Raw genomic sequence first — 57,671 nt, forward strand, 5'->3', positions numbered from 1 at the left:
TAGGCTGGTGTTGGGAAAATGTCCTAGATACCCAAGGGTACGCTCAGTGGGGTAGTGCAGGCGTTGCGTCTGTATTATTGATAACTTTACTGTTCAAGTTTCTATTTCACGGGCACTTGCTTCGTCAAGATCTAGCACATCCAGTTGTGGGTAGTGTAGTTCCGACATTTGCGATGGGAATCATGGTGGTATCGAGCTCAGTGAGTCACTTCTTCCCATTAGCGGGAGATGCACTTTGGTTAGCAGCCGTTGTATTACATTTCGTCTTTTTGGTGAGTTTCTTATATCACCGTTTTCAAAATTTCGAATTACATCATATGGTGCCAAGCTGGTTTGTTCCTCCTATCGGGATCATTGTTGCGGACGTCTCTTTCACGGGAACCATTGCGTTAAAACCAGTTGCTGACTTTGCATTAATGTTCGGGTTAATTGCCTATGCGTTCATGCTGCCTTTGATGATTTATCGTTTGATATTTACTCACGAAGTACCGGACGCGGCGAAACCTACTATTGCGATTATGGCCGCACCTGCAAGCCTGTCTTTGGCTGGTTACTTAACGGTGAGTGCAAGCCCATCGCCTGTGATCATTGGTTTATTGTTTGGTATCGCAATTCTGATGACATCAATTATTTACGCGGCTTTCTTTAAGCTAATGCGTTTACCATTTAGCCCGGGTTATGCTGCTTTTACTTTCCCTATTGTAATCGGAGCAACGGCCTTATTTAAAACCGCGAGTTGGATGGAAAGCGTCAATGTCGCGACCCAATATGTCGAGCAAGTGCGTTGGTTAGCGGGGCTAGAACTCTTTATTGCAACCATTGTTGTTGGTTATGTCGCGGTTCGATATTACTTTAATTATCTTCCACACCAGCACCTAACATCTAGACGCAAAGCGTTTGTGACTAACAACTAACCTTTCGGTATTTCATAAGCTTATAAGGCTCATCTAAAAGCCGCACTTATGCTAATCTGAATCCATATTGTGGCGAGATTAGCGTGAGTGCACTTTGTTTACTGTTTACCATTCCAATAAGGTAGATACCTTAAAAATTCTTCTGGTTCATTTAATCAAAAGTGATCCGCTTGCCAACCCGTTCGATAAAGAGCAAATTTTGGTTCAAAGCCCTGGTATGTCCCAGTGGCTCAAAATGGAACTTGCCAAAGAATTCGGCGTGGCCGCTAACCTAGAATTCCCACTGCCCGCAACTTTTATTTGGGATATGTTTACCCAAGTATTGCCAGACGTCCCTAAGCGCAGTGCTTTTAATAAAGAAGCGATGACCTGGAAATTGATGGGCATTCTGCCTAGTCAACTTGAACACCCAGACTTCATTGCCTTAAAGCGTTATTTAGAAAACGATGACGATCACTCTAAGTTGTACCAGCTCGCTGAGAAAATCGCGGATATCTTTGATGGTTATTTAGTGTATCGACCGGAATGGATGGCCGCTTGGGAGTCGGGTGAACAAGTTAGCGAGTTAATGGATGACGAGGGGCAGCAGGAGCATCCTTGGCAATCCATTTTGTGGCAAGCCATTTATGAGCAAACACTCGCACAAGGTCAGTCTAAGTACCACCGAGGTAATTTGTACCACGATTTCATTGAAGCGCTTGTCACGAGAGCGACAGATTTAACTCATCTGCCTAAGCGCTTGTTCGTGTTTGGTATTTCTTCGCTACCTCCGCGTTATATGGATGCGCTCAAAGCCTTAGGTGAGCACATTGACGTCCACTTAATGTTTACTAATCCGTGTCAGTATTATTGGGGAGAGATTCGTGATCGAAAATATCTGGCTAGATTAGAGGCACAACAGCGAAAACAGTTTGCTTTGGTTAATGGTGCGATCACGCAAGAAGGGCAAGCCTCTCCTTTAAAAGATGGCCTCGAAGCGAATGTTTCAGATGAGCTTCATACTGAGCTTTCGGTCGGAAATAGTTTGTTAGCCTCTATGGGGAAACTCGGCCGAGATAATCTTTATATATTGTCTCAATCGGAATGTGAGGAACATGAATTCTTTATTGATGTGCCAAGAGACAGTCTGCTCCATCAGCTTCAAGCCGATATACTAGAGCTTGAAGAACATCAAGATGACCATCAACTTGACTCCAGCGAGCACAAACAAGTGATTACGCTAGGGGATCGTTCGCTAAGTGTCCACGCTTGCCACAGCCCGATGCGCGAAGTGGAAGTACTTCACGATCAGTTATTGTCCATGTTTGATGCGGACTCAAGTTTAAAACCTCGCGATATCATCGTAATGGTTGCGGACATCAATGCTTACAGCCCAGCAATTCAAGCGGTATTTGGTAATGCGCCGGGCGAACGTTATATCCCTTATTCGATTTCTGATAGAACTGCCGACCAAGAAAGCCCCATTCTCGCGGCGTTCATGCAGCTGGTGGCGCTACCAAACACGCGTTGCTTAGCGTCTGAGCTGCTGGAGTTACTTGAAATCCCTGCCATGATGGTCAAGTTTGGCATTGATGAAAAGCAGTTTGAACAAGCGAAACAATGGGTTGAAGAAGCGGGAATCCGTTGGGGTGTCGATGCTTCAACCGCTACTGAATTTGATTTACCTGCAACAGAACAAAATACCTGGCTTTTTGGTATTCAAAGAATGCTATTGGGCTATGCCATGTCGGATTCTGCTGGTTTGTTTGAAAGCCACAGCGAAACTATTGCTGCCTACAATGAAGTTCAAGGTATGAACGCTGAATTAGCAGGTAAGCTCGCGCATTTCATTGAACGTATCACTTACTACCGCCAGAAGCTGTCCAATACCCAATCAATTGATGAGTGGCGAGATTTGCTCGTGCAGCTGATTGACGATTTCTTTGAAGTTGAGTTAGAGGGCGAAATGGTATTGAAGTCCATTCGAGACACCTTAACTCAGTTAAAAGAGCAGCTTTCGGATGCACAATATACGCAGCCGCTCTCACCGAGCATTCTTTATCAGTATTTGAATAACAAGTTGTCGGGGGCTCGTATAAGTCAACGCTTCCTTGCCGGGCAAGTCAACTTTTGCACACTGATGCCAATGCGTTCCATTCCATTTAAAACCGTATGTTTACTTGGAATGAACGATGGTGTTTACCCTCGCTCGATGCCACCCGAAGGGTTCGATTTAATGAATGGCCGAACTAGGCCGGGCGATCGTTCTCGCCGTGATGATGACCGCTACCTATTTTTAGAGGCAATGTTATCCGCGCAGCAATGCCTATACATCAGCTATGTTGGCCGCTCAATTCAAGACAATACGGAAAGAGTTCCGTCAGTGCTCGTGTCTGAATTACTCGAATATTGTCACCAGAATTACTGTTTGTCGGGTGAAGAAGCATTAGATAGCGATACGTCTGGGAATCAGTTGGTGCAAGCGATTAGCTTTGAGCATGCCATGACTCCATTCAGCCCGTCTTCTTTCCAAGACAGTAATGGTAAGCATTTGGGCAGCTACGCCAAAGAGTGGTTACCTGCTGCAAATAGACAAGGGCAGCAAAGTGGAGATTTCAATAAAGCATTGGACGATTATCTACTTGATGCAACTTACCCACTTGATTTGGATTTAGTTGAGTTACAACGTTTTTGGCGACTACCCGTACAGTACTTTTTTAATCGCCGTTTAAAAGTGATCTTTGAACCACCATTGCCGGTGATGGAAGACGACGAGCCATTTGTATTAAATGGATTGGAAAGCTTTCAATTAAAAGACGGGTTACTGAATGTCTTAATTGAACATCCAGAAAGCAGTGAGCAAGCAATCAAAAAGTACGTCTTAGAGCAAAAAGCTCAAGGTAAATTGCCAGTCGGTGCGTTTGGAGATATTGAGTTTGAGACCAATCGAGTGCAAGCCGAAGAGGTAGCCAAAGAGATTCGCTTTGTCAGTGGCATGCCTTTGGCCGATCAAGAAATCAGCATTGAGCTCGATGTCTTAGGTGAGGGCAAACCTGTTCATCTTACAGGGTGGCTTACTCAAAACTATCAGTCGGGACTGGTCCGTTACCGCAGTGGTAAAGTGCGATCACAAGATTATCTGGCGGCTTGGATCGATCATTTGTGTTGTGCGGCGATGGGGGAGCGTAAATCGACCCATATTATTGGGTACGATCGTAAAGATGGTGTGGTTCACTTGGTTTACTCACCGATGGAAAGTGCTGAACAAGCACGCTCACTCCTAAATGAAATTGTACGCTTGTTTTATCAAGGGATGACCGCTCCATTACCTTATTTTCCACGCACAGCACTTGCTGGTGTAGAAGCTGGATTTAGCCGAGGAAAATGGGTCGATGATGAAGAAAAATCGCTGAAGAAAATGGCCGATGCCTTTAATGACAGCTTTGCCTTTTTAGGTGAAGGTCGAGATAGCTATATCGCTCGAATTTGGCCGAATTGGGATGATGAACTTGCAAGCCAAGCTCGCTTATACAGCACCTTGGTGCTTCAAGGCGCAAGATTAGCGGCACAAGACCCTAACGATCGGGATTCATAACGAAATGGAAGAATTAAAGTGGCCGCCAGTAAATCATTATTAGTGTAGGGCGTTCGCTGTACGGCCACAGGTCAGAGGGACCATTATTCGGTGGTTCGTAACGTATCTGGTTTGTACTAATTCTGAGACAGTTACGATTGCATGGCGCGCATAGTATCGGCCATAACCAAGATGTACCGTGAGTAAGATCGCACTACATTCGAACAAATTAATAATATTCAGATATTCCCTGAGTTTTATGGGAAAGATCACAATTAGTTGAAGGCTAAAGTTTATGACAACGGTGTCAGCTGCACACTCTCCCGAGGCAACGCCTCTAGAAACCATGACGTTTCCTTTGCATGGCGCACGGCTTATCGAGGCATCAGCCGGTACAGGTAAAACATTTACCATCGCTGGCTTGTACTTACGCCTACTGCTCGGACACGGCACGGCAGCACCACAAGGTGAGCTCGCGGAAGCTACCCGACATCACGAGCCGCTCACTGTAGATCAAATCCTAGTCGTGACTTTTACCGAAGCAGCAACCGCAGAGCTCAAAGACCGCATAAGGAAAAAAATACGCGCTGCATATATATCATTTCGTAGAGGCGTTTGCGTTGACTCTAAAGATCAATTTATCAAGGACTTACTTGAAGAGTACGATGATGCCAAGAGAGCATCCGCAGCCATAACATTGCTTAATGCCGAAAGGCAAATGGACGAAGCGGCGGTGTACACCATTCACGGTTTCTGTCAGCGAATGTTGACTCAAAATGCCTTTGAGTCTGGCAGCCGATTTGATAATGAATTTGTGACTGATGAAAGCCATCTTAAAGCGCAAGTGGTTGCCGACTATTGGCGTAAGCAGTTTTATCCGTTGCCGATTCAACTGGCTGGTGAGGTTCGTAATATCTGGGGTTCACCGGCTGCATTATTAGCAGACGTCAATCGTTATCTGACGGGCTCTCCATTGAAGCTAACTGTCGACGCGATGTCGGGTGATTTGCAAACTCTACACAATCAGAACCTAGATAAAGTTAAGCAGCTTAAAGCGCTGTGGTGTGAGTCTGAAGCGGACTTTTTGGCTTTGATCTCAGGTTCAGATGTGAACAAGCGCAGTTACACCAAGAAGTCTCTGCCGACATGGCTAGAGGCGGTGACGGTATGGGCGCAAAGTGACACCCATGATTATCAATATCTAGACAAATTAGAGAAGTTTTCACAAGCCACTTTAATCGAGAAAACACCGAAAGGTACCGCACCTCAGCATGCCGTTTTCGAAGCGATTGAAGATTTCTTAAATAACCCTGCCGACTTGAAAGCTCCGTTATTGGCGCATGCGATTACTCACTGTCGAACTATGCTCGCCAAGGCAAAACAACAGAAGCAGTGGTTATCATTTGATGACTTGTTGACTCAGTTGTCTGCGTCGATTGATGTCGATGAGCAGTCACTGCTGGTGGAAAGAATCCGCACACTCTACCCGGTTGCGATGATCGATGAGTTCCAAGATACCGATCCGCTGCAATACAGTATTTTCAGTCGTATTTATGTCGAACACCCTCAAAGTGGCTTATTTATGATCGGGGATCCTAAACAAGCGATCTACGGCTTCCGTGGTGCGGATATCTTCACTTATATCAAAGCGCGTAAGCAAGTTAGTGCTCACTACACCTTGGGGACTAACTGGCGCTCAAGCGCGGATGTTGTTGGGGCGGTTAACCAAGTATTTGAAACGCCAGACAGTGCGTTTATCTACGATCAAGACATCCCATTTTGGGCAGTAAATGCAAGTCCGGGTGCTGATAAACGTCAGTGGGTAATGAATGGTGAAAAGCAGCCAGCGATCACCTATTGGTTGCAAGAAGCGGAAGAAAAGCCTTTAGCAAAAGGTGAGTACCATGCCGCCATGGCTGAAGCCACCGCGAGCCAAATTCAAAGTATTCTTACGGCGGCGCAAAGCAATAATGCTCATTTCTATTCTGGTAAAGAGCAGGAAGGGGGTAAACAACCTGACCTGATCCAAGCCGGAGATATTGCTGTGTTGGTTCGTACGGGGAGTGAAGGGCGATTAGTCAAAGAAGCGCTTTCTCAACAGGGGATTGCGAGTGTTTATTTATCCAACCGAGACAGTGTATTTGTCAGCCCAATAGCACAAGATCTCCAGCGCCTACTTCAAGCTGTGCTAACACCTGAAAATGACCGAGCGCTAAGAGCGAGTTTGGCCTCTGAATTATTTGCACTGGACGCCGCTGCGTTAGATGAGCTGAACAACGATGAAGTTGTTTGGGAAAACGCAGTAAATGAGTTCAGAGAATATCGCAAATTGTGGGTGCAACGTGGCGTGCTACCTATGTTACGAAGTGTCATGAGTAAAAGGCACATTGCGGAACGTTTGTTGGAAGAACCTCAAGGTGAGCGCTCACTTACCGATCTGATGCATATTGGAGAGTTGCTTCAACAGGCAAGGCAGGAGCTTGACAGCGATTACGGTTTACTGCGATGGCTAGCTGAATCTATTTCAGACGCGCAGCAAGGACTGGGAGGGGGAGAGGACGATATTCAGCGCCTAGAGTCCGAACGAAATTTGGTGCAAATCGTTACCATCCATAAATCTAAAGGTCTGGAATATGATTTGGTTTTTCTTCCGTTTGTTGCGAGTTACCGAGAAGCGAGCGAAGGCAAATATTACGATCATGAAACAGATACGACGGTTCTTGATATTACAGGAAGTGACGCAGCACTCGCACAAGCGGATAAAGAACGTTTAGCGGAAGATTTACGATTGATTTATGTAGCACTGACTCGAGCTGTATATGGCTGTTTCATTGGCATGGCACCTTTAAGAAAGGGACGCTCAACCAAAGAACCGACAGGCGTACATTTGAGTGCGATGGGTTACCTGGTGCAAAACGGTGAGGAGCTTGGTATCAATGAACTAGGGCAAAAGCTGCAGGCGATGGCGCAAGCAAACCCTAATGTTCGCTTGGCTGATGTTCCAACTGCGCATGATTCAGTGTTTACTCCTCAGCAGGAAACTGAAGAAGAACTCAATGCAAAAACTTTGCAGGCAAATATCGATAGAAACTGGCGAATTACCAGTTATTCTGGGTTAGTAAAACAAGGCTCACACGGTGCGACTCATGATGCCGTGATTGAAGTATCAGGTTTTGATATTGATTCGGTCGATGAACAGGATGAATTGGAGCTATTGGAGCCGGAACGCTCGATTTTTACTTTTCCAAGAGGCGCTCGCCCCGGGACATTCTTGCATACTCTATTCGAAGAAGTGGAATTTACACAACCTGCGACGAGTGAGCAAAATACACAAGTGATCCAACAGCTGCTTGAAGCTGAACAATATGAAGAGGACTGGCTGCCAGTCTTGCAGCAATTAGTTGATACAGTGCTAAATACGCCTTTGGACGGGAAACAATTGAAGCTTTGCGAAAAAGGCCCGAGCCAAAGGCTAGTGGAAATGGAGTTTTTATTACCGATCGAGGTGCTTGCCTCAAGTGCGTTAAACCGAGTCATTCAATACCATGATCCACTTTCTGCTAAAGCTGGCGACCTTGGTTTCCATACTGTTCAAGGTATGTTGAAAGGTTTTATTGATTTAGTTTTCGAACATCAAGGTAAGTATTACGTATTGGACTGGAAGTCGAACCATTTAGGTGACGATGTATCTCTTTACCACGGTGACAACTTGAAGGCGGCAATGGCGGATCATCGTTACGATTTACAGTATCAAATTTATGCATTGGCGCTGCACCGTTTTTTGCGTAGCCGCATTGCGGATTATGATTACGAAACGCACTTTGGCGGTGTGTATTACCTGTTTCTACGTGGTATCGATGGGCAGTCTCAACAAGGGGTGTTTTCGGCTAAGCCTTCACAATCATTACTTCATGAACTGGACCAACTGATAGATGGTCACGCGATAGATCGAAGCACATCGACACTTGATGGCGATGAAGCTGGCCAAATGGAGCTTTTATAATGATGACGTTCGATTTTAATACCGCTCCTTTGTTAGAGGTTTTGCGTGAACTCGCGAATAAAGGGGCGATTCGCCAACTCGATTATCAATTTGCTCGCTTCATTTCTCAGCAAACCTCTAGCTCACAAGATGAAATTGGATTCATTGCAGGGGTTGTGAGCCATGAGTTAGGTAAAGGCCATATTTGCATTCAACTTAAGCAATCACACGGGGAACTTGTCGATATTGCTGCGATATTGAGCTTGTATGGGGAAGCCGCCTTAACGTTAAATCAACGGCTGATTCAAATTGATTGGTATGGCTTACTAGAGAGTACTGTACTGGTTGGGAAGACTCTGGGGGCGGCGACCCCGTTAATGTTTGATGGGACGCGTTTATACTTACAACGTTATTGGAATTACGAAGTCGTACTCGCGAATACGCTGAATCGTTTGAGTGCACCTGTTGAATTAACGCAGCAGCAAAAAGTGGCACTAACAGAAACACTCGATCATTTATTTGCTCGTAGCTATCAATACCTCTTCAGTGCCCTTGCTAAGCTCAATCAGTCAGGGAAAGGCACTCAAGTTCTTAGACAGCAGCTAGTGTGTGATCATTTAGATATTGTGGCTGAAGGGGAGTTAGACTGGTCGAGCATTGACGATAAGTTAACAAGTGCAACGACAGCTTCAGACCTTAACAGCTTAGATACTTTAGTCCCTAATTCGGTATGCCTAAACTGGCAAAAAGTGGCAGCAGCCGTGGCTCTGAGTCGCCGTTTTGCGGTGATATCGGGAGGTCCAGGTACCGGAAAAACCACCACTGTTACTAAACTGCTTTCCGCTATGGTGGAACAGTCAATGGGTGCTGGAAGTATTCCAACGATTAAGTTGGTTGCTCCAACGGGTAAAGCGGCAGCACGATTAACCGAGTCAATTGGTAAAGCGATAGAGCAGCTCCCTTTACCTCCTAAAGTTAAAATCAACATTCCGACTGAATCGAGTACTTTACACCGTTTGTTAGGGGCTATCCCTAATCGAGCTGAGTTCCGCCATCATCGGGGTAATCCGTTGCATTTAGACATCTTAGTCGTCGATGAAGCGTCAATGGTCGATTTGCCTATGATGTACAAATTAGTCGATGCCCTGCCGGAGCATGCTCGTGTCATTTTGTTAGGTGATAAAGATCAGCTCGCCTCCGTAGAAGCCGGTGCCGTTCTAGGGGATATTTGTTCGTTCAATCAAGTTGGCTACAGCCCGAACCAAGGCAAGTTGATTTCACAACTCACGGGCTTTTCGTATTTGCCTGCATCACCTCAAGGCAACCAAGTTACCCCCCCTGCGGTCGCCGATAGCCTTTGTATGCTGCAAAAAAGTTATCGCTTTGACGCCCGTTCGGGGATTGGTCAGCTTGCTAAGGCGATCAACTCTGGGTTTGTTCAACACCTTGATAAAGTTTTGGCAAGTGGCTTTGAAGATATCGAAAACCATTCACTATCAAGCGACAGCTATAACTTGATGCTAAAAACTTTGGTCTCTGAATATGGGCGTTATCTCAATAGAATGAGTATCAAGACGCCAGCTGACCCTTCTGATAAAGCTGAAACCCAAGAACAAACGGCGAAAGCTGCGCTCGACCAGTTTAGTGAATGCCGACTGCTGTGTGCAATTCGTGAGGGGGATTTTGGCGTATCAGGACTAAACAACAGAATAGAGAAAGCGTTAGCGGCGCGACGTCTGATCACAACCAATGATGAACTCTGGTATCACGGTCGTCCTGTGATGGTGACTCGTAATGATCACAGTTTAGGGCTTTATAACGGCGATATTGGTATCTGCATGTTGGATAACCGAACAGCAGAAGAAGGTGGGGATGAAACACCGCGTTTAAAAGTCTACTTTGAACTTCCTGATGGAAGTGTGAAATCGATTCTACCTAGTCGGGTACCGGAACATGAAACCGCTTATGCGATGACGATCCATAAATCTCAAGGTAGTGAGTTTGATTTGACGTTGATGATTCTGCCACCTGATTTTACCCCGATACTGACTCGAGAGCTTATCTATACAGGGATCACGCGAGCGAAAAATCGGTTAATGATGTTTTGTGATCAAACAGTATTAAAACGAGGTGTTAAAGTCAGAACGACAAGGAACAGTGGGTTAGTAAGCCGGTTAGGTGAGTCAGTTTCTTAACGATTAAGGAAAGCTAAACGACCATCCTTGGCCATTTTAGAGTGTTGATTACGCTTCTGTAGAAGCGAACACTCGAGTAAAAGAGATCTTGTTTATCTTGTATTGTTGCTGACAATTCAAGATAAACTCTTTTAAGTTGTCATTGACGGGAAATACACAATGAACATCTAGCCCTTCTAAGAAATGGTTATCAGCCATATCCCAAAAACTCTGAAGCGAATTACAAATGATAGTTCTCATATGGACGTTGCTCTTATTGCTTATTGTTCTTAATCTTCGAACCGATTTAAACAAGTGGTTCGAAAATCAATTGGTTTAGCAATCCGTGCAGTGGCAACCCTATCCGTGTTGATGAGTTGCGATATCTATTTAGATTGATCTCTGAATAAAAATCGATCGAATTCTATACAATAATCATTATGAATGAAAGTGCTTACTTTATAAAAAACAAGCGGCAAACGATTACATTTGGCGATAACTTTGTCTTACATTTGAGAATGACTTTAGTTTGTTAGCCTCATACATTCAAAGCTAGGATTTTTGACTTTCTCTGATAGTTGTAAAGTCCTTGTTTTTCCATAGGTAATGACTCTACACCGATTTCATAGAAGCCTTGTTCTCTAAACCAATGCAAACTGTGCGTGGTTAAGACAAAAATTTGGTCAATATCGCGCGATTTTGATTGATGTTTCATGTAATCAAGTAGCAGTAGACCGCGGTTACCGTCTCTGTAGTCTGGGTGAATCGCTACACAAGCCATTTCTGCCATGTGATCTTGTGGGTAGGCGTATAAAGCTGCACAACCAATAATTAGCCCATCTTTTTCTATGATGGTAAATCGATGGATTTCTTGCTCCAGTTGCTCCCGAGAGCGACGTACTAAAACACCTTGCTCTTCTAGTGGACGAATCAAATCGAAGATACCACCGATGTCATCAATTTGAGCTTGTCTGACTTGCTCGGCACTGGCCATAACGATCTGTGTACCGATACCATCAAAAGAAAACAGCTCTTGAATTAACGCGCCATCGACTTTGTAACTGATGAGGTGACAACGCGGTATTCCCGCCCGGCAGGCAGACACAGCTCCTTTGAGGAAGCGTAATGTCCCTGAGCTATGGTCTTCGGTAGGGTCTTGTGAATTGGTGAGTGTTGATAAGATCTCTTGCGCATCACTTGGGAAGAGCTCAGCAATCGCATTTCCCTGCTCATTGATGATGCCTTGCTCAGAGCAGAAGCCAATAAGTTTGTCGGCATTTAGTCTGATCGCAACTTGAGTGGCGACTTCTTCCGAAAGGAGGTTGAAACATTCGCCAGTGACCGAACTCGCAATAGGGCCAAGTAAAACAATCGAGCCTTGGTCGAGTGTTCGATTAATACCTTCTATATCAATGCGGCGGATACGCCCGCTATGGCAATAGTCAGTGCCATCGTCTATACCTAATGGTTGTGCAATCACAAAATTTCCGCTCACGACGTTAAGCTGAGTACCCGCCATAGGTGTGTTATTTAAACTCATGGATAGACGTGCGGTAATTGCCAGTTGTAGTTGCCCCGCAGCTTGCATAACTAGGCCGAGTGCATGCTCGTCGGTTACGCGGGTGTTTTTATGATATGGAGTGTGACAATCTTGTTTCTCTAGAATCTGATTGATTTGAGGGCGAGCGCCATGCACTAAAACGATTTTAACGCCAAGACTATGGAGTAATGCTATATCATTGATAATATTTCCAAAATTCTTATCTGCAAAAGCTTCACCACCGAGCATGATCACCATGGTTTTTCCGCGGTGAGCATTAACATACGGGGTGGATTGTCTGAACCCTTTTACTAGGGCGGTATTACGTATTTTCACAGATAATATCTTTTATTGTTTATTTATACTTAAAATTAGCATTTATATTCATTTGTGAGCAAGCGGTTTTTTGGAATACAGCGCAAAGTATCTTAGAACGTACTTTATTCCATAAACAATCTACGTGTAGAATGGCGTTGAATCCCTATACGTAGCGCACTTAATGCAAGTATCAGTGAAAAAAAACAAAGTGGATGACATCGCCAAAGGGCTTTATGAAGAAAACCTAACTAAGGCGAATAAGAAGCGGAAAGTTATTGAGCGTGGCTTGATGATCGTGGCTTTGATCGGCTCAATTTTCGTGGTTGTGCTATTGAGTAACGTATACACACAATATGTTCAGTCCCTTACACCGAAGAGCATGATCTATGGCACTTGGGTTGAGCAAAAAGTAGCGCACTATGTGACTGATGAGTTTGTATTAAGTGAAAGAGGCGTAACAATAAACGGTTCCGTTGTGGCGACTGATTTTGAATTCAATGGTAAAGTTTTTGAGTATACGGCTGGGGATACAACCTACTCATACAAAATGCTGAATCAAGAAAATACAGAGATGATTTTAGATTCTGATGCGCATTATAATCCCAAATTTAAGCTTAAAGGCGTTCATACCAAAGCCTTGAGATAATTGAGATATTCCTACAAAGTGATACAAACTTAGAATTGTGTTCTTCACCAGAGTTTGTCATTCTCCTCTCATAGAACTTTTAGGACAAATCTTGTGATAAAAAAACTCGTTCCACTCATTACGGCAGGGCTGTTATTTGGCTGTGCTCAACCAACAGACCGTGCGCAGCAATATTTAGATGAAGAATTCTCTCAAACGCTAAATAAAGCGGAGCAAGTAGAGTCTAATAAGCCTCGTGATTACACCGCATTTTCTAAACAAGCCGAACAGGTTGTAAGTAAGTCACCATCGATGGCTAAAATTTATCAGCCATTGTATCAGCAACTAGAGGCCTGGATCCTTCAAAGCGGCGACCCTAGTGAGCTTGCCAATTTCGGTGTGGAAGCTGCTCAATTTGGAGGTGGTGATAGTAAAGGCAATGTTCTTTTTACTGGTTACTTTTCTCCGGTGATTGAACTGCGACATGAGTCGAATGAGGAATACCAGTTCCCGGTATATGGCTTACCGAAGTGCTCTGAAGATTGTCCTACTCGAGCTCAAATTTACGATGGCGCACTTGAAGGCAAAGATCTTGAACTAGGTTACGCGGCAAACCGTATCGATCCATTCATCATGGAGGTTCAGGGAAGCGGTTTTGTTCATTTCGAAGACGATGACACCTTAGAATATTTTGCGTATGCAGGTAAGAACAATAAGGCTTATGTCAGTATTGGGCGTATATTGATTGAACGAGGTCTAGTGCCTCGTGAAAAAATGTCTCTAAAAGCTATAAAAGAATGGGTATTGGAAAACGACGCTGACGTTGTCAAAGAGTTGCTTGAGCAAAACCCATCTTATGTATTTTTCCAACCACGCGAAGATACCTCCGTTATGGGAACAGCGGGAATCCCGTTATTACCAATGGCAGCAGTAGCAGGCGACCGTTCGATTCTTCCTATGGGGACGCCAATATTAGCAGAAGTACCGCTGCTCAATGCCGATGGCACTTGGAGCGGAGCGCATCAATTAAGGCTATTACTGGTTCTGGATACCGGTGGCGCGGTAAAGCAGAATCACCTTGATTTGTACCATGGCATGGGGCCAAGAGCAGGTACCGAAGCCGGGCACTACAAGCATTTTGGCCGGGTTTGGAAATTGGGGCTAAATGGTGGAGCAACGGCTGCACCATGGGCTCTTCCTCCAGAGAAGCAGGAATAGCTTTTCCTTCCTTGCCAAATGCTAGACTTTTTATTAAAGAGTGCGTATAAAACGCACTCTTCTTTATCTATCGAACCCAATTGGACGACAATATGCGTGAATTGACCTCTCCAGCCTCTGAAAACTATGACCAGCGTTTTGGCGGAACTCGCCGATTGTATGGCAATAGTGAAGTCGAGATATTAAGAGCTGCGCATGTGTGTGTGATTGGGATCGGTGGCGTGGGTTCGTGGGCGGTTGAAGCTCTTGCGCGTTCAGGAGTGGGGGAGTTAACACTCATCGATATGGATGACGTGTGTGTGACCAATATTAACCGTCAAATCCATGCGATGTCTGGCACCGTTGGGCAGAGTAAAATTGAGGTGATGGCGGAGCGAGTCAAATTGATCAACCCTGAGTGCCAGGTGAATTTGATAGATGACTTCATTGGCCCAGATAACCAAGCGGAATACTTATCTAAAGAGTTCGATTACGTGCTCGATGCGATTGATAGTATGAAGGCAAAAGCGTCACTATTGGCTTATTGCCGCAGCAATAAAATTAAAGTGATTACGACTGGTGGGGCTGGTGGCCAAACCGATCCAACGCAAATTCAAATCGCTGATTTAACGAAAACAATCCAAGACCCATTGGCCAAGAAGCTGAAAGATACTTTACGCCGCCATCATAATTTCCCTAAAAACCCACAACGTAAGTTTGGTATTGATTGTGTGTTTTCGACAGAGCAACTTAAATACCCTCAAGCGGATGGCAGTGTATGTGGTACAAAATCGACTGCAGAAGGTCCAAAACGTATGGATTGCGCGAGTGGATTTGGTGCGGCAACGGTCGTCACTGCAACGTTTGGGTTTGTTGCAGTTTCTCGTATCATTGAAAAGCTTGTCCTGAAATATAAAAAGTAAACCACGTTTGGAGCCAGTAATGATGGAATTCCCTAGCTCTCCGTTTGGAGAAACCATAACAAGTGAAGATATCAGTGCAACGATGCAAAACTTTACTGGTTGGGAGGATCGTTATCGTCAAGTTATTCAATGGGGAAAAAAACTACCTCAGATGCCTGATGAATTGAAAAATGATCAGGTAACCGTGGCTGGATGCGAAAGCCAAGTGTGGTTAGTCGCCCAATGTGTTGATGGCGTGTGGTATTTTTGCGCGGATTCAGATGCTCGTATTGTTCGAGGACTTATCGCATTAGTGATGGCCGCTTTTGATGGCAAAACGGCAGAGCAGATTCAATCATTCGATATCGATAGCTATTTTGAAAAGTTGGGTCTAATTAACCATTTGAGCCCTTCTCGTGGCAATGGCTTAAAAGCGATTGTCGAACAAATAAAAGCGCAAGCAATTTAAAAAAGGGTTGGCAAATGCCAACCTTTTTTTGATCGTGAGCTATAGCATATCGACCGCTTTTTCCACGGCTTGGATAAGGCGTTCCACATCTTCTAGGGTATTGTAGATCCCAAAAGAGACCCTTACCGTCCCGGTTACTTGTAAAGCGTCCATTAAAGGGTGCGCGCAATGATGACCTGCGCGAACCGCTATGCCTTGCTGATCCAATAAAGTCGCAATATCTTGATGGTGGACCCCATCCATCACGAAGGTTATAACACTCGCATTTGGCTGGTAACCAAGGATTCTAATATCCTCGATTTTCGATAGCGCGTTATAGGTTTTTTCTTGCAGAGAGTGTAAGTGGGCTTCTATCTCTTGCCTTTCAAATTGGCTAATCCATTTTATTGCGGTATTGAGTGCAATCGCTCCAGCAACGTTTGGTGTGCCAGCTTCGAACTTACCGGGTAACTGTGAGTATGTCGTCCCTTCAAAAGATACGCTCTCGACCATTTTCCCACCGCCATGCCAAGGGGGCATGGCTTCAAGCAAGGCTAGTTTCCCATAAAGTACGCCAATGCCAGCTGGAGCATAGAGTTTGTGCCCTGAAAATACGTAAAAGTCGGCATTGAGGCGCTCAACATTGACCTTTTCATGCACAATACCTTGTGCCCCATCGACCACAACTTTCGCGCCTACTTGATGAGAGAGTTCGATGATGCGTTCTATTGGTTGTCGGCTTCCCGTTACATTGGTGATATGAGCAACGGCAACGAGTTTAGTTTTGTCAGACAATAACTGCTCAAAAGCGTTGAGATCACATTTGCAATCGTCAGTCATTGGAATTTTAATGATTTTTGCACCGGTTTGCTCTGCCACGATTTGCCATGGAACGATATTCGCGTGATGCTCCATTTCGCTGACTAAGATTTCATCGCCAATTTGCAGTGAACTGCGAGCGTAGGTTTGAGCTATAAGATTGAGCGCTTCAGTTGCCCCTCTTGTCCAAATCACCTCTTTGCTGCTTGAAGCCCCAATATACTGAGCAATACTGCTTCTCGCGTTTTCAAATTGGCTTGTCGCTTGAGCTGTGAGGCTATGGCTACCTCGGTGGACATTGGCATTTTGTTTGGAGTAATACTGGCTTATCGCATCGATAACGACTTGAGGCTTTTGTGTTGTTGCTGCGCTGTCCAAATACACGAGGGGCTGTTGATTAACCTCTTGTTTTAAGGCTGGGAATTGCTCGCGAATATGGCGTAAATCAAGCATGAATGGTGACCTAAAAAGTTAATATGGCAGGAGCGAGTCCTTACGAGATACTGGTTGCGCTAGTTAGTCTGTCCAGCTTTGCTCTTGTTTTTTCACTGACTGATAGAGCGCTCGGTTCACAGGAACATCTATCCCGTGTTCTTCCGCTTTTCTTATGAGATAGCCAGTGATGAAGTCGATCTCAGTTTTGCGTTGATAATACATATCTTGCTTCATCGAAGAGTTATTATTTGCCGTTGCCTGGATGACAGCAGTAATTGTAGAACGAAGCGCGTCTAATTCACACTCTACATTTTCTGCTTTCATCACTAAGTAAAGTTCATGAGAAATATCATTGAGTGCTTCAAGATGTCGGCTGTCTGCGAGTTGACCATTTTTAATTTGGTTTAGCCCGGTAAGTGGGTTGATGGCACAGTTGATTGCGAGCTTATTCCATAAAGCGTGTTGGATTTTTGAATTCCACGTCACATTGGGAAGCGCATGATTTAAAACGTCGACAAGAAAGCGACATTGATTACCGAGGTGGTTAAATGCACCTAACTGAGTTTCTCCTAACCCCGTATGTTTCACTTGAATCGTCGAAGGTTTAAATGCAGCTTGAGTGGTGGTAGCAATCATGACTGGGTAAGTGCTAATGATTTTTTCTATCTTGTCTAAGGCGCCCATTCCATTGTGCATGAACATAAGAATGGCATCTTTATGGATATGCTTAAGCAAAGGAGTCGCAGCATTTTCTACTTGCCATGCTTTGACAGTAAACAGGATAAGATCGGCGGCTTGTAAATCACTAACATTATTATTGGAGAAGGTAATAGCGTCGCTATCATCTAACGAAAGTGAGATGGAGCTGGACTGGGTTCGACTCCATAAGGAAACAGAGTGCCCTGCCTGAAATAGTTTGATTGCCCATAAAGAGCCGATAGCTCCGGGGCCTACGATGGTGATGTTCACTGCTTTACCTTTATCATAACCCTGAGGGCAAGGATAACGGTGCAGCAAATGAAATCAATAAAAAATGGCGCTGTATAGCGCCATTTTAATATCTCTAGGTATAAGTTCTATTAGAACTTGTACGTTACTGCTACGTAGTGACCAACGCCAGATGTACGACCAGCAAAACCACCATCCTCTAGACCGTAAACTGTCTCGTAAGCTTTTAGACCGTAACCAACTGCGTAACGATCTGAGTGCCAGTAGATACCGTTAAACATTGCACCGCCACTAGTCTCTGCGCTGTACTCGTCTTTCATGCCAAATTGCCAATCAATGTAACCTTGGTATGAAATGAAAGAACCGTTTTCGAAGAAGTAGAAAGGTTTGAACCAGTTAGTAGAAACTTGGAAGCCGTTCCAATCTTTAACGTTAGAGTCGTAGTTACCGTAGAAGTTTAGGCCGATTTTGCCTAACCATGGAACCATTACATCAGAACCTAGACCAATTTTCTGTTGGTTAACACCAAATGTTGTATCAGTTGTATTTACGCCATCCCAAGTAATTTCAGAGGCTACGTATAGCTCTTGAACAGGACCGAACGAAAGGTCTTTACCTGTAAGGCCATCAATAGACATGCGAGGGGCAAACTTCATGAACATTTTTGCTTGGCTATCAGCTTTGTCACTGCCTGGATCTGAAGTTAGGTTGAATACATCAACATAGCCGTACAGGTCGAAAATCCCAGAGCGACCACCAAATTCCATTTCCATGTAATCGTGGTTTGAGTTGCCAGGCTTTTCGTTAAATGCACCCATAAGGTTAAATTGCATCCACTTGTAATCGTTTTTGTGGATGTCACCGTCAGAGTAGTCTGCAGCCATTACTGGAGCAGAAGTCGCAGCTAGTAGGCCAAGAGTTAAAAGTGATTTACGCATAATGGAACTCTCTATGTTTGTAATAATGTAACTACGCTTATCCATGCGCTGTATTAATCCGAATGGAGCGCATCATAACGATTAAAATCTCAATTAAAAGTGATAAATGGCGTAATATTTCACTAATCTAGTGATTTGGATCTCACTTTTGTAAATACCAATGGAACTTTATTGTTGTTACATTGTGTTGCTTATTTTTTTGTGATGTTAATCGTTTTTCTTATCGATTTTTTAAGTTTTATGCTTATCGATTAACCAACAGTTTTAGTTAATTAATCCAGTTAATCAAAACAATGCACTTATAAATTTTAATTATGTGAGATTGGTTGTTTATGGTGTTTGGTGAATAGTTGTGTATTTCATATGTATCGGCACAAAAATACGACGAACGTTCGGTAACGGTCACTTCTCTCTAATTTTTCTTATCGTCCGCTGATTAATTCTGATCGTTTCTCACGCTCTCACGTAACTAATGATGGAATATGTAAATGTGGGATGGATATGACTGAGCTAATTTTGTTTCCTTTAAATTCGGTTGTTTTACCCAAAGGGAGAATGACGTTAAGAATTTTTGAACCTAGATATCAACGAATGGTGAAGCTTTGTTGTTCAGAAGATATTGGATTTGGGATTTGCTTAGTTTGCGGCCGCAGTTCAGACCACCTTAATCAATTCTCTGAAATCGGAACGATGGTGAAAATCGTCGATTTCGAACTTTTAGATAACGGAATTCTAGGCATAACAGTAGAGGGCACTCAAAAATTTATCGTCAAAAAAGTTTGGAAGGAGTTTGATGGGTTGAGAAAGGCTAGTGTTGAGTATTTAGATAACTGGCCAGAATCAACATTTGACTCAGATGACAGATATTTGAGTAATCAACTGAAAGAAGTTTATAAGCACTTCCCCAAACTAGGTGATCTGTATGCGCAGCAAAAGTATGACGACGCGAGTTGGGTAACACAGCGTTGGCTTGAGTTACTGCCACTAGACCTAGAGCAATTTGAACAACTAACACTGTCCAAAGATTGTGAACAGGCGAAAAACTTTTTAAGAAATGCCATAGAACCTCTAACGAAGAGAGAGAAAGGGCAATGAAAGCGATTACTTTATCTGCGGTCTTAGGTTTGTCTTTGGGTTTTCTGTCTGGATGTGATTCAGATGATGAAAAGACCAACCTGCAAGCGGTACATGCGTCGGCAGACGCCCCATTAACGAATGTATTTATTAATGGTGAAAATCGGTTTACTGGTGTTGATTACGCACAAGCTTCGGGTTTTATCGAAGTTGACGATGGCAGAAATACAGTCAAAGTCGACGTCCAACTACCAGCAGGGCAATCACTGACAGTGATTGACACAACTAAGCTTAACCTGTCGGCCGAGATGGATTATACAGTGATGGTCGTAGGGGACGCCGATGGTTCTACGAATCCGGTTGAGGCATTGGTTGTGACGAGACCTGCAGAAGGCAATGCGTCGGCTACGATGTTAGATGTACAGCTAGTACATGCCGCTTCAGGTGTAGGTGACGTGAATATTTATGTTACAGAGCCAGGTGCAGATCTAGCCAGCAGTACTCCTGTAGGCCCTGTGTCTTACAAAGGGTTCTCTGGTGTTCTTACTATCCCGTCAGGTCAGTACCAAATACGCATACAAACAGCAGCCGATGACGCGATCGCGTTTGACTCTGGCACCGTCAGTTTGTCTCCTAATACCGAACTCACGGTTGCCGCAGTTAAACGTACCGAAACCAGTGGCGCATCGCCGGTTCAGTTAATGGTTATGGATGGGGCTGGATCATCTACAATTTATGATAAGGATGAACAGGCTGAGCTTAGAGTTGGACACTTAGTTGATGGTGCACCTAATGTTGATGTATACGTCAATGATGTGCAGTTTGCGCCTTTGGATTCACTTGCTTTCAAGCAGATTAGAGGCTTCTTAGATCTAGATGCCGATGATTATGATCTGAGTGTTTACGTTGAGGGTACGTCGAGTCCTGCGTTGATTGATGCAGATGGAGTAAGCCTGAACGCAGGGAAAGATTACAGTGTTTACGCTGTTGGTACTTCGACGCCTGTTGCACTTGAACCTTTAGTGGTTGAAGAAAATAGACGCTCTGTTGCCACGAGTGCGGTGCTAAATGTGACACATGGTGCGGCGAACGACTTAGCAGCCCTAGTGGATATTTATCTCACCACGAGTACTGGCATTGACGGAAGTGATCCAACTGTTAGTGATTTTGCGTATAAAGAATCAATCAACGGATTATACGTTGAAGAGGGAAGTTATTACGTGACAATTACGGTGGCTAATCAGCCTGACGTTGTAGCGATAGATTCAGCTCCAGTCAGTGTAGAGAGCGGCAGTGTTTATCAAGTGGTCGCCATTGATGATGGTAACAATGGTGGTTTTAACTTACTTGTGAGTGAAACCACCGATTAATGGTTTATCAATATAGGGAGCGATTTCGCTCCCACAAAATGAAAATTGAACGCTTTTACGGAAAATGTAGGGGTCAATTATGCAAAGCAGTAATCCAGTGCCGCAATCTAGACAAGAGTGGGCTGATTGTATGGAACTGGTTAAAGGAAGAGATAAAGAGGCCTTTGCAACGATATTTCGTTTCTATACGCCAAGGCTGAAACAGTTTACTTTCAAGCATGTGGGTAACGAACAAGTAGCAACAGAGATGGTGCAAGAAACTTTATCTGCAGTGTGGCAAAAAGCGCATTTGTTTGATGGCACAAAGAGTGCGCTTTCTACTTGGATATACACAATCGCGAGAAATTTGTGTTTCGATACGCTTAGAAAGCAAAAAGGGAAGTCGGTGTCACTTTACTCTGAAGATATTTGGCCAGAGGACTATTTACCTGCAGATAGAGTCGAATCTTACTCCCCCGAGCAAGATATGTTGAAGGAACAAGTGGGTAAGTTTTTACAGCTACTACCTGAAAACCAACGGGTGGTGATGCAAGCTGTCTATGTGCAGGATATCTCTCAACAAGAGGTGGCGGAGTTACTCGATATTCCTCTCGGCACGGTCAAATCGAGATTACGATTAGCAGTAGAAAAACTACGACATCAAATGAGAGTGGAGGACGTATGAAATATCACCCTGAAGCGGCTTTGTTAGAGTCGTATGTGCGCGGAGAAATCAGCGCTGTTGATGGTGTAACGGTTACCACGCATTTGGAAACGTGTTCATCCTGCCGCTCAATGGTCGCTAGCTTAGAGGAAAAAGAAGCTCAGTTAATCGAGGCGATTGACAGCGAATATGACGTAGCTTTCGATTCGATGATGGGGGATATTCTTGAATTGCCTTCGCTAGATGTGAAAATATCTGAAAAGAAAATCACATCGGTTCAGGTTAATGGCAAAACTTTTGAGCTTCCCAAATCTTTGAGTCGTTTTACAAAGAACATGAGTGAATGGCGAAGTTACGGCGGGAAGGTGTTTAGTTCGACGATCGATTTAGGAGAGGCTGAACGTGTCAATCTTCTCTACATTAGTGAAGGCGTTCAAGTTCCTCAGCATACACATAGAGGCACAGAGTCTACTTTGGTTCTTCATGGTAGCTTTAGTGATGAGGATGGTGAATACCATAAAGGTGACTTTTTGGTTGCAGACGGAAGCGTTAAACATTCACCTCGTACCGAGAAAGGACAAGATTGCCTCTGTTTAACCGTTTTATCTGAGCCTATGGTGTTTACTCAAGGCGTTGCAAGAGTCTTCAATATGTTTGGGCATGGTATGTACCCATAACTCTATATTTTTAATAAAAAGGCTTGGAGAAATCCAAGCCTTTTATTTTGTTTCCAATAATGATCTTAAAGCTAACCTTTTACTCGGTTACCTTTTCACGCGTCACTTCATCATCATTACTTTTTGCCTTTTCAAGCAAGTTTGCAAAGTAGTGGCGAAGTGAATACAGCATGATCAAACTCGGAATAACCATTAACGAAGTAATAATAAAGAACGTCGACCAATCGTTAAGAAAATCAACCAACTCCCCACTGAAAGATGCAAGAGTCGTACGTCCAAAGTTACCGAGAGACGCAAGTAAAGCATATTGTGTTGCAGAGAACGCTTGCCCTGTTAGTAAGGTCAGGAAAGAAACAAAAGCAACGGTTGAGAAAGCTGTTGTAAAGTTATCGACGATAATTGTGGCAAGGAAGAGGTGTTCATTTGGCCCTACCTTGGCAATCCAAGCGAACATTAAGTTACTTGCTGCCATGGCAATACCGCCAATCATCAAGCCTCGAACAATACCGAACTTAACATTAAAAACACTGCCAAGCAGAGTAAAGAAAATGGTCGCACCCCAACCAATTAATTTCGAATAATGGCCGATTTGCTCGTTACTAAAACCGACTTCTTTGTAGAAGGTAATCGACATTCGGCCAAGGAACGCTTCGCCAATTTTGAATAGGAACACAAACAAAAGTAAGGTAATGGCTACTTGTACGCCGTTACGTTTGAAGAAATCATAGAAAGGTTCAATAACGGTCACACTAAACCAAGCCACGATTTTAGAACCCACAACTTGATTATGTCGGTTTTCAGCTTGCTGCTGCAAAGCTTCACGCTGAGTTTTCGGCTCTCCAACTAGTAAAGTAAAGAGCATCAATACCCCAACGATGCCTGCCATACCGTAATACACGCCGTTCCAACCAATGGAGTCAGCATTAATAAAAGCGAGATAGCCGGGTAAAGAATATCCAGTCCACCAACCGATTACGGCCATTGCTGAAGCTTGTGGCAATTTAGTGGATTCTGATTTTGGAAACGTATCAATACGATACGCATCGATGGCAATATCTTGAGTTGCAGAGGCTATTGCCACACCAAGGGCCAACATAGAGGTAAACATCAGATCATCAGCAGGGTTTACTCCAGCGATGAATAGAGTGCATGTAAGTACTAATGCTTGGCAGAGAAAAATCCAGCTTCGACGTTGCCCTAACACTGCGTGAAGCACGGGAAGTTTGACTCTATCAACCAAAGGTGCCCAAAGGAAATTGATCGCGTAAACTGCGAAGACGCTACCAAAATAGCCGATGGCTGCCCGTGTTAATCCCGCATCTTTAAGCCAACCAGACATGTTTGAGCCGATAAGAACCCATGGGAAGCCGCTCGAACAACCAAGCATAAACACCCAAAGAAGGCGTTTGTCGAGGTAACTGCGGAAAGTTTGCATCCATGAAAGGGGCTGAGTGCCTGATGACATAAGAATACGTCCTTGTTAAATGAAAGAACGCCTCAATAGTATTGAGGCGTGATAAATCTATAGTTGAAGAGTTGCTTTGGTAATGACGATAGCTTCAACGGGTACATCAGCCATGCGGCCAACATTTTTCGTTGGTTTCTTCGCCATGCTTTGAATGACTTCAAAGCCTTGCGTAACTTTGCCGAATACCGCGTAGCCCGGTGGGCGCTGAGAAGCATCTAGGAAGTTATTGTCATTTAAGTTGATGAAGAACTGGCGAGTCGCAGAATTTGGGTTGCTAGTTCTTGCCATTGCGATTGTCGCAGTTTGGTTTTGTAGGCCGTTAGCACCTTCATTTTTAATTGGTGCATAAGTCGCAAGACGATTCATGTCTTTATCGAAACCACCACCTTGAGCCATAAAGCCGGCAATCACACGGTGGAATTGGCTGCCAACATAGCTGCCATCTTCAACATACTTAATAAAGTTAGCCACAGATATTGGCGCTTTCTCTTCATTTAACTCAACAGTGAAAGAGCCTAAGGTTGTTTCAAATACGACTTTAGGTGCAGACCAAGAAGCAAAGCTGACCAATAGTAGCAGTGGGGCAAATAAGCGCAGCATTAGAAACGCTCCTTCATGTAGTTTTGCAATTCACGGTCATTAGCTATTTCTGCTAAAACTAAATTGATGACATCATTTAATACGGTTTCGATCTCATCATTTGATGCGCTAAGCGTACCTGTGCGTTGTGCTACGCCATTAAATGTTTTAACCAATTTACCTTGTGGTGTTTCTGCTGTGACTTCTAGTGTCACTTTGCCATCCATCTGGTTTTCCATAATGCTGTGTTTTACAGTCACTAAGGCTTCTTGAATCTCTAGCACAATGGAGTTTTCACTGTTCACACTGATGCGGAAACCTTGAGACTCTAGCTGTTGTGCTAATACATTTTCCAAAGCAATACGCATGTTCTGTTTTGCGTGAATCGGCTCAATGTTAGAACGTCCGCTATCGACAAGAGCAACGTACTGAGCTGCTCGAACATCCTTACTTGAAAGTGTAAATGTCGCGTCTTTAACAATATCACTTGAGCTCAATGTTGCTTTTGGCATTACATTTAACTGCTCTTGTTGAGGAGCGGCACAAGCAGTAAGCAATGCAATAGAAGCAGCTAAAACCAGTTTCTTCATTCTTATATCCTTGTTAAATACTCACGCCGTTTGACGGCGTGGTTGAATTTTATAGCGAAGTTTCAGATAGTTATTTATTAAAGTTAGCAGGTTCTCTAGTGGCTTGTAAAATCTCAAACTTTTGGTTTAGTTCCAGAGTTTCAACATTAGCCTCGCCAAACAGTCGCGCTAGTTTTACATCGTATCCGAGGTGTCGGTTACCAATAACTATTAATTTCCCTCCGTTGCTTAGAACATGCTTTGCATCACAGAACATTTGCCACGCGATATGATCAGTAATCGCTTGCTGTTGGTGAAATGGAGGGTTACATAACACCAAGTAACTGCTGTTCTTCTTAAAACCGTCTAAGCAATTGTTCGCAATGAACTGAAAATTGCCTTCTTCACCTAGGTTATCAATAACGTTTTGGCGCGCCGATTCAATCGCCATAAAGCTCTCATCTATACAAGTAATTCGAGCTTGAGGGTTAAGCTGCCCAGCTTTGACACTGAGAACACCGTTGCCACAGCCTAAGTCGATAATATGACGAAGTTCTGGATCTTGAGGGATATGCTCGAGCATGTAGCGAGCGCCTTGATCTAGGCTTTCTCCTGAATAAACGTTAGGTAAGTTCTTTAGGTGAATATCTTCGCCATCGACATCCCATTCTGTTATTGGATTGACTTCTTGTATAGGCAAGCAATTAGGAGTCGAGAAAACCAAACGGTGCTTTTTCTTTGCAAGAGAAGTGGTCGTAGTACCTAAATACTTTTCAAAGAGGTTCAGTGTTGATGTATGAATTTCTTTGACCTTATTGACGCCTATGACTTGGCAGTTTTCAGGTAAAGCCTGACGAAGCTGGCTGAGTTGCCATATTAAGTGACGGTTGCTTTTTGGCAGTTGAAACAAGACTAAGTCAATACCGTGAGGGATGGCATCCATAGTATTCAGGAAGTTGACTCGATTGCATTGGTTGCGCTGTAAGTTTTTTAGTGCCCCTCGGTGAGAGATAAAAGAGTCACTCATCATAGTGACTTCATGATTCTCTGAGAACCAACAAGAAAGAGCGCCAAAATGGTCATTTAAAACCAGAATGTGCTTGCCCGGCTCTAGGTTCATCTCTTCTACATGATTGATTAAATACTCATCACCGGCATCCCAAGCCTGAAGGGTTTCGTTAGAGCGTTTCGGGAAACGGTGTAGCGTGAGGTCTCGGCCGAGAAGTGAAAGTTCAGTTTTCATGATATTGGGACACTTATATATAGGAAATTACAAGACTATTGTCGCAAATGATAGTGGAACAAGATAGCGGAAACTGTTGTTTTAGCCCTTAGGTAAAATAAATAGTCGGAAGCATTCATCGATGAGTTTATAATGCTCAAACCAATTGTAAGTCTAATCCAAAGGGCACTCTCATGATCCAAGAAATCATTGAAACCAAGTTACGCAACGAATTAAAGCCAACTCATCTAAATGTTGAGAATGAGAGTTACATGCACAATGTACCTGCAGGCTCAGAAAGCCATTTTAAAGTGGTGATTGTTAGTGCTGAGTTTGAAGGACTAAGACTCATCGGCCGTCATCGAAAAGTAAATGCAGTGCTTGCAGAAGAGCTTGCGAACAATATTCATGCTTTGTCTATGCATACATTTACCGAAGCTGAGTGGAAAGAGCAAAATGGTGGTGTACCAGAAAGCCCAATGTGCATGGGTGGCGGAAAAGGCTAACCCATCATTTATTATTAAAACGGTGAGCTCACCGTTTTAAAAACTCTCTGAAATCGTAAGTGGTTATTATTTTATATGAAACTACGATGCTCTCATAAATACCCATAATGAGTAATGTTTTTATTAACAGTGTTTCAACAAATGAATGGGCATTTTAAGTTGTGACAGGGTGTTTCATTTCCATTTAAAAAGTAGCTATGTTTGGCGATTATCTGTGCGGCGCGTCAAAGTTATGAATATTCTCTAGCCTATATCCTTCAATTCCTTCCAAATAAAAGCGCTATTCAAGTTATTGGTCATGGCATCAAGTTCCCAAAAAATGCTAGACTATCGCACCTGATAAATCTCACCTAAAATATGTGATGGATTTATTAATAGGATGTTGCGATTTTGATGTTTAAAACACGTCAAAACCGGACACTGTAATGTCGTGTCTAAGGGTGGATAATTAGCACCCTAAATTTACGCAATTAAAAGAATCTTTTTCCCGATAAAGTAGTGCAAGTGCGTATGATTACAATAAAGAAGGGTTTGGATCTTCCTATCGCAGGAACTCCTACCCAGGTGATTAATGATGGTAAGTCCATCACTAAAGTCGCCTTGCTTGGCGAAGAGTACGTTGGTATGCGTCCTACGATGCATGCTCGCGTTGGTGATGAAGTGAAGAAAGGCCAAGTTCTTTTTGCAGATAAAAAGAACCCAGGCGTAGTATTTACTTCTCCAGCAAGTGGTAAAGTTATTGAAGTGAACCGCGGTGCTAAGCGTGTTCTTCAATCCGTAGTGGTTGAAGTCGCTGGTAACGAGCAAATCACATTCAACAGCTTTGAAGCTAGCCAACTAGCAGGCCTAGACCGTGAAGCGGTTAAAGCTCAGTTAGTTGAGTCTGGCGCGTGGACCGCTTTGCGTACTCGTCCGTTCAGCAAGGTTCCAGCTATTGAGTCTTCAACAAAGGCAATTTTCGTTACTGCAATGGATACAAACCCATTGGCAGCTGAGCCTGAGTTGGTGATTAATGAGCAATCTGATGCTTTCCTAGCTGGCTTAGACATTCTTTCAACTCTGACTGATGACAAAGTATACGTTTGTAAGAAAGGTACTAGCTTACCTCGCTCATCTCAATCAAACGTTGAAGAACATGTATTTGATGGCCCACACCCTGCAGGTCTTGCGGGTACGCATATGCATTACCTATATCCGGTAAATGCTGAAAATGTTGCGTGGAGCATTAACTACCAAGATGTTATCGCATTCGGTAAGTTGTTCCTTACTGGTGAAATCTACACTGACCGCGTTGTTTCTCTCGGCGGCCCTGTGGTAAACAATCCTCGTCTTGTTCGTACTCAGCTTGGTGCTAGCCTTGAAGAGTTAACAGACAGCGAATTGATGCCTGGTGAAGTACGTGTAATTTCTGGTTCGGTACTATCTGGCGTAGAGGCTTCTGGGCCACACGCATACCTAGGTCGTTACCATCAGCAAGTTTCTGTTCTACGTGAAGGTCGTGATAAGGACCTATTCGGCTGGGCTATGCCTGGTAAGAACAAGTTCTCTGTTACTCGTTCATTCCTTGGTCACCTGTTTAAAGGTCAGTTGTTCAACATGACAACGACTACAAACGGTAGTGACCGCTCAATGGTTCCAATTGGTAACTACGAGCGCGTAATGCCTCTAGATATGGAACCTACATTACTGCTTCGTGATCTATGTGCAGGCGACATTGATAGTGCTCAAGCACTTGGTGCGCTAGAGCTAGACGAAGAAGATGTAGCATTGTGTACCTTTGTATGTCCAGGTAAGTACGAGTACGGTCAACTACTTCGTGAATGCCTAGATACGATTGAGAAGGAAGGGTAATTTTCATGGGCCTTAAAAAGTTTCTTGAAGACATCGAGCATCATTTTGAGCCAGGTGGTAAACACGAGAAGTGGTTTGCGCTTTACGAAGCAGCAGCGACAGTGTTTTACACGCCAGGTCTTATCACAAAGAAAAGCTCACACGTTCGTGATAGCGTTGATTTAAAACGTATCATGATCATGGTTTGGTTCGCGGTATTCCCAGCAATGTTCTGGGGTATGTACAACGCGGGTGGCCAAGCTATCGCAGCACTTAACCATATGTACGCAGGCGCTGAACTAGCATCTGTTATCAGTGGTAACTGGCACTACTGGCTAACCGAAATGCTTGGCGCCTCCTTAGGAGCCGATGCAGGTGTTGGCAGCAAGATGCTACTTGGTGCGACATACTTCCTACCTATCTACGCAACGGTATTCATCGTTGGTGGTTTCTGGGAAGTTCTGTTCTGTATGGTGCGTAAGCACGAAGTAAACGAGGGTTTCTTTGTTACTTCTATCTTATTTGCGCTTATCGTTCCGCCAACGCTTCCTCTATGGCAAGCAGCACTAGGTATTACCTTCGGTGTTGTTGTTGCGAAAGAGATCTTCGGTGGTACGGGTCGTAACTTCCTTAACCCTGCACTTGCTGGTCGTGCGTTCCTTTTCTTTGCATACCCTGCACAGATTTCAGGTGACGTAGTTTGGACTGCTGCAGATGGTTTCTCTGGTGCAACTGCGCTTAGCCAATGGGCTCAAGGCGGCGGTAGCGCACTAGTGAACACTGTTTCTGGCGAAGCGATTACTTGGATGGACGCGTTCATCGGTAATATCCCTGGTTCAATTGGTGAAGTATCAACTCTTGCACTTATGATTGGTGCTGCATTTATCGTGTACATTCGTGTAGCGTCTTGGCGCATCATCGCTGGTGTAATGATTGGTATGATTGCAGTGTCGACGCTGTTCAATGTAATTGGTTCTGAAACGAACGCAATGTTCAGCATGCCTTGGCATTGGCACCTAGTTCTAGGTGGCTTCGCATTCGGTATGTTCTTTATGGCTACAGACCCAGTATCAGCTTCATTTACCAATAAAGGTAAGTGGTGGTACGGCATCCTAATCGGCGCAATGTGTGTAATGATTCGTGTAGTTAACCCTGCATACCCAGAAGGCATGATGCTTGCGATTCTATTCGCAAACCTATTTGCTCCTCTGTTTGACCACGTTGTAATCGAGAAGAACATTAAGCGGAGACTAGCGCGCTATGGCAAGTAATAACGATAGCATTAAAAAGACGCTGTTTGTTGTTATCGCATTGAGCCTAGTGTGCTCAATCATCGTTTCAACAGCTGCAGTTGTTCTTAAACCTAAGCAACAAGCTAACGCGGTTCTGGATCAGCAAACTAAGATCCTAGAAGTTGCAGGCATTGAGCTAGCGGGTGACGTTCCAGCGTTGTACGCAGAGAACATCGAGCCTCGTCTAGTTGACTTCGCTACTGGCGATTTTGTTGACGCTGACGCTTCTGCATACGATCAACGTAAAGCGGCAAAAGATCCAGCACAGTCAATCAAGCTTTCAGCTGAAGATGACATCGCTAAGATCATTCGTCGTGCGAACATTGGTACAGTATACCTAGTGAAAGATGGCACTGAAACTTCTAAAGTTATCATCCCTGTTCACGGTAACGGCCTATGGTCAATGATGTACGCATTCGTTGCAGTAGAAACTGATGGCAACACAGTTTCTGGCATCACTTACTACGAGCAAGGTGAAACTCCTGGACTTGGTGGTGAAGTTGAGAACCCTACATGGCGTGCTCAATTCGTTGGTAAGAAACTATTCGATGAGAACCACCAACCTGCTATTCAGGTTGTTAAAGGTGGCGCTCCTCAAGGTTCAGAGCACGGTGTAGATGGCCTTTCTGGTGCAACACTGACTAGCGTTGGCGTTCAACATACATTTGACTTCTGGTTAGGTGAAATGGGCTTTGGTCCTTTCCTAGCAAAAGTTCGTGACGGAGGTCTGAACTAATGTCTAGTGCAAAAGAAATTAAAAAGAGCATCTTAGCGCCTGTGTTGGACAACAACCCAATCGCGCTACAGGTTCTTGGTGTGTGTTCTGCTCTTGCGGTAACCACTAAACTAGAAACAGCATTTGTTATGACTATTGCGGTAATGTTCGTTACTGCTCTGTCTAACTTCTTCGTTTCTTTGATCCGTAACCACATTCCTAACAGTGTGCGTATCATCGTTCAGATGGCAATTATCGCATCACTAGTAATCGTGGTAGACCAAGTGCTAAAAGCATACCTATACGATATCTCTAAACAGCTATCTGTATTCGTAGGCCTAATCATTACTAACTGTATTGTAATGGGTCGTGCTGAAGCATTCGCTATGAAATCTGAACCAATCCCATCTCTAATCGATGGTCTTGGTAACGGTCTTGGTTACGGCTTCGTTCTTATCACTGTTGGTTTCTTCCGTGAGCTGCTAGGTTCTGGCAAGCTATTTGGTATGGAAGTTCTACCACTAGTGAGCAACGGTGGTTGGTATCAGCCTAATGGCTTGATGCTTCTAGCACCTTCTGCATTCTTCCTAATTGGTTTCTTGATTTGGGCAATTCGTGTGTTCAAACCAGAACAAGTAGAAGCGAAGGGGTAAGGTAGTCATGGAACATTATATTAGTCTGCTAGTTAAATCGATTTTCATCGAAAACATGGCGCTTTCTTTCTTCCTAGGTATGTGTACATTCCTAGCGGTATCTAAGAAAGTTAAAACTTCTTTTGGCCTTGGTGTTGCGGTAGTTGTAGTACTTACAATCGCTGTTCCAGTAAACAACCTTGTTTACACTCATATTCTGAAAGAAAACGCGCTTGTTGAAGGTATCGATTTAAGTTTCCTTAACTTCATCGCATTTATCGGTGTTATTGCGGCACTTGTGCAAATCCTAGAGATGGTTTTAGACCGTTTCTTCCCACCTTTGTACAACGCACTAGGTATTTTCCTTCCATTGATCACAGTTAACTGTGCGATCTTTGGTGGCGTATCTTTCATGGTAACTCGTGACTACAACTTTGCTGAATCTGTTGTTTATGGCTTCGGTTCTGGTGTGGGTTGGATGTTAGCTATCGTCGCTCTTGCGGGTATTCGTGAGAAGATGAAGTACTCTGATGTACCTCCAGGTCTGCGTGGTCTTGGTATCACGTTTATCTCTGTAGGTTTGATGGCGTTAGGCTTTATGTCTTTCTCTGGTGTTCAACTGTAGGGTAAGCACCCAGAAATAAGGAATAACAAATGCAAAGCATTATTCTTGGTGTAGCGATGTTTACCATCATTGTACTAGCACTTGTTTTAGTGATTTTATTCGCTAAATCTAAGCTTGTACCTACAGGTGACATCACTATCGCTGTAAACGATGATCCAAATCTAGCGATCACAACGCAACCAGGCGGTAAGTTACTAAGTGCTCTAGCGGGCGCAGGCGTATTCGTATCTTCTGCTTGTGGTGGCGGTGGCTCTTGTGGTCAGTGTCGCGTAAAAATTAAATCTGGTGGTGGTGACATTCTTCCAACCGAACTTGACCATATCTCAAAGGGTGAAGCTCGTGAAGGTGAACGTCTAGCATGTCAAGTTGCAATGAAAACGGACATGGATATCGAATTACCAGAAGAAATCTTCGGTGTTAAGAAGTGGGAATGTGAAGTTATCTCTAATGATAACAAAGCAACATTCATCAAAGAGCTTAAGCTGCAAATCCCAGATGGCGAATCAGTACCTTTCCGTGCTGGTGGTTACATCCAGATTGAAGCACCTGCTCACCACATTAAATATGCTGACTTCGATGTACCTGATGAGTACCGTGAAGACTGGGATAAGTTCAACTTGTTCCGTTACGAGTCTAAGGTTGATGAAGATATCATCCGTGCATACTCAATGGCTAACTACCCAGAAGAGCACGGTATTATTATGCTGAACGTGCGTATCGCTACGCCGCCGCCTAATAATCCTGATGTTGCACCTGGTCAAATGTCATCGTTCATCTGGTCTCTTAAAGAGGGCGACAAGTGTACTATCTCTGGTCCATTTGGTGAGTTCTTCGCGAAAGACACAGACAACGAAATGGTATTCGTTGGTGGTGGTGCTGGTATGGCACCAATGCGTTCACACATCTTCGATCAGCTTAAGCGCCTTAACTCAACTCGTAAGATGTCTTTCTGGTACGGTGCACGTTCTAAGCGTGAGATGTTCTACGTAGAAGACTTCGACGGCCTACAAGCTGAAAACGATAACTTCGTTTGGCACTGTGCTCTGTCTGATCCAATGCCAGAAGATAACTGGGATGGTTACACAGGCTTCATCCACAACGTATTGTACGAAAACTACTTGAAGGATCACGAAGCTCCTGAAGATTGTGAGTACTACATGTGTGGTCCACCGATGATGAACGCTGCTGTTATCGGCATGCTGAAAGATCTTGGTGTAGAAGATGAAAATATCCTACTAGATGACTTCGGTGGTTAATCCACTTAAGTGATTGATATTATGGCTGGCTCCTACGAGTCAGCCATTTGTTTTTCTAAGAATAGCTTTGATAACGTTTGTATAAGAAAGGGTAAGATATTAACGGCACCGATAGTTGCTCTTACTTTTCCTTATATAAATCACTAACAATAATTGGAGTAAGCAAGTGAGAAATTGGCTTGTTGCATTAGCTTCTATACTTATTTTGGCAGGTTGTGAGCAGCCTCAAGAACAAGTACATCTAAGCGGCCCGACCATGGGCACGAGTTATAACATTAAGTACATCAACAGCGATGAATTCCCTACTTCAAAAGAGATCCAAACTGAAGTGGATCGTTTACTTGAAGAAGTGAATGATCAGATGTCTACTTATCGGAAAGACTCTGAATTAAGCCGCTTCAACCAATACGAGGGCTCTGACGCGTTTACGGTTTCTGAACAAACCGCTTTAGTTGTGAAAGAAGCGATTCGTTTGAACGGTCTTACTCAAGGTGCATTGGATGTTACGGTTGGTCCATTGGTTAATCTTTGGGGCTTTGGTCCTGAAGCAAGGCCTGAAGTGATTCCCAGTGACGAAGAATTAGCTCAACGCAGAGCGAAAGTTGGTATTCAGCATTTAAGCGCTACGACTACTACATTGACTAAAGACATTCCTAACTTGTACGTAGACTTGTCGACGATTGCAAAAGGTTGGGGAGTCGATGTTGTTGCAGATTACATTGAGTCATTGGGTATTCACAACTTCATGGTTGAGATCGGCGGAGAAATTCGCTTGAAAGGTTTAAACCGTGAAAATGTCGGTTGGCGTATTGCAATAGAGAAACCAAGTGTTGAAGAGCGCACGATACAAGAAATTATAGAGCCTGGTGATATGGCAATTGCAACGTCGGGCGACTACCGTAATTACTACGAGCGTGATGGTGTTCGTTACTCACATATCATCAACCCGGAAACGGGTAAACCACTTAATCATAAAGTGGTTTCAGTAACAGTATTAGACCCATCGTCAATGACGGCTGATGGTTTATCGACAGGCCTTATGGTTTTAGGTGAAAAAACAGGAATGGAAATCGCAAACCAACATAATATTCCGGTATTTATGGTGGTGAAAACTGACGAAGGCTTCATAGAAATGGCTTCAGAAGCATTCAAGCCTTACCTTAAAAAGTAATATAAGCGAGACAATGATGAGCACATTTTTAATTACATTTGGTGTTTTTGTAGCTGTGATTGCCGCAATGTCAATTGGCTATATCGTTCAGAAAAAAGTGGTTAAAGGCAGCTGTGGTGGCCTTGGCGCAGTCGGTATTGAAAAAGTATGTAACTGCCCTGAACCTTGTGATGCGCGTAAAAAGCGTGAAGCTCGTGAAGCGTACCGCGCCGAAAAGCTTGCTGCTCGTGAAGAACAGCTAGCATCTTGGGAAAAAGATCGCATCGCGTAACTTTTTCAGCTACGAGTTATAAAGCCCACAATGTTTTTGCATTGTGGGCTTTTTGTTTTTGGCTTATTGGCTATTGGCTATTGGCTATTGGCTATTGGGCTGACAGCGACAATGGCATCGCTCACCGTTTGGTTCCTACCATTTTCTTTTGCGATGTAGAGTCTGTCATCTGCGAGCTTAATTTGATCATCTAGGCTTGCTTCTAAGTCAGTAGCGCCAATACTGATGGTGATGTTTATCATGGTACCGTCGTGGTTGATGTCAGTGCCTTCAATATACACTCTCATCTTTTCCAGTTGCTCAACAAACTCATTGAATGGGCGTTGAGATTGAATGCAAAACTCTTCCCCCCCGAAGCGCACGACGATGTCATCTTTAAAGTAGGTTTGCAAAATTTGACTCATAGCTTTGAGGACGCAATCTCCCCCATCGTGTCCGTAGGTGTCGTTCACTTTTTTGAAAAAATCGATATCTAGCATAGCAATGCAGCGCTCTGCGCTGTGCTTGGTATTTTGGCTAAATAGAAACCTACGGTTCCACAACCCAGTCAGTGCATCTTCATTAGCCATTTGGAAGAGCTTACCGACCGCTTCTTTCATATCGAGTAGTTGATGGATGCGACAGAAGAACTCTTCTTGATTAAAAGGCTTGTAAAGGAAGTCGTTTGCGCCAGCCTTAAGAAATCGCGCAGTCATTGTGCGGTCGTCGCTGCCGGAGAGTCCAAGAATGGCGAGTTGATTACGATCGTGGTGGATGCGCACATCGCGGATCATCGAGATACCGTCTTTGTTCGGCATATCGTGATCTGTAATGATGAAAGTAATATCAGGATCTCGCTTGAGAACTTCGATCGCGATCTCGCCGTCTTCAGCTTGTACCGTTTCAATGTACTGATGTTCCAACAGCTGAACGATATAGTTTCTAACGACGGCTGAGTCATCTACGACCAGTGCTTTGTGGTGCTTATTATTGGTCAATCGATTGATAAGTGGTAGCAAATAGCTCACTGACGCCATGCTGTCTTTAAGTATGTAATCAATGACACCTTTAGCTAACACCTGCTCACGAACCTGATCACTAAACATGGCGGTCAACACAATGATTTTGTGTTTATGTTCTAAAACAAGGTCGATGATCTCGCCATCTTGCCCATCTGGTAAGCAGTAATCTAAAACAGCACATAGAAAATCACTTTCTTGCTCAAGTATTTGTTTAGCATCATTTAAACACTCGGCCAAAACCACGTCGTAACCGTTAGTTGTAAGTTGCTGGTTTAGATAGTTCCTAAATGCTCGGCTATCCTCGACGACTAAAATCCTTTTATTCAAGCGCAACCCTCTACGGTGTTAATTACTTTAATAATAATAACTCTTAGGGATTTATCTATAAGAGGATCTTAAATAAGTGCGAAATCGATAATATTTTCAATCTGACCAATTCAAAGTATACTGTGTATAAATACAGTTGGAGCGATGTTTTGGTCACAGCTACATCACAGCAGAATGCAGGAAGAAAGATAATTCATGTTGATATGGATTGCTTTTATGCGGCTGTAGAAATGCGTGATAATCCCGCCTATCGAAACAGACCACTAGCCGTTGGTGGACACGAAAAACAACGTGGCGTGCTCAGTACTTGTAACTATGAAGCTAGGAAGTTTGGTATCCGTAGCGCGATGCCTACGGCGAAAGCTTTACAGTTATGCCCGCAACTTTTGGTCGTTCCTGGACGAATGGACGTATATAAAGAAACGTCGAAGCATATCCGTGAGATTTTCTCTCGTTATTCCGCTTTGATTGAGCCGTTGTCGTTAGATGAAGCATATTTAGATGTGACAGATTCGAAGCAATGTCATGGTTCAGCGACGCTCATCGCGGAGGCGATTCGCCGTGATATTTTTAATGAACTCAATTTAACGGCTTCGGCGGGAGTCGCCCCAATAAAGTTTTTAGCAAAAGTAGCCTCTGACCTAAACAAACCTAACGGGCAGTTTGTTGTCCCACCTCAAGATGTACAAATTGTGATTGATAAGCTTCCTCTTGAAAAAATTCCGGGCGTGGGGAAAGTTAGCTTAGAGAGGCTGCATCAAGCAGGCTTCTTTCTTTGTGAAGATATCAAAGCCAGTGATTACCGAGAGCTGCTTTTGAAGTTTGGGCGATTAGGTGCTTCATTGTGGAAACGAAGTCATGGTATTGATGAAAGAGACGTTGTGGTAGAGAGGGAGCGCAAGTCGGTGGGAGTGGAACGTACGTTCAGTGAAAACATCTCAACATTCGAAGAGTGCTGGAAAGTCATAGACACTCGCTTGTTCCCTGAACTTGATAAAAGGCTAGAGCGAGCGAGTCCAACTAAGGCGATTATCAAGCAAGGTATCAAACTAAAATTTGCGGATTTCCAACAAACTACGATTGAACACATTCAAGTGTCGTTAGACAAGAACCATTTTAGAGAGCTGCTTGTTGAGATTTTAAAGCGGCAGAACGGGCGTGAAATTAGGTTATTGGGTTTGAATGTCATGCTTCAGCCGCCAGAACAAATGAGGCAGCTAAGCTTCTTCAGTGACCTAGAAACTTAAGCTACCTTTTGTTTGCCAAATACCTTTCCCTTAGCGAGCTACTGTTTGAACAGCATTGAGCACGGCTTTAAATGGTTGCGCCTCTAGCTGACCATATCCCGCCATTTTACTGGCTTTCATCTTCGTGGAGAGTGGTGTTGCAATCCCACACAGGAAGCGAGCAATGGCTTGGTCTGTGATGAGTTGTGGACTGCTTGAAATAAATTCTCTGGCCCACTGAGTAACAAGCTCTTCATCGATAGTATGAATCATCGGGGAGGGCAGTACAGCCTGTTGACCTGAGCAGACTGAGCAGTGACCACAATGTGTAGGGGCTTTGTCATCTGCGAAATACGAGGCCAGCTCGAAGCTTAAGCAGCTCTTAGCTTGAAAGAATTCAAGCATTTGGTTGATGCGATTGATTTCGTTATTTTCTTTAGTCGCAAAAAGTTGAGAGAGTCGAGCTGTGATGTCTAACAGGTTTTCTGACCGATTGAGAACAGCATAGACATCTGTGATTTGTTTGCTCTCTAATTCTATCCAGCCTTGTTCATGAAAGTAATCGATCGCGGTGATCACGCGTTGTCTATCTGCCTGAAAGTGATTCCAAAGCGTCTCAAAGTCAAGTTGACACCATACTCTAGCTTGCGGCGAACATTGAAATATTGCTTCGACAAAACTTCGACGCTCACCTTGGAATTGATCCAGTATTTCTTGTTTAGAGCGAATGAATTTAAATCGATAGTCTGCAAAGTAGCTGTACTTAGGTTCAATGATGCCTTCTAGTTCCAAGTAAACTAAGAGGGTTTTTAAAGGAAGCAGACGAACATTACTTTCTTTGGAAAGTTGGTTGAGCATGACCTCCCATTGATGGTCATGCTGATAGATTTGCTCCAATACTGCTTGGATGGCTATTTGGTCTGGTGTGTCTCCGTACACAAAATTCTCTAATACATTAAGCCCACTTTTATTGGCTAATAAAATGCATTGAGAGACTTGTCCATCTCGTCCTGCTCGTCCAATTTCTTGCGAGTAGTTTTCTATAGATTTGGGCAAATCAAAATGGATAACTCTACGTATATTGGATTTATCAACCCCCATGCCAAACGCAATTGTTGCGACGATACAATGCACATCATCTTGCATAAATTGTTTTTGAATACCGTCACGTACATCTGGCTTAAGACCTGCGTGGTAGGCAACCGCAGATACACCGACATTTCTAAGCTGCTGAGCAACTTGTTCTGCGGTTTGCTGCAGTGTGACGTAAACGATGGTTGGGTCGTTTGGAGACTGATTCACGATCTGGCCGAGCGCCTCAACTTTTTGTTCTTCGGTACAAGGTTGGATGGAAATGTTGAGGTTCTGTCGATAAAAGCCCGTGACAACGACATCACTTTCTTCGATGGAGAATTTGTTCTTCATATCCTCAATAACAGAATTGGTCGCCGTTGCGGTCAACAGTAGAGCTTGGGGGATATTGAGCTGCTTTTGATAGTGAGGAAGCTTAAGGTAGTCTGGGCGAAAATTGTGCCCCCACTCAGAGATACAGTGCGCTTCATCAACAACCAGTAATGAGATTGGAACTTGTGATATGAATTGACGAAATCTTTCGTTTTTCAACCTCTCGACTGAGATCATCAGGATCTTAGTGTCTCCATTTCTGACCGATTGCATAACCTGCTGGGTTTGGAGGCGATCTTGGCTAGAGTCGATTGATGCGGCGCTGATTCCTTTGCTATGTAGAAAGCTTAGTTGATCTTTCATCAGCGCTAATAAAGGGGAAATCACTAGAGTTAGGTGAGGTAGCTCAAGAGCAGGTAATTGATAGCAGAGAGACTTACCTGACCCAGTTGGGAAAATAGCTGCAGCGGAGCGTCCTTCTATGACTTTATCGATAACTTGCTTTTGCCCATTGCGTAATGAATCAAATCCGAAAACGCGCTGGAGTGTTTGATCAATCATGTATATTCCCCTTTAAAACTTGCGTCCGATTGTACCTAATTCTATTCTGTAGCTCCTAATGAAAAGCACCACGAATGTATGAATAAGTCCGAGCTTCTACAAATAATCCTTCATCAACTAGAACTGCGCCAGCAGGTGGCACATTCTGCTACTCAGAGAGCAATTGATGCCGCTACCGATGAAGAAACGGTACCAGAACATAAATACGATACATTAGCGTTAGAAGCGTCTTATTTAGCTCATGGACAAGCCATGCGGGTTCAGGAATGTGAAGAAGATATTCGCCAATACCGAGAGTTGGTCTTAAGAGAAAAAGTCGCTTCAGTTTCAATGACCAGCTATATCGTTGTGATTGATGAAAACAGTGAAGAAAAACATTTTTTTATCGGGCCAACTGCTGGTGGGTTGTCTGTAACGTGGAATGAAAATGAGGTGTCAATTTTGACACCCCAAGCACCTTTGGGCCGAGCTTTGATGGGCAAAGAAGAGGGGGATGACATTGAATTCAGCGTGGCATCGAACCATTTCTGTTATGAAATAGTAACAGTTTACTGACATGGCATTGATAGATATTCAGTATATTTAAAGTGCGGTAATACGAGAGAATACTATGAAAAAGTTAATACTGATAACGTCGATACTAGTGAGCCAGCCTTTAATGGCAGCTCAATGCCGAGTCGATATAAAAAATGAAATCCATTTGGATGAAAGCCAAGTGGAAATCCACCAAGTAAGTGGTGGCACGGCAATTATGGATAACGCGAACAATCTTTACATTCATGGTGAGAAGATTGAACTCGACAGTGATCAGCAAGCTGCAATCGAGCAATATCGTGAAAGCATGAACGCTTACCTACCTAAAGCCAAACAAATGGCTAATGAAGGTTTAGCGCTCGCCAATGATGTGATCGATGATATTGCGAAAAGTTTAGATTCACCAGATGCGTTTGATAATGTGAAAGCATCGATGAAGCAGTTTTATGCTGATTTAGAAGCGCGTTATTACAAAGATGGCGATTTCATTTTGCCAGCTGAAAGTTTTGATTCTATGGCTAATTCTTGGTCTGAAGATTTTGATAAAGCGATGGAAATCTTTAATGAAGAATTCATTACTAGTGCTTTCAATGCTATGTCGGAAAAAATGAATCAGGAGGGTGGTTTGAATCTGACTGAAATGGCGAACAGTATGACCGAGATAAAAGATCAACTCGCAAAGCGCTTGCAAGAACATTCGAAAAAAGTAGAACAACAAACAGAAGAGTTCTGTGACTCTTTGGATGAAATGGCCGAACAAGAACAGCAACTTCATAAGAAAATCCCAGAGTTGAAAGACTATCAAACGTTTACGATTTAGTTGAAAAAAATAAAGAAAAAGAGCGCTAACTAAAAGCGCTCTTTTTTATTATTACGAGGAACTATTGGGCGTTGTTCATTTGCGTTAACTTATCGCCAACTGGTCCAGAAAAGTTAAAGCCGTCGTGTTCATCCCAATTGATTGACCAAGTCATCACACCTGCATAGTTAGGGTAGTGGAATGCAGGGACAACCGAACCACAAGTTGCTCCTTTTGTTAAACAATCCAAAGCATTGAGAATGTTTTGAGTTGGAGCTTGTCCTGAGTTTGCCGAGCTAGGCCCAGAAGGTAGGCCGATCGCGACTTGATCATCACGTAGTGGGGCAAACATGCTTCCATCAGCTAGTTCAAAACCCTCTATGAGCATTTTAGATTGAGCAACCATCATATCTACGCTCCCTTCGGGTGCCGCGCCTGTCATGTAAGGGTTTGGTAGCCCACCATTGTTGTACAGTTGCACGTGCAGTAAGTCTAAAGTTGAGCGGACCTCATCGATGACTGGGATATATGCTCCCCATATACCGGTATAGGCAATGAACCCGCCTTGAACGTATGGGTGTTCAGGCGCCATCGTCAGATACATGTCGCCACCAATGTTTTGTTCGATTTGTAGTAAAGCTCGCCCTAATCGCGCTTGAATTTGCGAGCCGTGCATTAGATTTGAACCACTTTCCAAATCAACGTCTAGGCCATCGAACCCCCATTCGTTAATAATGTTAGTCAAGCTACTGATGAACGCTGCCTCATCTTGGTCGGTATTTAGCGTGATCGTACCTTCTGCGCCACCAAGAGAAAGAACAAACTTTTTCCCTTCAGCTTGCAGTGCCGCCATGTCTTGCTTGAATTGAGTCGGGTCTAGCGCTGCACAGCTACTGTGTATATCACCTGAGTACAAATTAAAATGTACCGTACCATCGCTGTTCCTATCATTTTCAGCAAATGCGATATCTATGATATCCCACGCTTTTGACATATCAGCTAAGCGGATTGGGCAGCCAGCTCCGTTAACAAAATTGTGCCAGTATCCAATGAGTTTATGAGTTTTTTCGGTTTGCTCAACGACTTGAATAGCGGCAGCACCCGAGGTGGCACTCACTCCTGATGTATCTTCCGCCTGAGCAGAAACGGTAAATTGACCAACAGCTCCTGGAACCCAATTATAGGAATAGGGAGCGGTGGAATCTGTTCCAATAACAGAACCATTGAGCAAGAAGCTGACTTGTTTAACGCTAGAGCTCAGAGATGTCGCGTCGGCAGTAAGGTTGACAGGTTTACCTAAGCCGACGGTTTGGCCTGAAGTCGGGGAGGTTAGTGACACGACAAGATCTTGATCACTCACCGTGACGTTAACATTGGATTGAGCTTGATTGTTTTCATTGTCTGTCGCGACTGCTTTGATCGTGTTACTGCCAATGAGGGTTGCTGACCATTGTTGCGTATAAGGCGCTTGGGTGACGACACCTAAGCTATTGTCATTGGCAAAGAACTCGACCTGAGTAACGTTGCTATCGGCATCGTGTGCTTCTGCTGCAATCGTCAATGTTGAACCTGCGAGCACCACTTGATTATCTTGAGGCGAGGTGATGGATACCACTGGTGGCGTACTGCAGGCACCTAAGTTAGTCCAAGCATCTGTCCAATATAACCCTTCACCTGGAGCATAAGCCCAATCAGAACTCGAAGAGCACCAACCGGCCACGTCACAGCGGTACTTTTGATTTAAGTTCTGAACTTCTTCGCCTGTGGCATAGCTCGTTCCCGGAGTATACGTCGGTGCGTCGGAACACCCACCACTTGAGCCTGATGAAACCGTTAAGCCGACTTCTTGGCTGATGGTTGACTGGTCGTCGTTATCTGTTGCTTTGGCTTTAAAGCTGTGAACTCCACTCTCTGCAGTCCATGCGTGCTGGAAAGGTTGTGCGGTATCTGTCGCGACTAACGTGTTATCTACATAAAATTCAACTTGGTTGATGCTACCGTCACTGTCTGTTGCATTGGCTGTTATCAATAAACTGTCACCAGCAGTAAGCCGTTCCGAACCATTAGGGCTCGTTAGGGTGATCGTTGGTGGTATTAATCCACTAGCCGGAGTGACGGAGATAGCGATCGTCGTCGTGGAGCTAGAACCTTGATTATCGGTGGCAGTAGCCGAAATTGAAGATGTCCCTAACGAGGATGTCCAGTCTATGTTAAATGGAGCCTGAGTGACGATTCCGATGCTTTGATTGTTCGCAAAAAACTCGACTTGTTCTACGCTACCATCGCTGTCAGAAGCATTGGCTTGGATAGTCGTAATGCTCCCCTCTGGGATGGAAGCGTTATTGATTGGGGATGAAATCGACACGTCTGGCGGTGTATTGCTTCCCCCGGTTTCACATTGGCCTATGTTTTGCCAAGCTTCCCATGGGCCAGAGTTTGTTTCAGGATCATTTCCTTGGGTCCAGTAACTGGCTTTATACGCAATGTTTGATTGCTGTACGTGGTCACCGGAATGATAAATTGCTCCACTGTCCCAAAATGTTAAAGATGTACAGTCGTAAGCATGTGCTTGATAGCTTATCCCTAGCGCTGCAATGATCGCGCTTCTTAATATGTTCGAACGCATCGCCCTCTCCTTAAGGTAAGTTGTTTTAAACGTATTAATAAGTAGGACAAAAAGGGGAGGTTGGCGGGTAAATACTTGAATAGTTTATAAATGTTAACTCGATATCACGGCTTTATCATGTATGCTCAATCAGTTGCATTTGTTTCTCGGCTCACTTCATGTAATAGCAATTGTATATTTATTGTTAATCATAAAAGCTGTGTATTGATATTTTTACGGTGTGAATAACTGCTAAATTCCATTTATTGAGTTGATTTGTCTTGTTTATTGTTGTGTTTAAGTGACTTTAATAATAGTGTACTAGCTCGCTAGTTTATTGATACATTCGTGTGAGTAGTATGACACAACAAACTTCTTCTTCTCGCGAGCATTTTGGCTCTCGTCTTGGTTTTATTCTTGCTGCTGCAGGCGCTGCAGTTGGTCTAGGTAATATTTGGGGCTTTCCCACTCAAGCTGCAAGTAATGGTGGTGGTGCCTTTTTACTTGTCTATCTCGTGATGATCCTGATCGTCGCTTTTCCAATGTTAGTTGTAGAAATGGCGATTGGTCGTTCTGGTCAAGCAAACCCAGTAGATAGTATGCGCTCTCTCACTGACCATTCGTTAGGAAAAAAAGCGGGTGGTATTGTCGGTTGGATTGGGCTCAGTGTTCCAAGCGCTGTTTTGGCTTTCTATAGTATTGTGGGCGGTTGGTTAATTTGCTTCTTATTGGGGGCAATCGCTGAGCTTGTAGGTATGGAAAGTGCTTCTAATTGGTTCAAAGGGTTCAGTATTGAAAGAAATGCTTTTGGTACCATCGCATTTTATGTTCTAACGATTTTGATTGTACAAGGTGGAGTAAAGCAAGGTATTGAAAAGTGGTCGACACGTTTAATGCCGGCACTGTTCGTGCTATTTGCTGCGCTGTTTATCTATATCATGACTCAGTCTGGTGCGGTTGAAGGGCTAAAACACTACCTAATTCCTGATTTTGAAAAAGTGTGGGATAGACAGCTGATTCTAGCGGCAATGGGGCAGGGTTTCTTCTCATTGACGATCGGTGGTTGTTCAATGCTGATCTATGGTTCTTATCTGAGTAAAAAAGAAAACCTACCGAAAATGGCCATGAACGTGACGTTAGTGGATACGGCCGTTGCGTTTATTGCCGGGCTGGTGGTGATGCCAGCTATGTTTGTTGCGATGCAGAAAGGTGTACAAATTTACGCGGAAGATGGCTCGTTACTGAGCTCTGACACTCTAGTCTTTACAGTACTACCTTTGATGTTTGATAGCTTAGGGTTCTTAGGACAGATTTTCTCGATAGTGTTCTTTTTGCTATTAACTATTGCCGCGTTGACTTCTTCTATCTCTATGCTTGAGTGCCCGGTAGCGTTAGTGAGTGAGCGATTCAACACCAAACGAACGTCAACAAGCTGGGTGATAGGTGGCGTTATTGCTCTGCTAAGTATCGTCATTGTTTATAACTTCTCTACCATGTTTGGTTTAGTCGCAATGATTGCGACACAATACTTACAGCCAATTGCCGCGTTAATGTTTTGTTTGTTTGGCGGTTGGGTATGGAAACGTAGCGCGAAGATTAAAGAGCTTGAACAAGGCTGCCCAGACTTCCAGCTAGGCTGGTTTGGTAAAGTATGGCCTGTGTACGTGAAGTTCGTTTGTCCAATACTTGTGACGACGGTTATTTGGGCTTCATTTGGTTAATTGGGCATTTAGCGTCTAGATTATTAGATTTATACTCCAAGGCCACTCTTAATGAGTGGCCTTGTTGTTTTTTAATAAGCTTGTTTGACTCGATAGAAAAAAGGCGCTGAACAGTCATTCAGCGCCTTTTTTAATCTGGGGTTAAGTAATCGTGATTACTTAATTTCCATACCTTGAGCTTGTAAGTCTGCATGGTAAGAAGAACGTACAAACGGACCACAAGCGGCGTGAGTGAAGCCCAGCTCAAGAGCAATCTCTTTTAGTTCGTCGAACTCAGTAGGTGGTACGTAACGCTCTACTGGTAAGTGGTGACGGCTTGGTGCCAGGTATTGACCTAACGTTAGCATTGTTACGCCGTGCTCACGCAGGTCTTTCAATACTTGGATGATCTCTTCTTTGGTTTCACCAAGGCCCATCATTACACCAGATTTTGTTGGGATATCTGGGTGCTGTTCTTTGAACTTCTTCAGTAGATCAAGAGACCACTTGTAGTTCGCACCTGGACGAGCTTTACGATATAGACGTGGCGCTGTCTCTAGGTTGTGGTTGAACACATCTGGTGGGTTGTCTTTCAGTAGATCAAGCGCAACGTCCATACGGCCGCGGAAGTCTGGCACCAGTGTTTCGATACGAATATTAGGGTTTAACTCACGGATCTCACGGTTACAATCAGCGAAGTGCTGAGCACCGCCATCACGTAAGTCATCACGGTCAACTGAAGTGATTACCACGTACTTCAGTTTCATGTCTTGAATTGTCTTCGCCAGTTTCTTTGGCTCTTCTGCTTCAGGAGCAACAGGGCGACCATGGGCAACATCACAGAACGGGCAGCGACGAGTACAGATAGCGCCAAGAATCATGAACGTTGCCGTACCGTGGTTAAAACACTCGGCTAGGTTAGGGCAAGACGCTTCTTCACAAACTGAGTGCAGATTGTTTTTGCGCATTGCCGATTTGATTTCTTGGATACGATGGCTGTCTGAAGGAAGTTTAATCTTCATCCACTCCGGCTTACGTAGCACTTCTTTCTGCTCAGCAGGCATATTCTTTACGGGAATTAATGCCATTTTGTCAGCGTCACGATATTTAACGCCTTTTTCCATCTGGATTGGTTTGCTCATGATTTTATGCTTCTGCTGTAATGTTACTGTCGGCTTGAATATCAACTTGGTCGTAACCAAGCAAGGTAACAAGCTCTTGTACTAATTGTTGTTCGACTGGCTCAAGGCTTTCTGGGCCTCCAAGTTGGCTTACTTGCACCATTTCCATACCTTGATAACCACATGGGTTAATTCGCAGGAAAGGGGACAGATCCATATTTACGTTTAACGCTAACCCATGAAATGAGCAGCCACGGCGGATACGTAACCCAAGTGAACAAATTTTCTTACCTTCGACATAGACACCTGGGGCATCTGGACGAGCGGCAGATTCAATATTGTAAGCTTTCAGAGTATTGATTACGAGGTTCTCTATGTGGCTGACGAGATCTCGTACTCCAAATTTTTTGCGGCGGATGTTAATTAGGAAATACGCCACCAGTTGCCCTGGCCCATGGTAGGTAACTTGGCCCCCACGGTCACTTTGAACTATGGGTATATCACCTGCGTTTAAAACGTGCTCCGCTTTCCCAGCTTGTCCTTGAGTAAACACCGGGTTGTGTTCGACCAACCATACTTGGTCGGCGTCGTCATCAGTTCGATTGTCTGTGAACTCATGCATGGCCTTCCATACTGGTTCATAATCCTGACGGCCTAACTTTTTTACGATTAGCTGATTCTGCAAAACAGCGCTTCCTCAAGGATAAATAAAGTGAACGCATTATAAACGCGAAACATCATTCTAACTACAGACTGACAGCAAGGTTTTTAACATTTTCTGTTGGATGAAAATGCGTCTTGATTCTATCTGGCCTCTTATAAACAAAACAGCGGCCATAAGCCGCTGTTTTTCTGCTGCAAAGTGATTAAAGCACCATGCGAACAATATCAATCTCACCCAGCTCTTTGTAAAGCGTTTCGACTTGCTCGATTGATGTTGCGGTAATATTTACAGACACTGAGTTGTAGTTACCTTTTGCGCTTGGCTTCACTGTTGGGCTGTAATCACCAGGAGCGTGACGTTGAATCACCTCTAGAACTTTCTCTGTTAGTTCTGGTTTCGCGTAACCCATCACTTTGTATGTAAATGAACAAGGAAATTCTAAGAGATCTTTTAGTTTTGCATCAGAATTAATATTCATGATTTGCTCCAAATGGAAAAGCGTTGTGCCAATACAGTTGACTCTAAAGAAGAGTGCATTGATGTTATAGGGGCGGAATATTACTGGTAAATATCTTGGAACTCAAGATCAACAAAAGCCGCACTAGGCGGCTTTTGTTAGAGTCAAAGGACAATTCTGAATTAGAACAAACCTTTGAATAGAAGAACTAGGTAATCCCACAGGCGGCTGAATAAGCTACCTTGCTCTACATCTTCAAGAGCAAGAAGAGGGTACTCAGCAACATCTTCACCGTCTACTTGGTAGTATAGCTTACCTACTACATCACCTTTGCTGATCGGTGCTTCAAGTTCTTGTTCAAGAACGAAGCTCGCTTTTAAGTTTTTAGCTTGGCCGCGAGGAAGTGTCACGAAAGTATCTTCATCGACACCTAGCGCAAGAGTATCTTTACTACCCATCCAGATTTTTTCTTCAACGAAGGTTTCACCTGCTTTGTGAGGCGCCACCGTTTCAAAGAAACGGAAACCGTAGCTTAGAAGTTTTTTGCTTTCTGTTTTACGAGCGTTGGCATTTTTTGTGCCCATAACAACCGCTACTAGACGCATTTTGCCTTCTGTCGCAGAGCTTACTAGGCTGTATCCGGCATTATTCGTGTGGCCTGTTTTAATGCCATCAACATTCATGCTCTTATCCCAAAGTAGACCGTTACGGTTGTACTGAGTAATGCCGTTATAGGTGAACTTTTTCTCAGAGTAGATACGGTATTCTTCAGGCACGTCACGAATCAAAGCTTGGCCAAGAAGCGCCATATCGTAAGGTGTAGAATATAGGTTTGCGTTGTCTAGGCCGTGAACGTTAGCGAAGTGCGTGTCGTCCATTCCAATAGAGCTTGCCCAAGCGTTCATCAAATCAACGAATGCATCTTCAGAACCCGCAATGTGCTCGGCCATCGCGACACAAGCATCATTACCAGACTGGATGATGATCCCGCGGTTTAAGTCTTCAACTTTAACGGTAGTGCCAACTTCGATGAACATCTTTGAAGAATCAGGGAAGTTCTTAGCCCATGCATTCTTACTGATCACCACGTCGTCATTTAGATTAATGTTACCGCGCTCTAGCTCTTGACCGATGACATAACTGGTCATCATTTTGGTCAAACTTGCTGGAGATAGCTTGGTATTCATCTCTTTCTCAGCAAGGATTTTACCAGAGTTGTAATCCATCAGGACGAAGCCCTTAGCTGCAATTTGAGGTGCATCAGGTACAACGATCGGAGCGGCGAATGATGACGCTGCTAAAGTTGCAGAAAGAGCAACAGAAGAAACGAGTAGCGATTTAACAAGTTTTTTAGTTTTATTCATTTTGAATGCAATTATTTGGTTAACTGTCCATATCTTAACAGAATCATTCTGGCAAACCAGATCTGCTAACACTAGAAAATAGTTGTGTGATTTGTCAACGGCTTAGGTTGTGCTTTTTGATAAAGGCCGACGAAAAACCGAGAAGTTTAACTTGCTCCAACTTCTCTTGCGTCAGAGCATAGTCATGAAATGGGCCTAGCATCAGGCGATGTTTGTCATCAGCCGATTGAATAAAGCTGCCAACAGATAGTTGGGTGCTTAATTCTTCAGCAAGCTTCATGCTGCGATCTTTATGAGGCGAAGTGGCAACTTGAACAATGTATTGAGGTAACGCTGCTTTCTTTCGTTCATCGGTTGGAATATCCACCGTGATGACTTCAATTGCGACGTTTGCTGTGCCCGTTTTTACTACATCTAGTTTATAGGCTGCCGCATAGCTTAAATCGATAATTCGACCTTCGTGAAATGGCCCACGATCGTTCACGCGGACGATGGTCGACTTATTATTGTCTGTGTTGGTGACTTTCACATAGCTAGGAATAGGTAATGTTTTGTGCGCAGCAGACATCGAGTACATGTCATACACTTCACCGTTTGATGTCAAATGCCCATGAAACTTTTTGCCATACCAAGAGGCTTTACCTTTCTGTGTGAAGCCCTTTGGGTCTCGGACAATTTTATAGTCTTCGCCACGTAAATTGTAATCACTATTACCACCCAAACTGTAAGGTTCATACTGTGGGTGTGCATCTTCTAAGTGTTCGACTGAAATAGGCGCATCAGGAGCAATATCCGAGTCAATAGAGTATCGACCGGTTGGCTCTGTTGAGGAACAACCGTTTAAAATAAGAACTAAGCTCGAAATAACGAGGAGTGGTTTAACTGACATTGACTATGTTGCCTTTGAAAATGCTTTTCTATGTGTGTGGATAGACATCAAAATACCGAAGCCTGCCATGAGCGTAACCATAGAAGTACCGCCATAGCTAACAAGAGGAAGGGGAACCCCCACCACTGGTAAAATGCCGCTAACCATGCCGATATTCACGAAGATATATACGAAAAAGCTCAAGACGACACTTCCGGCCATCATTCGTCCAAATGCGGTTTGCGCTTGGCTGGCGAGAATAAGCCCACGCCCAATGATAAATAGATAGATGGATAGCAGGAATAAAATGCCTAGCATGCCCCATTCTTCGGCGATCACCGCGAAAATAAAATCGGTGTGGCGCTCTGGTAAAAATTCGAGTTGAGATTGTGTCCCTTGTAGCCAGCCTTTACCGGAGATACCTCCAGAACCAATGGCTATCTTACTTTGGATAATATGGTAACCCGCACCAAGTGGATCCGATTCAGGGTCGAACAGCGTTCTCACGCGAACTTTTTGGTATTCCCTCATTAAGAAAAACCAAAGGATCGGGATAAAACCACCAACCGCAACCGCTGCTGCTGCAATAATTTTCCAACTGATACCGGCAAGGAAAATGACAAAAATCCCCGAAGCTGCGATCAGGATAGATGTTCCTAGATCGGGTTGCTTAGCTATAAGGATTGTTGGGACGAAAACCATGACAAGCGAAATGATCAAGGTTTGAAAAGTCGGCGGCAATGAGCGTTTACCGATGTAACGCGCGACCATAAGTGGTACAGCAAGTTTTAACAGTTCTGACGGCTGGAAACGAATAAAGCCCAAATTTAGCCAACGTTGTGCACCTTTCGAGGCTTCTCCGAAAAATAAAACTCCTAACAGTAATACGACGCCACCTGCAAATAATAGTGGCGCAAGGCTTTCATAGGTTCTTGGCGGTATTTGCGCCAGTAGCACCATGACGCCCAATGACAAGCCCATACGCATGGCTTGCCTGTCCATCATGGCTAAATTTTGCCCGCTCGCGCTGTACATGATGAGTAGAGCAAAGCCCATTAGGACTAAGATGCCTAATAGCAGAGGAAGATCGATGTGAAAGCGCTCAAAGAGCGCTCGGTTTTGACCGGTTGATGGATCTAATTTCATTTCTTTGAAGCCTTATTATCAGCGTTATCGTCGCCAACAATGATGTGATCAAATATTCTTCTCACGACAGGACCACCGTTACTGGAGCCGCCACCTGCATTCTCTAATACTACGGTTACAATCGCTTTCGGATCTTCTAGTGGTGCGAAGCCTGTGTACAATGCATGATCACGCAAATGCTCGGCGAGCTCTTCTGCGTTATATTCTTGATCCTCTTTTAAACCAAAGACCTGAGCGGTTCCTGATTTACCTGCAGTGAGGTAAGACATCTTTTGAAAAGCGCGGCGAGCTGTCCCTTTTTTACCGTGGTTAGCGAGCTTCATACCGTTTTTCGCGATGTCCCAATATTTCTGAGGAACACCAACAATAGGTGGATAGGTTTCAATTTCAGATAGCTTTTGCGTTGAGAACTCCTGCCCGTTTTCGATAGTTGAACGTAGAAGGTGCGGTGCAATGGCTTCCCCGTTATTCACTAATACAGAGGTGGCTTTCGCTATCTGCATTGGGGTTGCTGTCCAGTAGCCCTGACCGATCCCAACTGGAATGGTATCGCCTTGATACCATGGTGTTCGGTGCCGTGCCATTTTCCATTCACGGGTAGGCATGTTGGCTTTACTTTCTTCGTAGATATCAATACCGGTATAGTCACCAAACCCAAACATCATCATCCATGAAGAGAGTCGATCAATACCTAGGTCGTAGGCGATCTGATAGAAGAAGGTATCAACGGATTCTTCGATGGCTTTACTGATGTCTACTTTACCGTGCCCCCAACGCAACCAGTCTCTAAATGGTCTTGTCTTTGAATTAGGGATCTTCCAATAACCCGGATCATTACGTGTGGTTCTTGGGGTTATCACCCCTTCTTGCAACGCCGCGACAGCAATGAAAGGTTTGACGGTTGAGGCTGGTGGATAAATACCTAAAGTTGCTCGGTTTACTAAAGGACGGTCGTTGTCGTTTAGTAGCGCATTGTATCCTTTACTTGAAATACCGTGTACAAAGTCATTTGGGTCATAACTTGGACTCGAAACCATCGCTAGTACTCCATTGTCTTCTGGGTCTAGTACGACGGCTGAGCCTCTGCGGCCATCAAGAAGCTTATGAACGTATAGCTGCAGATTGATATCAAGGTTGAGTACGATATCTTTACCAGGAATAGAAGGTTCGAATTTCAAAGTTCGAATAACGCGCCCACGGCTGTTGACCTCAACCTCTTGATAACCTGCCGTTCCGTGTAATAAATCTTCATAGTAGCGTTCAATCCCCAACTTACCGATATCACGGGTTGCTTGGTAATTGGCGTCTTTTTCTTCTCGTATCAGCCTTTGCATATCTCGGTCGTTAATTCGAGACACGTAGCCAATGACATGGGTTAAGACATCACCATATGGGTAAAAACGTTTTAGTGTGCCGGTGACTTCTACACCTGGGAACTTATGTTGGTTCACCGAGAAGATAGCCACATCTTTCTCTGTTAGCTGAGTAAGAAGGGGGACGGATTTGAAGCGTCGAGTACGACGACGCTCTTTATTAAAACGTTCGATGCGCTCAGGCGAGATTTCAAGCAAGGATTGCAGGCGGATTAATGTATCATCCATGTCTTTAATTTTTTCAGGCGTAAGCTCTAAGTTAAAGACAGGGCGGTTTTCCGCTAAAAGGACGCCGTTTCGATCGTAGATTAACCCTCGGTTTGGTGCGATAGGCACGACTTTGATGCGGTTATCATTCGAACGGGTTTTGTAATCTTGGTACTGATTAACCTGAATATTATACAGGTTGGCAATTAACAGCCCCATCATGATTGCAATGCCTATAAATGCAACGAAAGCACGACTAGTGAATAGTCGTGCTTCAGCTTTGTAATCACGAATTTGGCTACGTTTACGTAACATTAACGCTTATTCTCGATGGTACGGGTGGTTAGCGGTCACGCTCCACGCTCGGTATAGGCTTTCTGCCATTATGACACGCACAAGTGGGTGAGGCAGTGTCAGGGCAGACAAAGACCAGCTTTGGTCAGCTGCAGCTTTACACGCTGGCGCTAGGCCTTCAGGGCCGCCAATTAAAATAGAAACATCACGGCCATCTAGCTTCCAACTTTCCAATTGTTCAGCAAGTTGAGGTGTATCCCATTTTTTGCCAGGAATATCCAATGTCACGATACGGCTGCCTTTTGGTACTGCCGCTAACATTGCCTCTCCTTCTTTTTGAAGGATACGAGCAATGTCTGCATTCTTACCGCGTTTACCTGCAGTAATTTCGACAAGTTCTAAAGGCATATCATGAGGGAAGCGGCGTTTGTATTCTTGAAACCCTTCTTCAACCCATTTCGGCATTTTAGTGCCAACGGCAATTAGTTGGATCTTCAAAGGTTAGCTCCAAAGCTTCTCAAGTTGGTATAGCTCACGGTGCTCTTCTTGCATAACGTGCAGCATGCTTGTCCCCATATCTAGAACAACCCATTCACCTTCTTGCTCTCCGTCCATACCTAAAGGTTCAAGACCTACTTTTTTTACTTCACTTGCTACGTGCTCTGCGATAGATGCAACATGGCGCTTAGACGTGCCAGTACAAACAATCATAAAATCAGTAACGCTAGATTTGCCTTCTACGTTGATGGTAACAATTGATTCAGCTTTCATATCGTCAGCTTTATCCGCTAGGAAATCTTTTAGTTCTTCACGTAACACAGGGTGTCCTTAAATCTTTAATGTATTCAGTTTGATCATATCACGCTTTTACGCAGGATATGGAATCGAAGCGGTTGGCACACAAAGCTCAATGCTCATTTGATGAATTAATGGCCAAGGTGAGTCTTCGTATTGGGTTTTTGCAGTGATTTCCGCTTGAGTCAGTAAGGCAAAAATAGAGTGTAGCCCCTGAATTGAAATTCTTGTTAGGGCTGCGTTATAAAGTGGCTTTTTAGATTGCCATACTCGGTGCTTTTCAAAAACTTGATTGATTGGCATATGAGCCATCTGCTGCTTCATTTGTAATAGCAAGTTCACTTCACGTTGTACGCTGCGTAGTAGAATGACCGCTTCCACTCCCTCAGCTTCAAGCTGGCGCAATATGCGTTGGGCTCGGTTCGCTTTACCCGCTAATAGCGCATCAACCCAATGATAAGGGGTGAAGTGATTATGACGACTTAGCGATTCTTCGAGTCGAACTAAAGTGAGCTTGCCATCGGGGTATTGCAGCACAAGTTTTTCTAAGCTTTGAGTTAAAGCGAATAAATTGCCTTCATGCCACTGAGCTAGCATTTGCACGGCTTCTGGATCTGGGGACAGACCAAGGCTACGGCAGCGGCCTTGCACAAATTGTGGCAGCCTTTGAATATCGGGCGTTAGGCAGCTTACCCAGTGTCCTTGACTCGATAGTACTTTAAACCATTTCGCATTTTCTTGAGCTTTGGTGAGTTTACTGCCAATAAGGATGAGCAATATGTCATTGTGAATTTGCTCTGAGAGCGCGAGTAACTCTTTAGCAATTGCGGCATTGACACCGGATTCGGGCAGCTCTAATTCAATGATTTGTCGACTTGAGAAAAGGCTCAGGGCTTGAGTGCAGTCGTAAACTTGGTTCCAATCTAGGCTTGCATCGATAGCAAAGCGATGACGTTCTTCAAAGCCTTGCTGCTTGGCTGCTTTTTGAATTGCTTCTCGGCTTTCTTGCAACAACAGTGGTTCGTTACCGAAAATGAGATATACATTGTTAAGCTGTTTAGCTAACTGTTCAGGAAGTCTATCGGCGAAAATACGCATAAAAAACCTTATTGCGCGCTATTTTCGGTAGCGTTAGATTCTGAAGAGTTTGGTGCAGACTCTACCGTTTTAATACCGTATTGCTTTTCCATTGCGTTTACTTGGTTTTGTTCTTGTGCTTCCAAGTTCATCTCATTCGCTTCGATATTTGCTTTTAGACGAGCCATTTGACGCAAGATTTGAATGGATGCCAGTTTACGCATTTCATCTTCAATCATCTCACGTTCCACCGACTTAGCGAGTGCTGTTAGTGGGTTATCTAGGTAGCTTCGAGTTACGTTGGTCGTAAAGGTTTTATCACCAAGCTCTGGAACCGTAACTCGGTACGAAGCAGTGAAAGTCAGTTCTTTCTCTGCCGCACGAGTATTTTGATAAAGCGATAATGTACGTTCTTCAATGTTTTCGCCTAGTAGGTGAAGATTTGGTGTGTTGGAGCTTGGGGCCGTAATATTGACATCGTTCATTCTCAATTGACCCTTTACCATACGTGTAAATGTACTGTATTGATCATAACTGGTCACAGAGATAGTGTTGAGTTCATCTGGCACCGAGTAATCGCCTCGTAAATGAAAGCCGCACGCTGAGAGCAGGCTAACAGTTAAAATAACTACAGTAACTTTAAATGAAGATAATGAAATCAGACGCATTATTTGAAGGCTCTCATGAATTTAAGTACTTATTTTAAGGCTTTCTCTGAAGAAATAGGAAAACACTAAAATAAATAAAACAGGGTGTGTGAGCACCCTGTTTAAAGACTACCGTAAATTAAGAAAGTTCGCGAAAACTCACTTATTTGTAAGGTACGTCGTTATTAGTTAGCTACGATGTTTAGAAGCTTGCCAGGTACGAAGATAACTTTACGAATTGTTAGGCCATCTAGGAACTTCTTAGCATTCTCATCGTTCAGACCAAGCTCACGAACTTGCTCTTCGGTTGCGTCAGCAGCAACAGTCAGTTTCGCACGTAGCTTACCGTTGATCATAACAACGATAGTCTTCTCGTCTTCAACTAGCGCTTTCTCATCGAACGTTGGCCATGTTGCTGAATCTACGTTTGATTCACCAAGTGCAATCCACATTTCGTAAGAGATGTGTGGAGTCATTGGGTAAAGCATACGAACTACTGCTTTTAGCGCTTCATCAAGAATTGCACGATCTTGTACTGACTCTTGAGGTGCTTTCGCTAGCTTGTTCATCAGTTCCATGATTGCAGCGATAGCTGTGTTGAACGTTTGGCGGCGGCCAATATCGTCCGTTACTTTCGCGATAGTCTTGTGGATATCACGACGAAGTGCTTTTTGGTCGCCAGATAGCGCAGAAGCATCAACAGATTCAGCGACACCTTTAGAAGAGTGAGCGTGAACCAATTTCCAAACACGTTTCAGGAAACGGTTAGCACCTTCAACGCCAGACTCTTGCCACTCAAGCGTCATGTCTGCAGGTGATGCAAACATCATGAATAGACGTACTGTATCAGCGCCGTACTTGTCTACCATCTCTTGTGGGTCGATACCGTTGTTCTTAGACTTAGACATTTTGATCATGCCTGAGTGTTCAACTTCGCGGCCTTGAGCGTCGACTGCTTTTTCGATGCGACCTTTACCGTCACGTTCAACCGTTACGTCAGTCGGAGCAATCCACTCTTTCGTGCCTTTTTCGTTTTCGTGATAGAACGCGTCAGCCAGAACCATACCTTGACATAGTAGTTGCTTGAACGGTTCGTCAGACGTTACGTAACCAGCGTCGCGTAGAAGCTTATGGAAGAAACGAGAGTAAAGTAGGTGCATACAAGCGTGCTCGATACCACCAACGTATTGGTCAACTGGCAGCCAGTAGTTTGCTTTCTCTGGATCTAGAATGTCGTCTGCTTGTGGTGAACAGTAACGAGCGTAGTACCAAGAAGATTCCATGAACGTATCGAATGTGTCTGTCTCACGTAGAGCAGGTTCACCGTTGAATGTTGTTTCAGCCCAAGACTTGTCTGCCTTGATTGGGCTCGTTACGCCATCCATTACCACATCTTCAGGAAGAATGACCGGTAGTTGGTCTGCTGGTACAGGGTGAACTTCACCGTCTTCAGTCGTTACCATTGGGATTGGAGCACCCCAGTAACGCTGACGAGATACACCCCAGTCACGTAGACGGAAGTTTACTGTCTTCTTACCTTTGCCTTCAGCTTCAAGCTTCGCAGCAATAGCATCGAATGCTTCTTGGAACGCAAGACCATCGAATTCACCAGAATCGAACAATACACCTTTCTCAGTGTACGCCGCTTCAGACACATCTAGCTCAGAGCCATCTTCTGGCTTGATTACTGGGATGATATCGATGCCGTACTTAGTTGCGAACTCATAGTCACGTTGATCGTGAGCAGGAACCGCCATTACCGCACCTGTGCCGTAATCCATAAGTACGAAGTTTGCTACGTATACAGGAACAACACGACCGTTAAGAGGGTGGATAGCTGTTAGGCCAGTATCCATACCTTTCTTTTCCATCGTTGCCAGTTCAGCTTCAGCAACTTTAGTGTTACGACACTCTTCAACGAATGCAGCAAGCTCTGGGTTGTTCTTCGATGCTTTCTCTGCAAGAGGGTGACCTGCAGCGATACCAACGTATGAAACACCCATCAGTGTGTCTGGACGAGTTGTGTACACTTCTAGTGGCGCTTCTTCGCCGTTAACAGCGAAAGACAGCTCAACACCTTCAGAGCGGCCGATCCAGTTGCGCTGCATGGTTTTAACCATTTCAGGCCAGCCTTCAAGGTTGTCTAGATCGTCTAGTAGCTCTTGAGCGTACTCAGTGATTTTGATGAACCACTGAGGAATTTTCTTTTGTTCTACCGGAGTATCACAACGCCAGCAGCAACCGTCTTCTACTTGCTCGTTTGCCAGTACAGTTTGGTCATTTGGACACCAGTTCACAGAAGAAGTCTTCTTGTAAACTAGGCCTTTTTCGTAAAGCTTAGTGAAGAACTCTTGTTCCCAACGGTAGTATTCAGGTGTACATGTCGCGAATTCACGATTCCAGTCGTAACCAAAGCCAAGAAGCTTAAGCTGGTTTTTCATGTATTCGATGTTTTCGTAAGTCCATGGTGCAGGCGCTGTGTTGTTTTTTACAGCTGCATTTTCTGCAGGTAGGCCGAATGCATCCCAACCGATTGGTTGCATTACGTTTTTGCCTTGTAGACGTTGGAAACGAGATACCACATCACCGATGGTGTAGTTACGCACGTGACCCATGTGCAGTCGGCCACTTGGGTATGGGAACATTGAAAGACAGTAGAATTTTTCTTTATTTGGGTCTTCACTTACAACGAAGGTCTCGCTGTTATCCCAATGTTGTTGAACCTTTTGTTCAATCTCTTGCGGGTTATATTGTTCTTGCATCGATGGTATCCGGTTATCTTGGAATTTGTGAGTTCGGTTAGAACAG

At 44.0% G+C, this 57,671-nt stretch carries 49 protein-coding genes (1 of these 49 only partly in view); 25 read left to right on the top strand and 24 right to left on the bottom strand.

What is annotated here, in order from left to right; genetic code table 11:
- The 4 genes from ACHUFI_RS15540 to recD form a co-directional block, all read left to right on the top strand.
- Positions 1-914 carry the 3' portion of a TDT family transporter gene (locus tag ACHUFI_RS15540; protein ID WP_394250811.1) on the top strand. It extends 76 nt beyond the left edge of the window, so only the last 914 of its 990 coding nucleotides appear in the window; the start codon falls outside the window, past its left edge; its stop codon occupies positions 912-914.
- 94 nt (positions 915-1,008) lie between these two features.
- Positions 1,009-4,488: an exodeoxyribonuclease V subunit gamma gene (recC, locus tag ACHUFI_RS15545; protein ID WP_394250696.1), complete on the top strand. Its 3,480-nt coding sequence runs from the start codon at positions 1,009-1,011 to the stop codon at positions 4,486-4,488.
- Positions 4,489-4,762: 274 nt separating this feature from the next.
- On the top strand, positions 4,763-8,470 hold the full coding sequence (gene recB / locus ACHUFI_RS15550; protein ID WP_394250698.1) for an exodeoxyribonuclease V subunit beta: 3,708 nt from the start codon (positions 4,763-4,765) through the stop codon (positions 8,468-8,470).
- Positions 8,470-10,644, top strand: coding sequence for an exodeoxyribonuclease V subunit alpha (gene recD / locus ACHUFI_RS15555; protein WP_394250700.1), 2,175 nt, complete (start codon positions 8,470-8,472; stop codon positions 10,642-10,644). Before recB ends, recD begins: the two co-directional genes overlap by 1 nt.
- Positions 10,645-10,692: 48 nt before the next feature.
- On the opposite strand, the gene ACHUFI_RS15560 is transcribed toward recD, so the two are convergent.
- Together ACHUFI_RS15560 and argA are read right to left on the bottom strand one after the other, a co-directional pair.
- Complete coding sequence (locus ACHUFI_RS15560; protein WP_394250702.1) at positions 10,693-10,884, bottom strand: hypothetical protein; 192 nt, start codon at positions 10,882-10,884, stop codon at positions 10,693-10,695.
- Positions 10,885-11,161: 277 nt separating this feature from the next.
- Positions 11,162-12,499, bottom strand: a complete 1,338-nt coding sequence (gene argA / locus ACHUFI_RS15565; protein WP_394250704.1) for an amino-acid N-acetyltransferase — start codon at positions 12,497-12,499, stop codon at positions 11,162-11,164.
- 163 nt (positions 12,500-12,662) lie between these two features.
- On the opposite strand from argA, the gene ACHUFI_RS15570 reads away from it, so the two are divergent.
- The 4 genes from ACHUFI_RS15570 (at position 12,663) to csdE (ending at position 15,674) form a co-directional block, all read left to right on the top strand.
- Positions 12,663-13,127, top strand: a complete 465-nt coding sequence (locus ACHUFI_RS15570) for a DUF2850 domain-containing protein (protein ID WP_394250706.1) — start codon at positions 12,663-12,665, stop codon at positions 13,125-13,127.
- Between the two features lie 93 nt (positions 13,128-13,220).
- Positions 13,221-14,324 (top strand): murein transglycosylase A, encoded by a 1,104-nt coding sequence (mltA, locus tag ACHUFI_RS15575; protein WP_394250708.1) that lies wholly within the window; start codon positions 13,221-13,223, stop codon positions 14,322-14,324.
- A gap of 92 nt (positions 14,325-14,416) precedes the next feature.
- Positions 14,417-15,226: a tRNA cyclic N6-threonylcarbamoyladenosine(37) synthase TcdA gene (gene tcdA / locus ACHUFI_RS15580; protein ID WP_394250710.1), complete on the top strand. Its 810-nt coding sequence runs from the start codon at positions 14,417-14,419 to the stop codon at positions 15,224-15,226.
- Between the two features lie 19 nt (positions 15,227-15,245).
- On the top strand, positions 15,246-15,674 hold the full coding sequence (csdE, locus tag ACHUFI_RS15585; protein ID WP_394250714.1) for a cysteine desulfurase sulfur acceptor subunit CsdE: 429 nt from the start codon (positions 15,246-15,248) through the stop codon (positions 15,672-15,674).
- Between the two features lie 39 nt (positions 15,675-15,713).
- Here csdE and csdA read toward each other — a convergent pair whose 3' ends face one another.
- From csdA to ACHUFI_RS15600, 3 genes are all read right to left on the bottom strand, one after another.
- Positions 15,714-16,925 (bottom strand): cysteine desulfurase CsdA, encoded by a 1,212-nt coding sequence (csdA, locus tag ACHUFI_RS15590; protein WP_394250716.1) that lies wholly within the window; start codon positions 16,923-16,925, stop codon positions 15,714-15,716.
- 63 nt (positions 16,926-16,988) lie between these two features.
- On the bottom strand, positions 16,989-17,876 hold the full coding sequence (gene panE / locus ACHUFI_RS15595; protein ID WP_394250718.1) for a 2-dehydropantoate 2-reductase: 888 nt from the start codon (positions 17,874-17,876) through the stop codon (positions 16,989-16,991).
- Between the two features lie 110 nt (positions 17,877-17,986).
- Positions 17,987-18,793 carry a nucleoside-specific channel-forming Tsx family protein gene (locus ACHUFI_RS15600; protein ID WP_394250720.1) on the bottom strand — a complete coding sequence of 269 codons (807 nt, stop codon included), beginning with the start codon at positions 18,791-18,793 and terminating at the stop codon, positions 17,987-17,989.
- Positions 18,794-19,294: 501 nt separating this feature from the next.
- Between ACHUFI_RS15600 and ACHUFI_RS15605 the strand changes: the two genes are divergently transcribed.
- The 4 genes from ACHUFI_RS15605 to ACHUFI_RS15620 all read left to right on the top strand — a co-directional run bounded on the left by ACHUFI_RS15605 (position 19,295) and on the right by ACHUFI_RS15620 (position 22,557).
- The gene (locus ACHUFI_RS15605) at positions 19,295-19,888 is read left to right on the top strand and encodes an LON peptidase substrate-binding domain-containing protein (protein ID WP_394250722.1); all 594 of its coding nucleotides are present in this window, start codon (positions 19,295-19,297) and stop codon (positions 19,886-19,888) included.
- Positions 19,885-21,237 (top strand): DUF4397 domain-containing protein, encoded by a 1,353-nt coding sequence (locus ACHUFI_RS15610; RefSeq protein WP_394250724.1) that lies wholly within the window; start codon positions 19,885-19,887, stop codon positions 21,235-21,237. Before ACHUFI_RS15605 ends, ACHUFI_RS15610 begins: the two co-directional genes overlap by 4 nt.
- 79 nt (positions 21,238-21,316) lie before the next feature.
- Entirely contained in the window at positions 21,317-21,901 is a 585-nt protein-coding gene (locus ACHUFI_RS15615) for a sigma-70 family RNA polymerase sigma factor (RefSeq protein WP_394250726.1), read from the top strand.
- Positions 21,898-22,557, top strand: a complete 660-nt coding sequence (locus tag ACHUFI_RS15620) for a ChrR family anti-sigma-E factor (RefSeq protein WP_394250728.1) — start codon at positions 21,898-21,900, stop codon at positions 22,555-22,557. The genes ACHUFI_RS15615 and ACHUFI_RS15620 overlap by 4 nt, the downstream gene beginning before the upstream one ends.
- Before the next feature lie 79 nt (positions 22,558-22,636).
- Here the strand turns inward: ACHUFI_RS15620 and ACHUFI_RS15625 are convergent, their stop codons facing one another.
- From ACHUFI_RS15625 to ACHUFI_RS15640, 4 genes are all read right to left on the bottom strand, one after another.
- On the bottom strand, positions 22,637-24,022 hold the full coding sequence (locus ACHUFI_RS15625; RefSeq protein WP_394250730.1) for an AmpG family muropeptide MFS transporter: 1,386 nt from the start codon (positions 24,020-24,022) through the stop codon (positions 22,637-22,639).
- Between the two features lie 57 nt (positions 24,023-24,079).
- A complete protein-coding gene (locus tag ACHUFI_RS15630; protein WP_394250732.1) occupies positions 24,080-24,625 on the bottom strand; it encodes a peptidylprolyl isomerase in 546 nt (181 codons plus the stop codon).
- Positions 24,625-25,194, bottom strand: a complete 570-nt coding sequence (locus ACHUFI_RS15635; protein WP_394250734.1) for a YajG family lipoprotein — start codon at positions 25,192-25,194, stop codon at positions 24,625-24,627. The genes ACHUFI_RS15630 and ACHUFI_RS15635 overlap by 1 nt, the downstream gene beginning before the upstream one ends.
- A 70-nt stretch (positions 25,195-25,264) precedes the next feature.
- Positions 25,265-26,416, bottom strand: a complete 1,152-nt coding sequence (locus ACHUFI_RS15640; protein WP_394250736.1) for a methyltransferase — start codon at positions 26,414-26,416, stop codon at positions 25,265-25,267.
- A gap of 173 nt (positions 26,417-26,589) precedes the next feature.
- Here ACHUFI_RS15640 and ACHUFI_RS15645 point away from each other — a divergent pair, with 173 nt between their 5' ends.
- From ACHUFI_RS15645 to nqrM, 9 genes are all read left to right on the top strand, one after another.
- Entirely contained in the window at positions 26,590-26,901 is a 312-nt protein-coding gene (locus tag ACHUFI_RS15645) for a BolA/IbaG family iron-sulfur metabolism protein (protein WP_394250738.1), read from the top strand.
- 510 nt (positions 26,902-27,411) lie between these two features.
- Complete coding sequence (locus tag ACHUFI_RS15650; RefSeq protein WP_394250740.1) at positions 27,412-28,752, top strand: Na(+)-translocating NADH-quinone reductase subunit A; 1,341 nt, start codon at positions 27,412-27,414, stop codon at positions 28,750-28,752.
- A 5-nt stretch (positions 28,753-28,757) separates the two neighbouring features.
- Positions 28,758-30,002 (top strand): NADH:ubiquinone reductase (Na(+)-transporting) subunit B, encoded by a 1,245-nt coding sequence (locus tag ACHUFI_RS15655; RefSeq protein ID WP_394250742.1) that lies wholly within the window; start codon positions 28,758-28,760, stop codon positions 30,000-30,002.
- Positions 29,992-30,759, top strand: a complete 768-nt coding sequence (locus ACHUFI_RS15660; protein ID WP_394250744.1) for a Na(+)-translocating NADH-quinone reductase subunit C — start codon at positions 29,992-29,994, stop codon at positions 30,757-30,759. The genes ACHUFI_RS15655 and ACHUFI_RS15660 overlap by 11 nt, the downstream gene beginning before the upstream one ends.
- Entirely contained in the window at positions 30,759-31,391 is a 633-nt protein-coding gene (locus ACHUFI_RS15665) for an NADH:ubiquinone reductase (Na(+)-transporting) subunit D (protein ID WP_394250746.1), read from the top strand. The genes ACHUFI_RS15660 and ACHUFI_RS15665 overlap by 1 nt, the downstream gene beginning before the upstream one ends.
- A gap of 7 nt (positions 31,392-31,398) precedes the next feature.
- Positions 31,399-31,995 (top strand): NADH:ubiquinone reductase (Na(+)-transporting) subunit E, encoded by a 597-nt coding sequence (gene nqrE, locus ACHUFI_RS15670; protein ID WP_394250748.1) that lies wholly within the window; start codon positions 31,399-31,401, stop codon positions 31,993-31,995.
- Positions 31,996-32,024: 29 nt separating this feature from the next.
- Positions 32,025-33,251, top strand: coding sequence for an NADH:ubiquinone reductase (Na(+)-transporting) subunit F (nqrF, locus tag ACHUFI_RS15675; RefSeq protein ID WP_394250750.1), 1,227 nt, complete (start codon positions 32,025-32,027; stop codon positions 33,249-33,251).
- 166 nt (positions 33,252-33,417) lie between these two features.
- The gene (locus ACHUFI_RS15680; protein ID WP_394250752.1) at positions 33,418-34,422 is read left to right on the top strand and encodes an FAD:protein FMN transferase; all 1,005 of its coding nucleotides are present in this window, start codon (positions 33,418-33,420) and stop codon (positions 34,420-34,422) included.
- A 16-nt stretch (positions 34,423-34,438) separates the two neighbouring features.
- Positions 34,439-34,693: a (Na+)-NQR maturation NqrM gene (gene nqrM / locus ACHUFI_RS15685; protein ID WP_394250813.1), complete on the top strand. Its 255-nt coding sequence runs from the start codon at positions 34,439-34,441 to the stop codon at positions 34,691-34,693.
- Positions 34,694-34,770: 77 nt separating this feature from the next.
- On the opposite strand, the gene ACHUFI_RS15690 is transcribed toward nqrM, so the two are convergent.
- Positions 34,771-36,021 (bottom strand): GGDEF domain-containing response regulator, encoded by a 1,251-nt coding sequence (locus tag ACHUFI_RS15690; RefSeq protein ID WP_394250754.1) that lies wholly within the window; start codon positions 36,019-36,021, stop codon positions 34,771-34,773.
- Between the two features lie 149 nt (positions 36,022-36,170).
- On the opposite strand from ACHUFI_RS15690, the gene dinB reads away from it, so the two are divergent.
- Entirely contained in the window at positions 36,171-37,268 is a 1,098-nt protein-coding gene (dinB, locus tag ACHUFI_RS15695; RefSeq protein ID WP_394250756.1) for a DNA polymerase IV, read from the top strand.
- A 30-nt stretch (positions 37,269-37,298) separates the two neighbouring features.
- Here dinB and ACHUFI_RS15700 read toward each other — a convergent pair whose 3' ends face one another.
- Complete coding sequence (locus ACHUFI_RS15700; RefSeq protein WP_394250758.1) at positions 37,299-39,212, bottom strand: RecQ family ATP-dependent DNA helicase; 1,914 nt, start codon at positions 39,210-39,212, stop codon at positions 37,299-37,301.
- A gap of 78 nt (positions 39,213-39,290) precedes the next feature.
- Between ACHUFI_RS15700 and ACHUFI_RS15705 the strand changes: the two genes are divergently transcribed.
- Both ACHUFI_RS15705 and ACHUFI_RS15710 read left to right on the top strand, forming a co-directional pair.
- Positions 39,291-39,767 carry a GreA/GreB family elongation factor gene (locus ACHUFI_RS15705; RefSeq protein ID WP_394250760.1) on the top strand — a complete coding sequence of 159 codons (477 nt, stop codon included), beginning with the start codon at positions 39,291-39,293 and terminating at the stop codon, positions 39,765-39,767.
- A 55-nt stretch (positions 39,768-39,822) separates the two neighbouring features.
- A complete protein-coding gene (locus ACHUFI_RS15710) occupies positions 39,823-40,566 on the top strand; it encodes a YggN family protein (RefSeq protein ID WP_394250762.1) in 744 nt (247 codons plus the stop codon).
- Between the two features lie 61 nt (positions 40,567-40,627).
- On the opposite strand, the gene ACHUFI_RS15715 is transcribed toward ACHUFI_RS15710, so the two are convergent.
- Entirely contained in the window at positions 40,628-43,171 is a 2,544-nt protein-coding gene (locus tag ACHUFI_RS15715) for an Ig-like domain-containing protein (RefSeq protein ID WP_394250764.1), read from the bottom strand.
- A 338-nt stretch (positions 43,172-43,509) separates the two neighbouring features.
- On the opposite strand from ACHUFI_RS15715, the gene ACHUFI_RS15720 reads away from it, so the two are divergent.
- Positions 43,510-44,871 carry a sodium-dependent transporter gene (locus ACHUFI_RS15720; RefSeq protein WP_394250766.1) on the top strand — a complete coding sequence of 454 codons (1,362 nt, stop codon included), beginning with the start codon at positions 43,510-43,512 and terminating at the stop codon, positions 44,869-44,871.
- Between the two features lie 155 nt (positions 44,872-45,026).
- On the opposite strand, the gene lipA is transcribed toward ACHUFI_RS15720, so the two are convergent.
- From lipA to leuS, 12 genes are all read right to left on the bottom strand, one after another.
- Positions 45,027-45,992, bottom strand: coding sequence for a lipoyl synthase (gene lipA, locus ACHUFI_RS15725; RefSeq protein WP_394250768.1), 966 nt, complete (start codon positions 45,990-45,992; stop codon positions 45,027-45,029).
- Between the two features lie 4 nt (positions 45,993-45,996).
- On the bottom strand, positions 45,997-46,656 hold the full coding sequence (gene lipB / locus ACHUFI_RS15730; protein ID WP_394250770.1) for a lipoyl(octanoyl) transferase LipB: 660 nt from the start codon (positions 46,654-46,656) through the stop codon (positions 45,997-45,999).
- 181 nt (positions 46,657-46,837) lie between these two features.
- On the bottom strand, positions 46,838-47,116 hold the full coding sequence (gene ybeD / locus ACHUFI_RS15735) for a DUF493 family protein YbeD (protein ID WP_394250815.1): 279 nt from the start codon (positions 47,114-47,116) through the stop codon (positions 46,838-46,840).
- Between the two features lie 158 nt (positions 47,117-47,274).
- Positions 47,275-48,456, bottom strand: coding sequence for a serine hydrolase (locus ACHUFI_RS15740; RefSeq protein ID WP_394250772.1), 1,182 nt, complete (start codon positions 48,454-48,456; stop codon positions 47,275-47,277).
- Positions 48,457-48,550: 94 nt separating this feature from the next.
- Complete coding sequence (locus ACHUFI_RS15745; RefSeq protein ID WP_394250774.1) at positions 48,551-49,345, bottom strand: septal ring lytic transglycosylase RlpA family protein; 795 nt, start codon at positions 49,343-49,345, stop codon at positions 48,551-48,553.
- Positions 49,346-49,348: 3 nt separating this feature from the next.
- Positions 49,349-50,470, bottom strand: a complete 1,122-nt coding sequence (gene rodA / locus ACHUFI_RS15750; RefSeq protein ID WP_394250776.1) for a rod shape-determining protein RodA — start codon at positions 50,468-50,470, stop codon at positions 49,349-49,351.
- Entirely contained in the window at positions 50,467-52,365 is a 1,899-nt protein-coding gene (mrdA, locus tag ACHUFI_RS15755) for a penicillin-binding protein 2 (protein WP_394250778.1), read from the bottom strand. Before mrdA ends, rodA begins: the two co-directional genes overlap by 4 nt.
- 6 nt (positions 52,366-52,371) lie before the next feature.
- Positions 52,372-52,842, bottom strand: coding sequence for a 23S rRNA (pseudouridine(1915)-N(3))-methyltransferase RlmH (rlmH, locus tag ACHUFI_RS15760; protein ID WP_137359217.1), 471 nt, complete (start codon positions 52,840-52,842; stop codon positions 52,372-52,374).
- Positions 52,843-52,845: 3 nt separating this feature from the next.
- Positions 52,846-53,163, bottom strand: a complete 318-nt coding sequence (gene rsfS, locus ACHUFI_RS15765) for a ribosome silencing factor (RefSeq protein ID WP_137359218.1) — start codon at positions 53,161-53,163, stop codon at positions 52,846-52,848.
- 48 nt (positions 53,164-53,211) lie between these two features.
- Positions 53,212-54,237, bottom strand: a complete 1,026-nt coding sequence (holA, locus tag ACHUFI_RS15770; protein ID WP_394250781.1) for a DNA polymerase III subunit delta — start codon at positions 54,235-54,237, stop codon at positions 53,212-53,214.
- Between the two features lie 8 nt (positions 54,238-54,245).
- A complete protein-coding gene (locus ACHUFI_RS15775; protein WP_394250783.1) occupies positions 54,246-54,884 on the bottom strand; it encodes an LPS-assembly lipoprotein LptE in 639 nt (212 codons plus the stop codon).
- Positions 54,885-55,048: 164 nt separating this feature from the next.
- Complete coding sequence (gene leuS, locus ACHUFI_RS15780; protein ID WP_394250785.1) at positions 55,049-57,625, bottom strand: leucine--tRNA ligase; 2,577 nt, start codon at positions 57,623-57,625, stop codon at positions 55,049-55,051.
- Positions 57,626-57,671 lie beyond the last annotated feature (46 nt).

Source organism: Vibrio profundi (assembly GCF_043642225.1).
Lineage (GTDB): Bacteria > Pseudomonadota > Gammaproteobacteria > Enterobacterales > Vibrionaceae > Vibrio > Vibrio profundi_A.

What these genes read in the sequence shown, in the direction of transcription:
- recB (WP_394250698.1), top strand. Translation starts at nt 4,763, where the DNA reads ATGACAACGGTGTCAGCTGCACACTCTCCCGAGGCAACGCCTCTAGAA.
- recD (WP_394250700.1), top strand. Translation starts at nt 8,470, where the DNA reads ATGATGACGTTCGATTTTAATACCGCTCCTTTGTTAGAGGTTTTGCGT.
- ACHUFI_RS15560 (WP_394250702.1), bottom strand. Translation starts at nt 10,884, where the DNA reads ATGAGAACTATCATTTGTAATTCGCTTCAGAGTTTTTGGGATATGGCT.
- ACHUFI_RS15570 (WP_394250706.1), top strand. Translation starts at nt 12,663, where the DNA reads ATGCAAGTATCAGTGAAAAAAAACAAAGTGGATGACATCGCCAAAGGG.
- tcdA (WP_394250710.1), top strand. Translation starts at nt 14,417, where the DNA reads ATGCGTGAATTGACCTCTCCAGCCTCTGAAAACTATGACCAGCGTTTT.
- csdE (WP_394250714.1), top strand. Translation starts at nt 15,246, where the DNA reads ATGATGGAATTCCCTAGCTCTCCGTTTGGAGAAACCATAACAAGTGAA.
- csdA (WP_394250716.1), bottom strand. Translation starts at nt 16,925, where the DNA reads ATGCTTGATTTACGCCATATTCGCGAGCAATTCCCAGCCTTAAAACAA.
- ACHUFI_RS15600 (WP_394250720.1), bottom strand. Translation starts at nt 18,793, where the DNA reads ATGCGTAAATCACTTTTAACTCTTGGCCTACTAGCTGCGACTTCTGCT.
- ACHUFI_RS15605 (WP_394250722.1), top strand. Translation starts at nt 19,295, where the DNA reads ATGACTGAGCTAATTTTGTTTCCTTTAAATTCGGTTGTTTTACCCAAA.
- ACHUFI_RS15610 (WP_394250724.1), top strand. Translation starts at nt 19,885, where the DNA reads ATGAAAGCGATTACTTTATCTGCGGTCTTAGGTTTGTCTTTGGGTTTT.
- ACHUFI_RS15615 (WP_394250726.1), top strand. Translation starts at nt 21,317, where the DNA reads ATGCAAAGCAGTAATCCAGTGCCGCAATCTAGACAAGAGTGGGCTGAT.
- ACHUFI_RS15620 (WP_394250728.1), top strand. Translation starts at nt 21,898, where the DNA reads ATGAAATATCACCCTGAAGCGGCTTTGTTAGAGTCGTATGTGCGCGGA.
- ACHUFI_RS15625 (WP_394250730.1), bottom strand. Translation starts at nt 24,022, where the DNA reads ATGTCATCAGGCACTCAGCCCCTTTCATGGATGCAAACTTTCCGCAGT.
- ACHUFI_RS15630 (WP_394250732.1), bottom strand. Translation starts at nt 24,625, where the DNA reads ATGCTGCGCTTATTTGCCCCACTGCTACTATTGGTCAGCTTTGCTTCT.
- ACHUFI_RS15635 (WP_394250734.1), bottom strand. Translation starts at nt 25,194, where the DNA reads ATGAAGAAACTGGTTTTAGCTGCTTCTATTGCATTGCTTACTGCTTGT.
- ACHUFI_RS15640 (WP_394250736.1), bottom strand. Translation starts at nt 26,416, where the DNA reads ATGAAAACTGAACTTTCACTTCTCGGCCGAGACCTCACGCTACACCGT.
- ACHUFI_RS15645 (WP_394250738.1), top strand. Translation starts at nt 26,590, where the DNA reads ATGATCCAAGAAATCATTGAAACCAAGTTACGCAACGAATTAAAGCCA.
- ACHUFI_RS15650 (WP_394250740.1), top strand. Translation starts at nt 27,412, where the DNA reads ATGATTACAATAAAGAAGGGTTTGGATCTTCCTATCGCAGGAACTCCT.
- ACHUFI_RS15655 (WP_394250742.1), top strand. Translation starts at nt 28,758, where the DNA reads ATGGGCCTTAAAAAGTTTCTTGAAGACATCGAGCATCATTTTGAGCCA.
- ACHUFI_RS15660 (WP_394250744.1), top strand. Translation starts at nt 29,992, where the DNA reads ATGGCAAGTAATAACGATAGCATTAAAAAGACGCTGTTTGTTGTTATC.
- ACHUFI_RS15665 (WP_394250746.1), top strand. Translation starts at nt 30,759, where the DNA reads ATGTCTAGTGCAAAAGAAATTAAAAAGAGCATCTTAGCGCCTGTGTTG.
- nqrE (WP_394250748.1), top strand. Translation starts at nt 31,399, where the DNA reads ATGGAACATTATATTAGTCTGCTAGTTAAATCGATTTTCATCGAAAAC.
- nqrF (WP_394250750.1), top strand. Translation starts at nt 32,025, where the DNA reads ATGCAAAGCATTATTCTTGGTGTAGCGATGTTTACCATCATTGTACTA.
- nqrM (WP_394250813.1), top strand. Translation starts at nt 34,439, where the DNA reads ATGAGCACATTTTTAATTACATTTGGTGTTTTTGTAGCTGTGATTGCC.
- ACHUFI_RS15700 (WP_394250758.1), bottom strand. Translation starts at nt 39,212, where the DNA reads ATGATTGATCAAACACTCCAGCGCGTTTTCGGATTTGATTCATTACGC.
- ACHUFI_RS15705 (WP_394250760.1), top strand. Translation starts at nt 39,291, where the DNA reads ATGAATAAGTCCGAGCTTCTACAAATAATCCTTCATCAACTAGAACTG.
- ACHUFI_RS15710 (WP_394250762.1), top strand. Translation starts at nt 39,823, where the DNA reads ATGAAAAAGTTAATACTGATAACGTCGATACTAGTGAGCCAGCCTTTA.
- ACHUFI_RS15715 (WP_394250764.1), bottom strand. Translation starts at nt 43,171, where the DNA reads ATGCGTTCGAACATATTAAGAAGCGCGATCATTGCAGCGCTAGGGATA.
- ACHUFI_RS15720 (WP_394250766.1), top strand. Translation starts at nt 43,510, where the DNA reads ATGACACAACAAACTTCTTCTTCTCGCGAGCATTTTGGCTCTCGTCTT.
- lipA (WP_394250768.1), bottom strand. Translation starts at nt 45,992, where the DNA reads ATGAGCAAACCAATCCAGATGGAAAAAGGCGTTAAATATCGTGACGCT.
- ACHUFI_RS15740 (WP_394250772.1), bottom strand. Translation starts at nt 48,456, where the DNA reads ATGAATAAAACTAAAAAACTTGTTAAATCGCTACTCGTTTCTTCTGTT.
- ACHUFI_RS15745 (WP_394250774.1), bottom strand. Translation starts at nt 49,345, where the DNA reads ATGTCAGTTAAACCACTCCTCGTTATTTCGAGCTTAGTTCTTATTTTA.
- rodA (WP_394250776.1), bottom strand. Translation starts at nt 50,470, where the DNA reads ATGAAATTAGATCCATCAACCGGTCAAAACCGAGCGCTCTTTGAGCGC.
- mrdA (WP_394250778.1), bottom strand. Translation starts at nt 52,365, where the DNA reads ATGTTACGTAAACGTAGCCAAATTCGTGATTACAAAGCTGAAGCACGA.
- holA (WP_394250781.1), bottom strand. Translation starts at nt 54,237, where the DNA reads ATGCGTATTTTCGCCGATAGACTTCCTGAACAGTTAGCTAAACAGCTT.
- ACHUFI_RS15775 (WP_394250783.1), bottom strand. Translation starts at nt 54,884, where the DNA reads ATGCGTCTGATTTCATTATCTTCATTTAAAGTTACTGTAGTTATTTTA.
- leuS (WP_394250785.1), bottom strand. Translation starts at nt 57,625, where the DNA reads ATGCAAGAACAATATAACCCGCAAGAGATTGAACAAAAGGTTCAACAA.